Annotated in this window: 59 protein-coding genes and 1 tRNA gene (2 of these 60 running past the window's edge); 31 read left to right on the top strand and 29 right to left on the bottom strand. The window is 64.5% G+C overall.

Annotated elements, in window-relative coordinates:
* Positions 1-135, top strand: partial view of a type III secretion system regulator SuhB gene (suhB, locus tag DBO85_RS05450; protein WP_108106044.1) — the 3' portion only. 681 nt of this gene lie to the left of the window's left edge; 135 of the gene's 816 nt are visible here — the last part of the coding sequence; its start codon lies beyond the left edge, outside the window; it ends in the stop codon at positions 133-135.
* A 66-nt stretch (positions 136-201) separates the two neighbouring features.
* On the opposite strand, the gene DBO85_RS05455 is transcribed toward suhB, so the two are convergent.
* From DBO85_RS05455 to queA, 6 genes are all read right to left on the bottom strand, one after another.
* Positions 202-738, bottom strand: a complete 537-nt coding sequence (locus DBO85_RS05455) for a glycine zipper 2TM domain-containing protein (RefSeq protein ID WP_108106046.1) — start codon at positions 736-738, stop codon at positions 202-204.
* Positions 739-861: 123 nt separating this feature from the next.
* A complete protein-coding gene (gene secF, locus DBO85_RS05460) occupies positions 862-1,770 on the bottom strand; it encodes a protein translocase subunit SecF (protein ID WP_108106048.1) in 909 nt (302 codons plus the stop codon).
* 12 nt (positions 1,771-1,782) lie between these two features.
* Positions 1,783-3,651, bottom strand: a complete 1,869-nt coding sequence (gene secD / locus DBO85_RS05465) for a protein translocase subunit SecD (RefSeq protein ID WP_108106050.1) — start codon at positions 3,649-3,651, stop codon at positions 1,783-1,785.
* A gap of 62 nt (positions 3,652-3,713) precedes the next feature.
* The gene (gene yajC, locus DBO85_RS05470) at positions 3,714-4,058 is read right to left on the bottom strand and encodes a preprotein translocase subunit YajC (RefSeq protein ID WP_108106052.1); all 345 of its coding nucleotides are present in this window, start codon (positions 4,056-4,058) and stop codon (positions 3,714-3,716) included.
* 39 nt (positions 4,059-4,097) lie between these two features.
* The gene (tgt, locus tag DBO85_RS05475; RefSeq protein WP_108106177.1) at positions 4,098-5,213 is read right to left on the bottom strand and encodes a tRNA guanosine(34) transglycosylase Tgt; all 1,116 of its coding nucleotides are present in this window, start codon (positions 5,211-5,213) and stop codon (positions 4,098-4,100) included.
* Between the two features lie 14 nt (positions 5,214-5,227).
* A complete protein-coding gene (gene queA, locus DBO85_RS05480; protein WP_108106054.1) occupies positions 5,228-6,277 on the bottom strand; it encodes a tRNA preQ1(34) S-adenosylmethionine ribosyltransferase-isomerase QueA in 1,050 nt (349 codons plus the stop codon).
* Between the two features lie 113 nt (positions 6,278-6,390).
* On the opposite strand from queA, the gene DBO85_RS05485 reads away from it, so the two are divergent.
* Positions 6,391-6,476, top strand: a tRNA-Leu gene (locus DBO85_RS05485).
* A gap of 85 nt (positions 6,477-6,561) precedes the next feature.
* Here DBO85_RS05485 and DBO85_RS19190 read toward each other — a convergent pair.
* The 4 genes from DBO85_RS19190 to DBO85_RS05500 form a co-directional block, all read right to left on the bottom strand.
* Entirely contained in the window at positions 6,562-6,699 is a 138-nt protein-coding gene (locus DBO85_RS19190) for a hypothetical protein (RefSeq protein ID WP_158268875.1), read from the bottom strand.
* Between the two features lie 93 nt (positions 6,700-6,792).
* A complete protein-coding gene (locus DBO85_RS05490; protein WP_108106056.1) occupies positions 6,793-7,218 on the bottom strand; it encodes an organic hydroperoxide resistance protein in 426 nt (141 codons plus the stop codon).
* A 436-nt stretch (positions 7,219-7,654) separates the two neighbouring features.
* The gene (locus DBO85_RS05495; RefSeq protein ID WP_108106058.1) at positions 7,655-8,359 is read right to left on the bottom strand and encodes a TSCPD domain-containing protein; all 705 of its coding nucleotides are present in this window, start codon (positions 8,357-8,359) and stop codon (positions 7,655-7,657) included.
* Between the two features lie 56 nt (positions 8,360-8,415).
* Positions 8,416-10,569 (bottom strand): adenosylcobalamin-dependent ribonucleoside-diphosphate reductase, encoded by a 2,154-nt coding sequence (locus DBO85_RS05500; protein WP_108106060.1) that lies wholly within the window; start codon positions 10,567-10,569, stop codon positions 8,416-8,418.
* A 687-nt stretch (positions 10,570-11,256) separates the two neighbouring features.
* Here DBO85_RS05500 and DBO85_RS05505 point away from each other — a divergent pair.
* Entirely contained in the window at positions 11,257-11,469 is a 213-nt protein-coding gene (locus DBO85_RS05505; protein ID WP_108106062.1) for a cold-shock protein, read from the top strand.
* An 84-nt stretch (positions 11,470-11,553) separates the two neighbouring features.
* Positions 11,554-12,045, top strand: a complete 492-nt coding sequence (locus DBO85_RS05510) for an RDD family protein (protein ID WP_108106064.1) — start codon at positions 11,554-11,556, stop codon at positions 12,043-12,045.
* Between the two features lie 34 nt (positions 12,046-12,079).
* Here DBO85_RS05510 and lptG read toward each other — a convergent pair whose 3' ends face one another.
* Positions 12,080-13,141 (bottom strand): LPS export ABC transporter permease LptG, encoded by a 1,062-nt coding sequence (gene lptG, locus DBO85_RS05515; protein ID WP_108106066.1) that lies wholly within the window; start codon positions 13,139-13,141, stop codon positions 12,080-12,082.
* Positions 13,128-14,252, bottom strand: coding sequence for an LPS export ABC transporter permease LptF (gene lptF, locus DBO85_RS05520; protein ID WP_108106068.1), 1,125 nt, complete (start codon positions 14,250-14,252; stop codon positions 13,128-13,130). The genes lptG and lptF overlap by 14 nt, the downstream gene beginning before the upstream one ends.
* Positions 14,253-14,393: 141 nt before the next feature.
* Between lptF and DBO85_RS05525 the strand changes: the two genes are divergently transcribed.
* From DBO85_RS05525 to DBO85_RS05585, 13 genes are all read left to right on the top strand, one after another.
* Positions 14,394-15,881 carry a leucyl aminopeptidase gene (locus tag DBO85_RS05525; RefSeq protein ID WP_108106070.1) on the top strand — a complete coding sequence of 496 codons (1,488 nt, stop codon included), beginning with the start codon at positions 14,394-14,396 and terminating at the stop codon, positions 15,879-15,881.
* A gap of 50 nt (positions 15,882-15,931) precedes the next feature.
* Positions 15,932-16,360, top strand: a complete 429-nt coding sequence (locus tag DBO85_RS05530; protein ID WP_108106072.1) for a DNA polymerase III subunit chi — start codon at positions 15,932-15,934, stop codon at positions 16,358-16,360.
* An 8-nt stretch (positions 16,361-16,368) separates the two neighbouring features.
* Entirely contained in the window at positions 16,369-16,776 is a 408-nt protein-coding gene (locus DBO85_RS05535) for a DNA polymerase III subunit chi (RefSeq protein WP_108106074.1), read from the top strand.
* 24 nt (positions 16,777-16,800) lie between these two features.
* The gene (locus DBO85_RS05540; RefSeq protein ID WP_108106076.1) at positions 16,801-17,244 is read left to right on the top strand and encodes a GFA family protein; all 444 of its coding nucleotides are present in this window, start codon (positions 16,801-16,803) and stop codon (positions 17,242-17,244) included.
* Positions 17,241-17,795: a YcxB family protein gene (locus DBO85_RS05545; protein WP_108106078.1), complete on the top strand. Its 555-nt coding sequence runs from the start codon at positions 17,241-17,243 to the stop codon at positions 17,793-17,795. The genes DBO85_RS05540 and DBO85_RS05545 overlap by 4 nt, the downstream gene beginning before the upstream one ends.
* A 303-nt stretch (positions 17,796-18,098) precedes the next feature.
* Positions 18,099-20,933: a valine--tRNA ligase gene (locus DBO85_RS05550; protein ID WP_108106080.1), complete on the top strand. Its 2,835-nt coding sequence runs from the start codon at positions 18,099-18,101 to the stop codon at positions 20,931-20,933.
* 231 nt (positions 20,934-21,164) lie between these two features.
* A complete protein-coding gene (locus tag DBO85_RS05555; RefSeq protein WP_108106082.1) occupies positions 21,165-21,629 on the top strand; it encodes a hypothetical protein in 465 nt (154 codons plus the stop codon).
* A 2-nt stretch (positions 21,630-21,631) separates the two neighbouring features.
* Positions 21,632-22,324 carry a hypothetical protein gene (locus DBO85_RS05560; RefSeq protein WP_108106084.1) on the top strand — a complete coding sequence of 231 codons (693 nt, stop codon included), beginning with the start codon at positions 21,632-21,634 and terminating at the stop codon, positions 22,322-22,324.
* A 72-nt stretch (positions 22,325-22,396) separates the two neighbouring features.
* Positions 22,397-23,038 carry a hypothetical protein gene (locus DBO85_RS05565; RefSeq protein ID WP_108106086.1) on the top strand — a complete coding sequence of 214 codons (642 nt, stop codon included), beginning with the start codon at positions 22,397-22,399 and terminating at the stop codon, positions 23,036-23,038.
* Positions 23,039-23,254: 216 nt separating this feature from the next.
* Complete coding sequence (locus DBO85_RS05570; protein ID WP_108106088.1) at positions 23,255-23,602, top strand: YajG family lipoprotein; 348 nt, start codon at positions 23,255-23,257, stop codon at positions 23,600-23,602.
* Positions 23,599-23,931, top strand: coding sequence for a hypothetical protein (locus DBO85_RS05575; protein ID WP_108106090.1), 333 nt, complete (start codon positions 23,599-23,601; stop codon positions 23,929-23,931). The genes DBO85_RS05570 and DBO85_RS05575 overlap by 4 nt, the downstream gene beginning before the upstream one ends.
* Positions 23,932-24,050: 119 nt before the next feature.
* On the top strand, positions 24,051-24,362 hold the full coding sequence (locus DBO85_RS05580; RefSeq protein ID WP_108106092.1) for a hypothetical protein: 312 nt from the start codon (positions 24,051-24,053) through the stop codon (positions 24,360-24,362).
* A 2-nt stretch (positions 24,363-24,364) separates the two neighbouring features.
* Positions 24,365-24,973 carry a hypothetical protein gene (locus DBO85_RS05585; RefSeq protein WP_108106094.1) on the top strand — a complete coding sequence of 203 codons (609 nt, stop codon included), beginning with the start codon at positions 24,365-24,367 and terminating at the stop codon, positions 24,971-24,973.
* 324 nt (positions 24,974-25,297) lie between these two features.
* Here the strand turns inward: DBO85_RS05585 and DBO85_RS05590 are convergent, their stop codons facing one another.
* The 5 genes from DBO85_RS05590 to DBO85_RS05610 all read right to left on the bottom strand — a co-directional run bounded on the left by DBO85_RS05590 (position 25,298) and on the right by DBO85_RS05610 (position 29,668).
* Positions 25,298-25,993: a nitroreductase gene (locus DBO85_RS05590; RefSeq protein WP_199286988.1), complete on the bottom strand. Its 696-nt coding sequence runs from the start codon at positions 25,991-25,993 to the stop codon at positions 25,298-25,300.
* Positions 25,994-26,374: 381 nt separating this feature from the next.
* Complete coding sequence (locus DBO85_RS05595; protein ID WP_108106098.1) at positions 26,375-26,593, bottom strand: hypothetical protein; 219 nt, start codon at positions 26,591-26,593, stop codon at positions 26,375-26,377.
* 148 nt (positions 26,594-26,741) lie between these two features.
* The gene (locus DBO85_RS05600; protein ID WP_108106100.1) at positions 26,742-27,767 is read right to left on the bottom strand and encodes a sensor histidine kinase; all 1,026 of its coding nucleotides are present in this window, start codon (positions 27,765-27,767) and stop codon (positions 26,742-26,744) included.
* A gap of 9 nt (positions 27,768-27,776) precedes the next feature.
* Positions 27,777-29,237, bottom strand: a complete 1,461-nt coding sequence (locus tag DBO85_RS05605; protein ID WP_108106102.1) for an ATPase domain-containing protein — start codon at positions 29,235-29,237, stop codon at positions 27,777-27,779.
* Entirely contained in the window at positions 29,234-29,668 is a 435-nt protein-coding gene (locus DBO85_RS05610) for a hypothetical protein (protein ID WP_233356556.1), read from the bottom strand. The genes DBO85_RS05605 and DBO85_RS05610 overlap by 4 nt, the downstream gene beginning before the upstream one ends.
* Positions 29,669-29,870: 202 nt before the next feature.
* On the opposite strand from DBO85_RS05610, the gene DBO85_RS05615 reads away from it, so the two are divergent.
* The gene (locus DBO85_RS05615; RefSeq protein ID WP_108106104.1) at positions 29,871-30,296 is read left to right on the top strand and encodes a serine hydrolase family protein; all 426 of its coding nucleotides are present in this window, start codon (positions 29,871-29,873) and stop codon (positions 30,294-30,296) included.
* A gap of 76 nt (positions 30,297-30,372) precedes the next feature.
* Here DBO85_RS05615 and DBO85_RS05620 read toward each other — a convergent pair whose 3' ends face one another.
* From DBO85_RS05620 to DBO85_RS05630, 3 genes are read right to left on the bottom strand one after another with little or no spacing between them, the layout of a single operon-like run.
* Positions 30,373-31,563: an MFS transporter gene (locus DBO85_RS05620; RefSeq protein ID WP_233356557.1), complete on the bottom strand. Its 1,191-nt coding sequence runs from the start codon at positions 31,561-31,563 to the stop codon at positions 30,373-30,375.
* Positions 31,560-32,654: an NAD(P)-binding domain-containing protein gene (locus DBO85_RS05625; RefSeq protein ID WP_108106106.1), complete on the bottom strand. Its 1,095-nt coding sequence runs from the start codon at positions 32,652-32,654 to the stop codon at positions 31,560-31,562. Before DBO85_RS05625 ends, DBO85_RS05620 begins: the two co-directional genes overlap by 4 nt.
* Before the next feature lie 33 nt (positions 32,655-32,687).
* Positions 32,688-33,035, bottom strand: coding sequence for an ArsR/SmtB family transcription factor (locus tag DBO85_RS05630; RefSeq protein ID WP_108106108.1), 348 nt, complete (start codon positions 33,033-33,035; stop codon positions 32,688-32,690).
* Between the two features lie 213 nt (positions 33,036-33,248).
* Here DBO85_RS05630 and nhaD point away from each other — a divergent pair, with 213 nt between their 5' ends.
* The 4 genes from nhaD (at position 33,249) to rlmF (ending at position 37,448) form a co-directional block, all read left to right on the top strand.
* Positions 33,249-34,628: a sodium:proton antiporter NhaD gene (gene nhaD / locus DBO85_RS05635; RefSeq protein WP_108106110.1), complete on the top strand. Its 1,380-nt coding sequence runs from the start codon at positions 33,249-33,251 to the stop codon at positions 34,626-34,628.
* 239 nt (positions 34,629-34,867) lie between these two features.
* Positions 34,868-35,167 (top strand): winged helix-turn-helix domain-containing protein, encoded by a 300-nt coding sequence (locus DBO85_RS05640; RefSeq protein WP_108106112.1) that lies wholly within the window; start codon positions 34,868-34,870, stop codon positions 35,165-35,167.
* A gap of 76 nt (positions 35,168-35,243) precedes the next feature.
* Entirely contained in the window at positions 35,244-36,416 is a 1,173-nt protein-coding gene (locus tag DBO85_RS05645; RefSeq protein ID WP_108106114.1) for a YbfB/YjiJ family MFS transporter, read from the top strand.
* 45 nt (positions 36,417-36,461) lie between these two features.
* Positions 36,462-37,448 carry a 23S rRNA (adenine(1618)-N(6))-methyltransferase RlmF gene (gene rlmF, locus DBO85_RS05650; protein ID WP_108106116.1) on the top strand — a complete coding sequence of 329 codons (987 nt, stop codon included), beginning with the start codon at positions 36,462-36,464 and terminating at the stop codon, positions 37,446-37,448.
* Here the strand turns inward: rlmF and DBO85_RS05655 are convergent, their stop codons facing one another.
* The 6 genes from DBO85_RS05655 to sbcD all read right to left on the bottom strand — a co-directional run bounded on the left by DBO85_RS05655 (position 37,449) and on the right by sbcD (position 45,175).
* A complete protein-coding gene (locus DBO85_RS05655; RefSeq protein WP_108106118.1) occupies positions 37,449-38,195 on the bottom strand; it encodes an alpha/beta hydrolase family protein in 747 nt (248 codons plus the stop codon).
* On the bottom strand, positions 38,182-39,315 hold the full coding sequence (locus DBO85_RS05660; protein ID WP_108106120.1) for a DUF3182 family protein: 1,134 nt from the start codon (positions 39,313-39,315) through the stop codon (positions 38,182-38,184). Before DBO85_RS05660 ends, DBO85_RS05655 begins: the two co-directional genes overlap by 14 nt.
* 304 nt (positions 39,316-39,619) lie before the next feature.
* Positions 39,620-43,027, bottom strand: a complete 3,408-nt coding sequence (locus DBO85_RS05665; RefSeq protein WP_108106122.1) for an AAA family ATPase — start codon at positions 43,025-43,027, stop codon at positions 39,620-39,622.
* A gap of 149 nt (positions 43,028-43,176) precedes the next feature.
* Positions 43,177-43,455 (bottom strand): DUF6881 domain-containing protein, encoded by a 279-nt coding sequence (locus DBO85_RS05670; RefSeq protein WP_108106124.1) that lies wholly within the window; start codon positions 43,453-43,455, stop codon positions 43,177-43,179.
* Between the two features lie 64 nt (positions 43,456-43,519).
* Entirely contained in the window at positions 43,520-43,852 is a 333-nt protein-coding gene (locus DBO85_RS19640; RefSeq protein ID WP_108106126.1) for a VHL beta domain-containing protein, read from the bottom strand.
* Between the two features lie 105 nt (positions 43,853-43,957).
* Positions 43,958-45,175 (bottom strand): exonuclease subunit SbcD, encoded by a 1,218-nt coding sequence (sbcD, locus tag DBO85_RS05680; RefSeq protein ID WP_108106128.1) that lies wholly within the window; start codon positions 45,173-45,175, stop codon positions 43,958-43,960.
* 104 nt (positions 45,176-45,279) lie between these two features.
* Between sbcD and DBO85_RS05685 the strand changes: the two genes are divergently transcribed.
* Genes DBO85_RS05685 through DBO85_RS05705 form a run of 5 tightly spaced genes read left to right on the top strand, consistent with a single transcriptional unit; the run spans position 45,280 to position 49,647 of the window.
* Complete coding sequence (locus DBO85_RS05685) at positions 45,280-46,614, top strand: TAXI family TRAP transporter solute-binding subunit (RefSeq protein WP_108106130.1); 1,335 nt, start codon at positions 45,280-45,282, stop codon at positions 46,612-46,614.
* Between the two features lie 35 nt (positions 46,615-46,649).
* Positions 46,650-47,657 carry a nucleoid-associated protein YejK gene (gene yejK / locus DBO85_RS05690; protein ID WP_108106132.1) on the top strand — a complete coding sequence of 336 codons (1,008 nt, stop codon included), beginning with the start codon at positions 46,650-46,652 and terminating at the stop codon, positions 47,655-47,657.
* A 3-nt stretch (positions 47,658-47,660) separates the two neighbouring features.
* Positions 47,661-48,470 (top strand): polyphosphate kinase 2 family protein, encoded by an 810-nt coding sequence (locus DBO85_RS05695; protein WP_108106134.1) that lies wholly within the window; start codon positions 47,661-47,663, stop codon positions 48,468-48,470.
* Entirely contained in the window at positions 48,470-49,324 is an 855-nt protein-coding gene (locus DBO85_RS05700; protein WP_407681449.1) for a DUF4344 domain-containing metallopeptidase, read from the top strand. Before DBO85_RS05695 ends, DBO85_RS05700 begins: the two co-directional genes overlap by 1 nt.
* The gene (locus DBO85_RS05705) at positions 49,321-49,647 is read left to right on the top strand and encodes a glutaredoxin family protein (protein ID WP_108106138.1); all 327 of its coding nucleotides are present in this window, start codon (positions 49,321-49,323) and stop codon (positions 49,645-49,647) included. The genes DBO85_RS05700 and DBO85_RS05705 overlap by 4 nt, the downstream gene beginning before the upstream one ends.
* Positions 49,648-49,726: 79 nt before the next feature.
* Here DBO85_RS05705 and DBO85_RS05710 read toward each other — a convergent pair whose 3' ends face one another.
* A complete protein-coding gene (locus DBO85_RS05710; protein ID WP_108106140.1) occupies positions 49,727-50,662 on the bottom strand; it encodes a glutathione S-transferase family protein in 936 nt (311 codons plus the stop codon).
* Positions 50,663-50,784: 122 nt separating this feature from the next.
* The gene (locus tag DBO85_RS05715; protein WP_108106183.1) at positions 50,785-51,072 is read right to left on the bottom strand and encodes a GIY-YIG nuclease family protein; all 288 of its coding nucleotides are present in this window, start codon (positions 51,070-51,072) and stop codon (positions 50,785-50,787) included.
* 99 nt (positions 51,073-51,171) lie between these two features.
* Here DBO85_RS05715 and DBO85_RS05720 point away from each other — a divergent pair, with 99 nt between their 5' ends.
* Complete coding sequence (locus tag DBO85_RS05720) at positions 51,172-51,654, top strand: asparaginase domain-containing protein (RefSeq protein ID WP_233356558.1); 483 nt, start codon at positions 51,172-51,174, stop codon at positions 51,652-51,654.
* Between the two features lies 1 nt (position 51,655).
* Here the strand turns inward: DBO85_RS05720 and DBO85_RS05725 are convergent, their stop codons facing one another.
* A complete protein-coding gene (locus DBO85_RS05725; protein ID WP_108106142.1) occupies positions 51,656-52,684 on the bottom strand; it encodes an amino acid ABC transporter substrate-binding protein in 1,029 nt (342 codons plus the stop codon).
* Positions 52,685-52,892: 208 nt separating this feature from the next.
* Between DBO85_RS05725 and DBO85_RS05730 the strand changes: the two genes are divergently transcribed.
* From DBO85_RS05730 to rhlB, 3 genes are all read left to right on the top strand, one after another.
* Positions 52,893-53,552 carry an alpha/beta hydrolase gene (locus tag DBO85_RS05730; protein ID WP_108106144.1) on the top strand — a complete coding sequence of 220 codons (660 nt, stop codon included), beginning with the start codon at positions 52,893-52,895 and terminating at the stop codon, positions 53,550-53,552.
* Between the two features lie 241 nt (positions 53,553-53,793).
* Complete coding sequence (locus DBO85_RS05735) at positions 53,794-54,732, top strand: GGDEF domain-containing protein (protein ID WP_108106146.1); 939 nt, start codon at positions 53,794-53,796, stop codon at positions 54,730-54,732.
* A gap of 65 nt (positions 54,733-54,797) precedes the next feature.
* Positions 54,798-55,095, top strand: partial view of an ATP-dependent RNA helicase RhlB gene (rhlB, locus tag DBO85_RS05740; RefSeq protein WP_177429737.1) — the start only. Its footprint extends 1,136 nt past the window's final position; only the first 298 of its 1,434 coding nucleotides appear in the window; it begins with the start codon at positions 54,798-54,800; its stop codon lies beyond the right edge, outside the window.

Genomic DNA, 55,095 nt, shown 5'->3' on the forward strand with positions numbered 1-55,095 from the left:
GGCGGACTGGTGAGCGACTTCACCGGCGGCCACGACTTCCTCGAGAAGGGGCACATCGTTGCCGGCAATACCAAGTGCTTCAAGGCCGTGCTCACCGCCATCCAGCCACACCTGTCCGCCGCGATGAAGCGCTGAAAACAGACGCAAATAAAAAAGGGGGCGCCGGATCATTCCAGCGCCCCCTTTTTTTATCCTGCGGAATCAGTCGCCACTCTTGGCCAGCACCAGGCGTCCGTCCTCGACCGGAATCCTGTCTCCCGGATCGCGATCCATGCGCACCGAGCCGATCTTGCCGTCCAGATCATATTTCACCTGATAACCGACGACTTTCTCGCTGGTGTCGGTAACAGTGCTGCAACGGGTCTCGGTGGTGGTATAGGTCGAGCCGGCCTGGATGTTCTCCTGCACCTTGTTGCCGGCATAGCCGCCGGCGGCCGCGCCCGCCACCGTAGCGACCTTCTTGCCGTTGCCGCCGCCTACCTGGTTACCCAGCAATCCGCCCGCCAGGGCACCGATGACGGTCCCGGCGATCTGGTGCTGGTCCTTGACGGGTTGCTGGCGCGTAACGACGACGTCCTTGCAGACTTCCCGTGGCGTGCGAATGGTTTCCTTGATCGGCTCCACTGCCAGCACCTCGGCGTGACGCGGCCCGCCGACAAAGCTGTACGCCGCAACTGCGCCACCCGCGGTGGCTACGGCAGCTCCGAGAGCAGCCCCAACGATCATCGATTTATTCACGTGAACCTCCGATTCATTCCATCGGGCCAAGGCTAGCCGCCTGAACCCGAACCTTGGACCGGAAACGACGAGGCCGGGTTCCAGACCCGGCCTCGTCGTCAGTGCGTTATTGCCAACCAGCACTCAAGGCGTTTCGTCGACTTCCTCGACCACCGGCGGAATCAGATCCTCGCGGGTCAGCTTCAGGGCGATGAGCAGGATCGCCGCGATATAAACCGAGGAGTAGGTACCGACACCCACCCCCACCATCAGTGCCAGCGAGAACCCCCACAGACTCTCCCCGGCGAAAACCATCAACGCCGCCACCGCAAGCAGCGTCGACACCGACGTCGCCGTGGTACGCAGCAGGGTCTGGGTAGTGGAGATGTTGATGTTCTCGATCAGATCCGCCTTGCGCAGCATGCGCATGTTCTCGCGAATACGGTCGAACACCACGATGGTGTCGTTCAGCGAGTAGCCGATGATCGCCAGCACCGCAGCCAGCACGGTGAGATCGAACGGGATCTGGAAGAAAGAGAACACTCCCAGGGTAACGATGACGTCATGCACCAGCGACAGGATCGCACCCAGGCCGAACTTCCACTGGAAACGGAAGGCGACGTAAATCAGTACGCCAACCAACGCCAGCAGCATGCCCAGACCACCCTGGTCACGCAGCTCCTCGCCTACCGCCGGGCCGACGAACTCCACCCGTTTGACCCTGACCGCGTTGTCGCCGCCAAGCTCGGTCAACGCAGAGACGATCTTGTTGCCCAGCGCCGGATCATCGCCCTGCAGCCGAACCAGCACGTCGGTGGCCGCACCGAAGCTCTGCACGGTGGCGTCGCCATAGCCGATCTGGCCCATCTGCTTGCGCACCTGACCGAGGTCGGCCGGACGCTCGTAGCCCAACTCGATCAGGGTGCCACCGGTGAAGTCCAGGCCAAAGTTCAGCCCCTTCACCGCCAGGCTCGCCAGCGAAGCGACAGTCAGCAGAACCGTCAGCACCAGCGCAATATGGCGTACCGCCATGAAGTTGATTACGCGTTTCATCGTGGCAGCCCCTTAAATCCAGAGTTTCTTGAGATCACGGCCACCGAACAGCAGGTTGACCATGGCTCGCGTCACGATGATTGCGGTAAACATCGAGGTGATGATCCCCAGCGACAGGGTGACGGCAAAACCCTTGATCGGGCCGCTGCCCATGGCGAACAGAATGCCGCCGACCAACAGCGTGGTCAGGTTGCCATCGAGGATCGCCGAGAACGCCCGGTCAAACCCTTCGTGGATGGCGCGCTGGATTGACAGTCCATTGGCGATTTCCTCGCGGATGCGCGAGAAGATCAGTACGTTGGCATCTACCGCCATACCCATCGTCAGCACGATACCGGCGATACCTGGCAGGGTCAGGGTCGCCCCCAGCATCGACATTAGCGCCAGCAGCACGACCATGTTGAAACACAACGCGATGTTCGCAAGCATGCCGAAGAACTTGTAGATCAGCAGCATGAAGATAGAGACGAACAGCAGCCCCCAGAGCGCCGCGTTGATACCCAGTTCGATGTTCTCTGCACCCAGGCTCGGGCCGATGGTGCGTTCCTCGGCGAAGTACATCGGCGCGGCCAGTCCACCGGCTCGCAGCAACAGCGCCAGCTCGGACGACTCGCCCTGCCCGTCAAGCCCGGTGATGCGGAACTGGTTGCCCAGCGGCGACTGGATGGTCGCCAGGGAAATGACCTTCTTCTCCTCGCGGAAGCTCTGCACATTGACCAGCTTCTCGACGCCGTCCACCGTCTGGCGCATTGGCCGGGTTACCGGCCGCTGCTCGATGAAGATCACCGCCATGCTGCGACCGACGTTGTTGCGCGTGGCGCGATTCATCAGCTCGCCGCCATGGCCGTCGAGACGGATGTTCACCTGCGGACGACCGTTCTCGTCGTAGCCAGCCTGGGCGTCGGTGACCTGGTCACCGGTGATGATGACGCTGCGCTCCAGATCGACAGGGGGCTGCCCCTCTTCACGGAACTCGAAGGATTCGGTGCTGGCGCGAACCGCATCGCTGGTCGCCGCGAGGCGGAACTCCAGGTTCGCCGTCTTGCCCAGGATGGCCTTGGCTTCAGCAGTATCCTGCACCCCTGGCAGCTCGACGACGATGCGATTGGCGCCCTGGCGCTGCACCAGCGGCTCGGACACGCCAAGCTCGTTGACCCGGTTGCGCACCGTGGTCAGGTTCTGCTTGATCGAGTATTCGCGGATTTCCTGCAGCTTGGCCTGGGTCAGCGCCAGACGCAGGACAACGCGATCATCCACCGCCTCGGAGGTCATGGCGAAGTCGTTGAGCTCCTTGCTGATCAGGCGCTCAGCCTTCTGCCGCTCCTCATCGGTGCGAAAACCCAGCTGAATCGAACCGCCGCGCTGCGGCATGCTCAGGTAGAGCAGGTTTTCCTTGCGCAGCAGGCTCTTGACCTCACTCTCGTAGACCTTCAAGCGTGCCTCGACGGCCTTGTCCATATCGACTTCGAGCAGGAAGTGCACGCCGCCGGACAGGTCCAGACCAAGCTTCAATGGCGAAGCCGCCAGGTTACGCAGCCATTGGGGAGTGGTAGGTGCGAGGTTCAAGGCCACGACATAGTCGTCACCCAGGGTCCGGCGCACTACTTCCTTGGCACGTTCCTGGTCGTCCAGGCGCTGCAGACGCATCAGCGCACTGCTGCCGGCTTCCGCCAGGCTGGCCGACTTGACCGCGATGCCGGCTTCCTCGAGCGCATGCTGCGCGCGATCCAGGTCCGCTTCACTGACATGCAGCGAGGAGCTCTGGCCGCGAACCTGAATCGCCGGGTCGTTGGGATAGAGATTGGGAGCCGAATAAACGAAGGCGATGCCGAGCACCACCAATATCAGCAGGTATTTCCACAAAGGGTATTTGTTGAGCATGACGCCGCCCGCTTATGACGCGGGGCGCTTGAGCGCCCCGTCGGTGAGATGTCTGGTGGGTCTTAGATGGCTTTCAGCGTGCCCTTGGGCAGCGTCGCGGCGATGGCCGCCTTCTGGATCTTCAGCTCGACGGTGTCGGAGACTTCGATCACCACGAAGTCATCGCTGACCTTGCTGATCTTGCCGGCGATGCCACCGGAGGTGACCACCTCGTCACCCTTTTGCAGGCTGCCCATCAGGTTCTTGTGCTCCTTGGCGCGCTTGGCCTGGGGACGCCAGATCATGAGGTAGAAAATGACCACGAAGCCGACCAGGAAGATCCACTCGAAGCCACCGGCACCCGGAGCTGCTGTAGTGGCGGCCGGGGCAGCGACGTCCGCGTAGGCGGAAGGGATCAGAAAGCTCATGCATTACTCCTTGGAAAGTCTTGTTTTGAAATCGGGAAATCAGTCCAGCGGCGGCGTCTGCAGGCCGCGGCGGGCATAGAAGGAATCGACGAAGGCGGCCAATTTACCCTGTTGGATAGCCTCACGCAAACCAGCCATCAGGACCTGGTAATGACGCAGGTTATGGATGGTATTGAGCATGCTGCCGAGCATTTCCCCGCACTTGTCCAGGTGATGCAGATAAGCACGGGAGAAGTGTTTGCAGGTGTAACAGTCGCAGGTCGGATCCAGCGGAGAGTCGTCGTGCTTGTGCACCGCATTACGGATCTTCAGCACGCCGGTATCGATGAACAGATGGCCGTTGCGTGCGTTACGGGTCGGCATCACGCAATCGAACATGTCGACCCCGCGGCGCACGCCCTCGACCAGATCGGCCGGCGTGCCGACACCCATCAGGTAGCGCGGCTTGTCTGCGGGCAACTGCGGCGGCAGGAAGTCGAGCACCCGCACCATCTCTTCCTTGGGCTCGCCGACCGACAGCCCGCCGATCGCATAGCCGTCGAAGCCGATCTGCTGCAGGCCTTCCAGCGAAACCATCCGCAGGTCCTCGTGCATGCCGCCCTGGACGATGCCGAACAGCGCCGCACTGCTGTCACCATGCGCGTCCTTGGAGCGCCTGGCCCAGCGCAGCGACAGCTCCATCGAGCGGCGCGCGACATCATGCTCGGCAGGATAAGGCGTGCACTCGTCGAAGATCATCACGATGTCCGAACCCAGATCGCGCTGCACCTGCATCGACTCTTCCGGGCCCATGAAGACCTTGGCGCCATCCACGGGCGAGGCGAAGTAGACGCCCTCCTCCTTGATCTTGCGCATCGCGCCCAGGCTGAACACCTGGAAGCCGCCGGAATCGGTGAGGATCGGCCCCTGCCATTGCATGAAGTCGTGCAGATCGCCGTGGCGCTTGATCACTTCGGTGCCCGGACGCAACCAGAGGTGGAAGGTGTTGCCGAGAATGATCTGCGCACCGATCGCCTCGATGTCACGCGGCAGCATGCCCTTGACCGTGCCATAGGTGCCCACCGGCATGAACGCCGGGGTCTCGACCACGCCACGCGGAAAGGTCAGTCGGCCGCGACGAGCCCGACCCTCGGTAGCCAGCAACTCGAAGGACATGCGACAGGTACGGCTCATAGGGTTTCCTCCGGGCCGCGCGGCGCGGGATTACGGGTAATGAACATGGCATCGCCATAGCTGAAGAAGCGATAGCCTTCGGCCACGGCCTCGCGATAGGCCGCCATTGTCTGCGCGTAGCCGGCGAAGGCGCACACCAGCATCAGCAGCGTCGATTCGGGCAGATGGAAGTTGGTCACCAGGGCGTCGACCACGTGAAACGGCCTGCCGGGGTAGAGAAAGATGTCGGTGTCACCACTGAACGGCTTGAGCGTGCCGTCGCGTGCTGCGCTCTCCAGCGAACGCACGCTGGTGGTGCCCACGGCGATCACCCGACCGCCACGCGCGCGACAAGCCTCGACCGCATCCACCACCGCCTGGCTGACTTCAAGCCATTCGCTGTGCATGTGGTGCTCTTCGATGCGCTCGACCCGCACCGGCTGGAAGGTCCCGGCGCCGACGTGCAGGGTGACGAAGGCACGCTCCACACCACGGGCGGCGATCTCGGCCAGCAGGGCCTCGTCGAAATGCAGTCCGGCGGTAGGGGCAGCAACCGCACCGGCATTGCGCGCGTAGACGGTCTGGTAACGCTCGCGATCGGCGGCTTCGTCGGGCCTGTCTATATAGGGAGGCAGCGGCATGTGGCCGATGCGCTCGAGCAGGGACAGCACAGGCTCGTCGAAACGCAGCTCGAACAAGGTATCGTGGCGCGCGAGCATCTCGGCACCGCTGCCGCCCTCGAGCAGTATCCGCGAGCCGGGCTTGGGCGACTTGCTCGAACGCACGTGGGCCATCACCCGATGACTGTCCAGCACCCGCTCGACGAGAATCTCCAGCTTGCCGCCAGAGGCCTTCTGGCCGAACAGTCGCGCCGGGATCACCCGGGTGTCGTTGAATACCAGCAGGTCGCCGGGGCGCAGAAATTCCAGCAGATCGGGGAAGCGTCGATGGGCGATTGTCGCGCTGGGCCCATCCAGCACCAGCAGGCGACTGCCACTGCGCTCAGCGAGTGGATGGCGGGCAATCTGGCTTTCCGGAAGATCGAACTGGAAATCGGCGACACGCATGACAGGGACAGAGGTCGTTCCAAAGGGGCGCAGAGCTTACCGGAATTGCCCGACACTGGCCACGCAGCCCGATTGACCCTGCCTGGCCGCCTCCCTATACTGCGCCGCCACGTGCCTCGGTGGCGGAATGGTAGACGCAGCGGATTCAAAATCCGCCGTTGGTAACAACGTGAGAGTTCGAGTCTCTCCCGGGGCACCAGAAACATGAAAAAGGCCTTCTTCAAGAAGGCCTTTTTCGTTTCTGCAATGGCGATACCTTTTGCCTGGCGAGCGCCGCAAACACCTTACCGCGACGGCTCCTTGCGCTTATCCGGCAGCGGCTCCGGAGGCGGCGCGATCTGCTCGATGCTCGAGCCGGGATCTTCGCTGCCGGGGTCGATCAGATAGGGCTCCTCGACTTCAGGCTCGGGCTTTTCGCACATGCTCGCCTCCAGAATTTGCGCAACGGTAAGCCTGTTGGATAACCGCTACTGCCATCCGTTCAGCCAGCACTGAACTGGATCAGCGCCGCCGCGCTACACCAGCGTCAGGGTGACGTCGATATTGCCGCGGGTGGCATTGGAGTAGGGGCAGACCTGGTGTGCGCGCTCGACCAGCTCACGAGCCACTTCGGCTTCCATACCCGGCAAACTGATACGCAGTTCCACCTCGATGCCGAAACCATTGGCCACCGGGCCGATGCCAACAATTCCCTCGATGCTGGTATCGGCCGGCAGCGCACGTTTGTCGCGGGCGGCCACCACCTTCATCGCACCGATAAAGCAGGCCGAGTAGCCGGCGGCAAACAGCTGCTCGGGATTGGTTCCCTCACCGCCTGCTCCGCCGAGAGCCTTGGGTGTTGCTAGCGCCAGATCCAGCGCGCCATCGACCGAACTGGCACGCCCATCGCGGCCACCTGTAGCGCGCGCCTGCGCGCGGTAGAGCACATTCTGAACGGACATCCTGGATCTCCTTCAACGGGATCATGACGGGCGAGGCACAACGCCCCGCACCTGACTGCAGGCAAAGAATAACGATCAATTAAATTGCATGCAATTTATTTATTCGTTCAGGTCGCCACTACCAGCGTGAGGCCGGCCGAAAGCCGTCTCACCCCCGAAGACAAGCGACCGGGCGCTTCACATCCACTGGAAAACCCGCCGAAAAGAGCTGCGCCACACAATGAACCAGCCGAGTTCAGCGAGTGGCGAGGGACAGAGTAAGCGCCGCGGCAATCACGCCGACAGCCCGCACAAGCACGCGTCCGAGGCGCATCAGGCACGCGGCAGCAGGAAGAGACGCAAACGCGAGAAGCGACGTGCGCTGCAGACCGGACCCACCGCACCCGGCCTGCCGTTGCCGCGCGACCCGTTGCAGGTCGCGCGAACAGTCAACCGATCAGCCGCACTTGCTCTCGCCGCACGAGAGGCAGGTCAGGCAGCCGTCCATCTGGATCATCGCCTTGGTGTGGCACTTGCCGCACAGCTGGGCGCCTTCGGGATAGCTGCTGGCACTGTCGTCGCAGTCCGGCTCGACCGCCTTCTGCGGCTGGGTGGCCTGCACGAACTCGGCGCGCTTCTGTTCAAGGTAGGCCTGCTGGTGCTCATCGACCTCATCCTTGATCAGGCCGATCTTCTTCATGTGCAGGTCGAGCACATCACCGATCTCGGCTACCAGCGAGGGCATCCAGCGGCCACCGCGCTTCATGTAGCCGCCCTTGGGATCGAACACGCTGCGCAGCTCCTCGACCAGGAAGGTGCAGTCACCACCCTTGCGGAACACCGCCGAGATGATCAGCGTAAGCGCCGAGATCCACTGGTAATGCTCCATGTTCTTCGAGTTGATGAAGATCTCGAAGGGCCGGCGCGTCTCATGGTCACTGCCATGATTGAGCACCACGTCATTGATGGTGACGTAGAGCGCGTGCTCCGAATGCGGCGTCTTGATCTTGTAGGTCGAGCCTTCCAGATGCTCGGGACGCTTGAGCTTCTCGTGCATCTCCTCAAGCTGTGCGGCGCTCTGCAGCTCCTTGGGCGGCTGCGGCTGGGCGTCGGGCTTGGCGACCTCGTAGTCGACGATCTTGCTGATGATCTTGATGGCCATGCTGGTATTTCCTGATATCGGTTGATGCAGGCGGCCGACTGCTGGCCGCCATGGCGTCAGAACTTGCCGTAGTAGCCTTCCTTGAGGGCGTCGTACAGGTTGGCGGCGGTGTGGATCTCGCCGTCGTACTCGATCTCGTCGCCACCCTTGGCCTCGACCACGGAGCCGTCGTCTAGCTTGAAGCGATAGGTGGTGTTGGCCAGGTCCTGCTCCTTCACCAGCACGCCCTGGAAGGCCTCCGGATTGAAGCGGAAGGTCGTGCAGCCCTTGAGGCCCTTGCGCCAGGCGTAGCGGTAGATGTCCTTGAAATCCTCGTAGGGATAGTCGGTCGGCACGTTGGCAGTCTTGGAGATCGAGGAGTCGATCCACTTCTGCGCGGCGGCCTGGACATCCACGTGCTCGGTCGGCTTCACGTCGTCGGCGGCGATGAAATAGTCCGGCAGGTTGCGGTCATGCGCCTCCATGCTCGGCAACGCGTCGGCATTGACGAAGTGGCGATAGGCGAGCAGCTCGAAGCTGAACACGTCGACCTTTTCCTTGGACTTCTTGCCCTCGCGGATCACGTTGCGGAAGTAGTGATGGGCGAAGCTCGGCTCGATGCCGTTGGAGGCGTTGTTGGCCAGCGACAGCGAGATGGTGCCGGTCGGCGCGATCGAGCTGTGGTGGGTGAAGCGACCACCCTTCTCGGCCAGCGCATCGATCAGCGCCTGATCTTCGCCGGCGACCTGCTGCATGTAGCGACTGTAACGCGCCCAGAGCACCTTGCCCTTGATGCTGTCGCCGACCTTGTAGCCATCGCCTTTCATTTCCGGGCGCTTGGCGAGCATGGCTTCGGTGACGGTGAAGTCCTCCTCCATGATCGGTGCGACGCCCTTCTCCTCGGCCAGCTGCAGCGCACTGCGCCAGCCCTGCAGAGCCATCTCCTTGGACACCTGCTCGGTGAACTCGAGCGAGGCGGCATCGCCGTAGCGCATGCGCAGCATGGTCATGGCCGAACCCAGGCCCAGGTAGCCCATGCCGTGGCGACGCTTGCGGAAGATCTCGCCGCGCTGCTCTTCCAGCGGCAGGCCGTTGATCTCGACCACGTTGTCCAGCATGCGGGTGAAGATGTCGACCACCTTGCGGTACTCGTCCCAGTCGAAGCGCGCGTTCTCGGTAAAGGGATCGCGCACGAACAGGGTCAGGTTGATCGAGCCGAGCAGGCAGGCGCCGTGTGGCGGCAGCGGTTGCTCGCCACAGGGGTTGGTCGCGCGGATCTCCTCGCAGAACCAGTTGTTGTTCATCTCGTTGACACGGTCGATGAGGATGAAGCCCGGCTCGGCGAAGTCGTAGGTGCTGGTCATGATCATGTCCCAGATCCGCCGCGCCTTGACCGTGCGGAAGATTCGACAGGCGACCATGCCGTCTTCGCGACTGATGTACTTGGCGCGGCTCGACCACTCGCGCCAGATCACCTGGGCCGGGTCGTTGACGTCGACCTTGTCGGCTTCGGCTTCAGCGGGGGTCAGGGGGAATACCAGCGGCCAGTCGCCGTCGGCTTCGACCGCCTCCATGAAACCTTCGGTAATCAGCAGCGACAGGTTGAACTGACGCAGACGCCCGCCCTCGCGCTTGGCGCGAATGAAGTCCATCACATCCGGATGGCCGACATCGAAGGTCGCCATCTGCGCGCCACGACGGCCACCGGCCGAGGACACGGTGAAGCACATCTTGTCGTAGATATCCATGAACGACAGCGGGCCGGAGGTGTAGGCTCCGGCGCCGGAAACATAGGCACCCTTGGGTCGCAGGGTGGAGAACTCGTAGCCGATACCGCAACCGGCCTTTAGCGTCAGACCTGCCTCGTGCAGCTTGGCGAGGATATCGTCCATCGAATCGCCGATGGTCGCCGACACGGTGCAATTGATGGTCGAGGTTGCCGGCTTGTGCTCCAGGGCACCGGCATTGGAGGTGATGCGACCGGCCGGGATGGCGCCGTGGCGCAGGGCCCAGAGGAATTTCTCGTACCAGTGCTCGCGAACCTTCTTCTCTTCGACCTCGGCCAGGGCGCGGGCAACGCGCTGGTAGGTGGCGTCGACGGTCTTGTCGATGGCTTCGCCATCCTTGGTCTTCAGGCGGTACTTCTTGTCCCAGATGTCCTCGGACGCAGACTGCATTGGAATCTCGAAAACACCCTCTCGCAGGCGCTGCACCTTGGCTGTCTGACTCATCTGATCCTCCTGAAGGCGTGAAAAGTCGCGGGATCCGGGGATTTCCGGGCCAGTTTGGCGCCGCACCACCTGACCCAACGAAACACTAGATATAGTGCGAATCGACGCATGCTATGCCTGCATATGGTGAGATTCAAGCCTTTACAGTGAGGCAATTTGCTGCATGCAACACAGAACAGAAGCAATCCGCCAGCAGCCGGAAAACCCATCAGCGAAAAAGATTCGGCTGGCATTCCTTCGCCGCGCTCTGTAGCATCGGCCCCCGTTTTCAGGTAGGCGCTCGAGACAGCGGAAAAGGCCGATCTCGAAATCCCCTACCCAGGAGGGGTTGCCGAACGCCAGCGCGCGCATCGGCAACCTCGCTTCCCAAGACCATCTAGGGATGGTCGGCTGCGGCGAAAAGTCATCAGGCACAACGTTTCAGGAACATGCTCCCAGGCGCCGCAGTGCGCGCTTTTCCGGCATGCGAACGAGGCGCGATTTGTTGTGCCCGAAGGGGTTGTTTTTTCTTTTGGACCTGGCGTAGAGTTTCCCAACTGTTTGCATGGGTCGCTTTGAATCGTGACCTGATGCGGTAGATCGCACGATTTGCTACATCCCGCTCGACTTCTCTTACTCTCTGCAACAGTCCAGCCCTCTATCCGTCAATAGAGGCTGTCATCCACTCAAGTTTCAAGGAAATAAGACATGTCGAATCGTCAAACCGGTACCGTCAAGTGGTTCAACGACGAGAAGGGCTTTGGTTTCATCACCCCCGAAAGCGGTCCGGATCTGTTCGTGCACTTCCGCGCTATCGAAGGCAGCGGCTTCAAGAGCCTGAAAGAAGGCCAGAAGGTCACCTTCGAAGCCGTGCAAGGCCAGAAAGGCATGCAGGCTGACAAGGTCCAGATCCTGGGCTGATCGTCTGCTAGACAAGAAGCCCCTGATGGCGACATCAGGGGCTTTTTTATTGCCCGCACCTTTTTGTCTAAAACGAGCCGCAAGATGCCCAAGCCCCTTCTGCGCCCCCAGGGCGATTTCCCCCGCGCCGGACTGATACGGCGATTCGCCGCCATGTTCTACGACTTCCTGCTCTGCACCGCCCTGCTGATGGTGGTCACGCTGATCTACAAGATGGTGCAGATGGCCATATTCGGCGAAGAGCGCCTGCGTCAACTCTCCGACAGCGGCGCACTGGACGGCGACCCGCTATTGTCTTCGGTCCTGCTGCTGAGCCTGTTCGGCTTCTTCGCCTATTTCTGGACGCGCAACGGCCAGACCCTGGGCATGCAGGTGTGGGGGCTGCGCGTACAGAACGCCGACGGCAGTGCGATCAGCCTGTGGCAGGCATTGCTGCGCTTCATGGTCGCCATCGCGTCCTGGTTGTGCCTGGGCCTGGGCTATTTCTGGGTTCTGAGGAAGGGACGCAGCAGTTGGCACGATCTCTATTCGGAGAGCCAGATCGTCCAGCTACCGAAGAACATCCACAAGAAATGAGCAGAACGGGGGAGCGCACTCCCCCGGATCGGGATCAGCCGGCGCGGCGCAGCAGAACCAGCCCGATCACCAGACACAGAAGCCCCGGCACCGCCACCGCCAGCAGCGGCGAGAAGCCGTACACCAGGCTGGAAGGCCCGAGCAGATCCTGACCGATGCGGAAGACGAAGCCGACCAGCACGCCGGTGAAGATCCGCTGCCCCAGAGTCACCGAACGCAGCGGCCCGAAGATGAAGGAGATCGCCAGCAGCACCAGCGCCGCGGTCACCAGCGGCTGCATCAGCTTGCTCCAGAACGCCAGCCAGAAACGGCCATTGTCCAGGCCCTGCTCCGCCAGATAACCGATGTAGCGCCACAACCCGGTGATCGACAGCGCTTCAGGCTCGAGCACCACGGTGCCGAGCAGCTCGGGAGTCAGCTCGACCAGCCAGGGCATCCGCTCGAGTTGCTCGACCTCGGTGGAACGCTCACGAAAATGCGTGGTGGACACGTCTTCCAGCTGCCACTGGTGATCCTCGTACAGCCCGCGACGGGCGAAGCTGGCCGCCAGCAGATGACGCTCCTCGTCGAAGACGTAGCGCGTCACGCCGAGCAGCACACCACCCGGCTGCACACTGTTGATATGCACGAACTCATTGCCCTGACGATGCCAGAGACCACGCTTGGAGCTCTGCGCCTCGCCGCCGCCCTGGGCCATCGAGCGACTGGACTGCGCCAGGCTCTCGCTCCACGGCGCAACGTATTCGCCGATCAGCAGGCCGACCAGCATCAGCGCCAGCATCGGCTTCATCACCGCCCAGACGATCCGCCGCAACGAAACACCCGCAGCCCGCATCACCGTCAGCTCGCTGCTGCTGGCCAGGCTCCCCAGGCCGATCAGGCAGCCGATCAACGCGGCCATCGGCAGCATTTCATAGATCCGTCGCGGCGTGGTCAGCAGGACGTAGCCCACAGCCTCGGCCAGGCTGTATTCACCTTCGACATCACCCAGCTCGTCGATGAAGGCGAACAGCAGCGCCAGGCCGACGACGATGCCAAGTACGGCCAGAATGGCCAGCACCACACTGCTGGCGATGTAGCGATCAAGCCTGCGCATGACGCACCTCCCGCATCGCGCGACGACGATCAAACGCAAGCGTCACCGACTCCCAATAGAGCATGCCGACCCCGATCAGCAGGAATATCCCGTGCACCCACCAGAGCCCCACGGCCTGGGGAATCCGCCCCTTGTCGAGAGCACCGCGCGCAGCAATCAACACACCCAGGTAGGCCATGTAGAGAAGAATCGCCGGCAACAGCTTGAGGAATCGTCCCTGACGCGGATTGACCCGCGACAAGGGCACCGCCAGCAGCGTCACGACGAAGACCAGCAGCGGAATCGACAGCCGCCACTGCAACTCGGTCTGCAAACGCGGGTCGTCACTGCCGAACAGCTCACGGGTCGGAATCGCCTCGCGCTCGCTGAGTTCGGAACTGATCTCCGGGCGCGGCAGCAGCACGCCGTAGGTGTCATAGCGGATGGCGCGGTAGTCGGCATCACCCGGCGTGCCGTCGTAGCGATAGCCGTTCTGCAGGATCAGGTAACGACTGCCATCGGGCTGGATTTCCTGCCGACCGCTCTCCGCCACCAGCACGGTGATGCCGCGCTCCTCGCCTGCCGTGGACAAGCGCTTTTCGGAAATGAAGATGTTCGACAGCTCGCCACGATCAGCCGACAGGCCCTGGGTATAGGTCACCCGGGTACCGTTCTTCATGGTCTGGAAACGCCCCGGCATCAGGGTATCGAACTCGGTCAAGGCATCCTGCTCGTTGAAGATGCGGTCCACCTCGGCAACGCCCTTGGGCGCCAGGCCAAGACTCAACCAGGCCACCAGCAGCGCCACCAGCGTGGCCGGGAACAGCGTGTAGAGGGTCAGGCGCTTCTGGCTCATGCCGGTGGCCGAGAGCACCGTCATCTCGCTGTCCAGATAGAGCCGGCCATAGGCCAGCAGGATGCCGAGAAACAGTCCCAGCGGCAGGATCAGCTGCAGGAAGCCGGGCATCCGGTAGCCCATGATCAGGAACAGCACACCGGGGTCGAGCAGCCCCTGCGCGGCCTGGGCCAGGTACTTGATGAAACGACCGCTCATGATGATCACCAACAGCACGGCGCTCACCGCACTCAGGGTCACCAGCAGCTCGCGGGACAGGTAACGGAAGACGATCAAACCGGACGCTCCAGGGTTGTCAGGCTCAAGCAGCTGCGCTCACACTAGCTGCTCTTGAGGCCCATCGGCATGGATGGGCCAGCGAAAAAATAGCCGGCATTATCCTGCAATACCGGCTCTTTGTCTTGGGGACAGCTCGTGATGGAATTCCTGGTCAAAAGTGCAAATCCGCAAAGCCTGAAAACCGCGACCCTGGTCCTGACGGTCGGCGAAGGGCGCAAGCTGGGCAACAACGCCAAGGCCATCGACGAATCCTGCGGCGGTGCCCTGAGCCAGATCCTCAAGCGCGGCGACATCACCGGCAAGCCGGGACAGACGCTGCTACTGCACAACCTGGCGAACCTCAAGGCCGAGCGCGTACTGCTGCTGGGCAGCGGCAAGGGCGAACTGTCCGACCGCCAGTTGCGCAAGATGGCCACTTCGCTGCTTGGCGCACTGAAAGGCCTCGGCGGCAGCGATGCGCTGATCGCCATGGACGATCTCAAGGTCAAGGGCCGTACCGCCTATGGGCGTACTCGCCTGCTGGTCGAGACGCTGGCCGCCGGCGACTACCGCTTCGACCGCTTCAAGAGCGAGAAAAGCGAGAGCCGCGCGCTGAAGAAAATCACCCTGCTCACCAGCAAGGCCGACCTGCCGGCCAGCGAGCGCGCCTGCCACGAGGCCGTGGCCATCGCCGCGGGCATGGCGCTTACCCGTGACCTGGGCAACCTGCCGCCGAACCTCTGCCACCCCAGCTACCTGGCCGACGAAGCGCGCGCGCTGGCCAAGGCACACAAGAACCTCAAGGTCGACGTGCTCGACGAGAAGAAGCTGCGCGAGCTGGGCATGGGTTCCTTCCTCGCCGTCGCCCAGGGCAGCGAGCAGCCGCCACGACTGATCGTGCTCAACTACCAGGGCGCGGAGAAGACGCAGAAACCGCATGTACTGGTCGGCAAGGGCATCACCTTCGACACCGGCGGCATCAGCCTCAAGCCGGGGCTGAACATGGACGAGATGAAATACGACATGTGCGGCGCCGCCAGCGTGTTCGGCGTATTCCAGGCAGTGCTGCAGCTGCAGCTGCCGATCAATCTGGTCGGCCTGCTGGCCTGTGCCGAGAACATGCCCAGCGGCCGCGCCACCCGCCCCGGCGACATCGTCACCAGCATGAGCGGGCAGACCATCGAGATCCTCAACACCGACGCCGAAGGCCGTCTGGTGCTCTGCGACACCCTGACCTACGCCGAGCGCTTCAAGCCCCAGAGCGTGATCGACATCGCCACCCTCACCGGCGCCTGCATCGTCGCCCTGGGCAGCAACGTCTCCGGCCTGATGGGCAACAACGAGACGCTGATAAAGCAGTTGCTCAAGGCCGGCGAAACGGCCGATGACCGCGCCTGGCAGCTGCCGCTGTTCGATGAATACCAGGAGCAGCTCGACAGCCCCTTCGCCGACATCGCCAACATCGGCGGACCCAAGGCCGGCACCATCACCGCCGGCTGCTTCCTCTCGCGCTTCGCCAAGCAGTACCACTGGGCGCACCTGGACATTGCCGGCACCGCCTGGATCAGCGGCGGCAAGGACAAGGGCGGCACCGGCCGGCCGGTGCCGATGCTGACGCAATACCTGCTCGATCGCTGCAAGGCCTGAGCGTAACGGCCGCCACCCGGCGGCCCTCCCCCACCCGGCGAGACACCCGCATGCCCCAGGTCGACTTCTACATCCTGCCCAGCAGCGAGCCGCGCGACCGCCTGGAGTACGCCTGCAAGCTGACCGCCAAGGCCTGGCGTGAAGGCATGCAGGTCTATCTGCGCTGCATCGACGCGGCACAATGCACCGAACTGGACCAACGGCTGTGGCGCTTTCGCGGCGAGAGCTTCGTTCCCCACGATCTCGTCGAGGAGGCGCCCGACAGCCCGGTCGTGCTGGGCATTGGTGAACCACCGCAGAACCGCGAGGGTCTTCTGATCAACCTCGCCGCCGGTGTACCGGCGCGGGTCGAGGGTTTCGCCCGCGTCGCCGAACTGGTGATAGAGCAAGCCAGCATCCGCCAGACGGGACGCGACAATTTCCGTTTCTATCGCGAGCGCGGCTATTCTTTGCGCGACCACCGCCTGACTCGCTGCTGAAGTGCCCGATGGACAGTCCCAAACCACCGAACAAAGCCGCCAACCTGCTCAACGATCTGGAATCGATCCGCGCCCTGCTCGACGGCAACGCCGACGAGCCGCCGCTGCTGACCGAATCGCTCGATCCGAACAGCATTCCGCTGCTCTCCGAAGTCGTCGAGCACCGTCTGGCGCAACGCCCGCAGGTTCCGCCGCAGCAGCCCCTTCGAGCGCCGCTGCCTGCCAGCGCAATGCCCCCGGCAACTGCGCCGGCCAGCACGCCCGACCCCGCCAGAATCAGCCGCGAACTACGGGCCGCGGCGCAATTGATCCTCCAGGAGGTCATCGACGACTTCGTTCCACAGATCGAAGCCGAACTGCAGAAGCGCCTGGAAGCGCGCCTGCAACGCTTGCTGCAACCCAAACGCAAACCCTGAACTACCATCGGGAAAGGACGCCAGATGCAACTGACCGGCCGCTGCCTCTGTGAAGCGATCAGCTACCAGATCGAAGGCCCGCTCGGGCCAATCTTCAATTGCCACTGCTCCAAGTGCCGGCGCTGGCACGGCAGTGCCTTTCGCACCCGCGCCTCGATCAGAAGCTCGCAGTTCCGCTGGCTGAGCGGCGAGCATCTGCTGTCGCGATTCAAATCCTCGGACAACGTGACCAAGACCTTCTGCTCGGTCTGCGGCTCGAACCTGGCAAGCTTCTACGAAAACGACCCTGACCTGGTCGGCATCGCCCTCGGCGGCCTCGAACAGGACCCCGGCCAGCGTCCGCTGGCGCACATCTTCGCCGCCAGCAAGGCGCCCTGGCACGAGATCAGCGATGACCTGCCGCAGTTCGCCGAATGGCCAGGCGGCGAAGCGCAGGTTCGCGCCACCCGGCAGGATGACAACCCATGAGCAACGCCTCCACGGCCCACGAGCTGGCCATCGAGCTGCGCCGCGAACACCTGGATGCCTTTCTGCGCCACAACAGCCAGCGCGTCATGCGCAGGCCCAGGCTGCGGCGAGCCATACAGGTATTCAGTTTCTGCTACTGGCTGCTGCTGGCAGTGGCGATCCTGTATGGCTGGGACGCCTGGCGACAGGGTGCCGAGCTGATCTTTCCTTCGCTGCGTCATGCCGTGCTTGCCCTGGCCGTCTGGCTGGTACTGGGCCTGGTGTGGCCGCGTATCTACGTGAACCTCTACCTGCGCGAGCATCTGGATCACGCGACGGCAACGCTCGGCAGCGGCCTGCTGCGTTTCGATGCGACAGGCGTGACAGCGACCGGCGATCACAGCCAGGCACGCTTCGACTGGTGCTGCATCGAAACCGTCGAACGCGACCAGCTGAACGTCTATCTCTACCTGGACAGCCTCAAGGCCCTGATCCTGCCGCGCGATCAGCTCAATGACGCCTGCGAGGCCTTCATCCTCGCGCAACTGCCGGCGCCACGCGGGAAACGCTGACCTGAGCAACGGCACCATCCACCCCACGAACCGACCCACTTACACCAAAAGGCACCGAATATCCCCCGGCTGCAAACCCAGGGTGGATGCCGAAGCCATCCACCATTACCTGCCCGCGGTGGATGAAGAAAGCGTCATCCACCCTACGAACCACCCGCGTTGGCGGACGAACCTCGAGCCAGAAGGGAAGCCACGGACGTCCAGATGGCCACTTTCCCGACCACCCCGCGCCCTCGCTAGGGCCTGGCGTGGGCTGTATACTCCCCGGCTTTTCCGTTGACTGCCGATAAGGGTCCGCCGCACATGGACAAGACCTACCAACCCCACGACATCGAATCCCGTTGGTACGCCGAATGGGAGTCGAAGAACTACTTCGCGCCCCAGGGTAGCGGTGAGCCCTACACCATCATGATCCCGCCGCCGAACGTCACCGGCAGCCTGCACATGGGTCATGGCTTCAACAACGCGATCATGGATGCACTGATCCGCTTCCGTCGTATGCAGGGCCGCAACACCCTGTGGCAACCGGGCACTGACCACGCCGGCATCGCCACCCAGATGGTGGTGGAACGTCAACTCGGCGCCCAGGGCGTCTCCCGGCATGACCTGGGTCGCGACAAGTTCCTGGAAAAGGTCTGGGAGTGGAAGGAGCAGTCCGGCGGCACCATCACCCGGCAAATCCGTCGCCTGGGCAGCTCGGTGGACTGGTCGCGCGAGCGCTTCACCATGGACGACGGCCTCTCCGAAGCGGTCAAGGAAGCTTTCGTCCGTCTGCATGAAGACGGCCTGATCTACCGCGGCAAGCGCCTGGTCAACTGGGACACCAAGCTGCACACCGCCATCTCCGACCTGGAGGTGGAAAACCACGACGAGAAAGGCCACCTCTGGAACCTGCGCTATCCGCTGGCGGACGGCGCGAAGACCGCCGAAGGCCTGGACTACCTGGTGGTCGCCACCACCCGCCCGGAAACCATGCTCGGCGACGCCGCCGTGGCGGTGCACCCCGAGGACGAACGCTACCAGGCGCTCATCGGCCGCCATGTGCTGCTGCCGCTGGTGGGCCGCCTGATCCCGATCGTCGCCGACGACTACGTCGACCGCGAGTTCGGCACCGGCTGCGTGAAGATCACCCCGGCCCACGACTTCAACGACTATGAGGTCGGCAAGCGCCACCACCTGCCGCTGATCAACATTTTCGACAAGAACGCTGCTGTTCTGGAGAAGGCCCAGGTCTTCAACCTCGACGGCAGCCTCAACGACCGCGTCGACGCCAACCTGCCGAGCGCCTACGCGCACATGGATCGCTTCGCCGCGCGCAAGGCCATCGTCGCCGACTTCGACGGCATGGGCCTGCTCGAAAGCATCGATGACCACGCGCTCAAGGTGCCCAAGGGCGATCGCTCCGGCACCGTCATCGAGCCCTGGCTGACCGATCAGTGGTACGTCTCGACCAAACCGCTGGCTGAAAAAGCCATTGCCGTGGTTGAGAGCGGCGAGATCCAGTTCGTGCCCAAGCAGTACGAGAACATGTACTTCAGCTGGATGCGCGACATCCAGGACTGGTGCATCAGCCGCCAGCTCTGGTGGGGCCACCGTATTCCCGCCTGGTACGACGAAGCCGGCAACGTCTACGTCGGCCGTGACGAGGCCGAGGTGCGCGGCAAGTACAACATCCGCAACGACGAGCCGCTGCGCCAGGACGAAGACGTGCTCGACACCTGGTTCAGCTCCGGGCTGTGGACCTTCTCCACCCTCGGCTGGCCCGAGCAGACCGACTTCCTCAAGACCTTCCATCCCACCGACGTGCTGGTCACTGGTTTCGACATCATCTTCTTCTGGGTCGCCCGGATGATCATGATGAGCACCCACCTGACCGGGCAGATCCCGTTCAAGACCGTCTACGTCCACGGTCTGGTGCGCGACGGCCAGGGCCAGAAGATGTCCAAGTCCAAGGGCAACGTGCTCGACCCACTGGACATCGTCGACGGCATCACCCTCGACGAACTGCTGGAAAAACGCACCAGCGGCATGATGCAGCCCAAGCTCGCCGAGAAGATCGCCAAGCAGACCCGCGCCGAGTTCGCCGACGGCATCGCCAGCTACGGGACCGACGCCCTGCGCTTCACCTTCTGCTCGCTGGCCTCCACCGGCCGCGACATCAAGTTCGACATGGGCCGCGTCGAGGGCTACCGCAACTTCTGCAACAAGCTGTGGAACGCCACCAACTTCGTACTGGAAAACACCGACGGCAAGGACTGCGGGCAGCATGGCGGCGATAGCGAGCTGTCGCCGGTCGACCGCTGGATCATCTCCGCGCTGCAGCGCGCCGAGCAGGAAGTCACCCGCCAGCTCGACGCCTTCCGCTTCGACCTGGCCGCCCAGGCACTCTATGAGTTCGTCTGGGACGAGTACTGCGCCTGGTACCTGGAGCTGGTCAAACCGCTGCTCTGGGATGAAACCGCCAGTGCCGAACGCCAGCGTGGCACCCGCCGTACCCTGGTGCGCGTGCTGGAGGCCATCCTGCGCCTGGCGCACCCGTTCATGCCCTTCATCACCGAAGAGATCTGGCAGCGCATCAAAGGTCTGGCCGGCAAGGAAGGCGCCACCATCATGCTGCAGCCCTGGCCGCAGGCGGACCTGGAACGCATCGACGGCGAAGCCGAAGACGACATCGCCTGGGTCAAGGAAGTCATGCTCGGCGTCCGCCAGATCCGTGGCGAGATGAAACTGTCGATGGCCAAGCGCATCGACGTGGTCCTGGCCAACGCATCGAGCTCCGACCAGCGCCGTCTGGCCGACTTCGAGCCGCTGCTGGCCAAGCTGGCCAAGCTCGAATCGGTGCGCGTGCTCGCCGCAGGCGAAGAAGCCCCACTGGCCGCCACCGCCCTGGTCGGCGACATGCAGGTCCTGGTGCCGATGGCCGGGCTGATCGACAAGGACGCCGAACTCGCCCGCCTGGACAAGGAAATCCAGCGCCTGCAAGGCGAAGTGGCGCGGGTCGGCGGCAAGCTGGCCAACGAAGGCTTCGTCGCCAAGGCCCCGGCCGAAGTGCTGGACAAGGAACGCGCCAAACTCGCCGAAGCCGAGCAGGCAGTCAGCCAGCTGGCGGAGCAGCGCGCGCGGATCGCCGCGCTGTAATGTCGTAGCAGCCGGCCCCTGTCAGGGTTTTCCCAGCGACCCTGACAGGGGGCCTAGCCAGGGTGATGACCGCTTGGACGCCGCCCGCCTGATCGGGTGATTGCCAAAAGCCATCATTCATCGTTAGGCTCGGCTACCTTCTGCAAAAGGACTTGCGCAGTGTCCCCGCGCCACCACCCACCATGTTTGCCTGAGACGACAGATTCCGCTGCTTGCGAACCGGCGCCACCGGTGGTCGCCGGGGAGCTCGTCTATGCCGACGGCAGCGACCTGTCCGCCACCTGCCTGACCTGTGACGCCCCCGAGATAGTCGAGACCAGGGACGTGCTTCTCGAATGGGCGCCGCTCTGGGCCAGCTACCTCAAGGCGACGGGGGTGCTCGGCTTTTTCTACCGGATGAAAGTCCAACGGGCCCACCTGCGCGTCGCCTACTGCGCAAAGCACCGCACAAGGCCCCTGGCCAGGCGCCTGCTCGCTTACTCCGTGCTACTGCTGGCGGCGGCCCTTCTGGCCATCGGACATGACCTTCAGCACGTGCCCCTGATGCTCTCAGGTGTGGTGCTGTTGTTCGTCTTTCTAGGCCTGGTCAGCTCCGACAGTCGACCTAGGCCCTTACGCATCCAGAACGGCCTCGTCTACCTGGCACCCCGATCACGCCGCGCGCCATCGCCCCCCACTGCACGGAACAGGGACTGACCATGCACCCGACGATCGCTCATTTCATCATGCTCGGCGCCTTCATGCTCGGGGCGAAATTTTTCGGCTTTCTGGCAAAACGTCCGGTCGACGGCGCATTCGGCTATCTGGTCACCACGGGTGCGGTGGTGCTAATCGGCGTCCTCCAGATCTTCAATCCGGACGTAGTACCCAGCAACGAACGAGCCTATGTGCTCGGCGCCCTGACAGCGGCCTTGGCCCTGCCCGTGGGTCTGGCCCTGTATCTGTCCATTCGTCACAACGCGCGGCGCCGTGCAGCGCTCATCAATCCACCATCGCCGCACATCTCCGCCACCTCGCCCGCCGAAGCCCCGCCAGAGCCATCAGCGAGCGTTACCGCGCCCCCGCTGAAAGCGCCCTGGTACTTGCCGCTGCTGATGCTCGGATGGCAACTGCGCGGCTTCTGGAATGGCCGCAAGAGCCTCGCCGCGGCTTTCTGGGGCTTGGGAGTGGTAGGCACTTTGGTGATGTTCCTCATGGTCGTCAGCGCTGCGGACAACGACGTGGCGCTGCTTTTGCTGCTGCCGCTGTTCAGCGCCCACCTTGTGATCACGATAAAAGCCATCTGGGCATGCTCGGCCAATACCAGACACAAGGTGTTCGGTGATATCGCCAAAACCCTACTGGTCCTTTTCCCCGTTGTCGCAGTGCTGCGTTACCTCGGCCTGCTCTGAGCAACCTAGGCAGCAGGATGCAGCGCGCAAACTTCAGTTCCACCCAAGCCAACCCCTACAAGAAGAAAGACCATGACCAGAACCATACCCCTGCTCCTGCTGCTCGCGACCGTGTTGAACCTGACTGGCTGCATCAGCTTCCGCGCCAACGAGTTGCCCACGGCACGTTTCGACAGCAGCCAACCAGCGGCCGCGCAGAAGACCAAGGTGTACAGCCAGTGGTATTCGCAGCACAGTCAGAAGCGCTGGGACAGCAGCAATGCAACGCCCAACCAGTACATCCAGCAGCGCTTCGACCGAGCGCTGGACGAGTCCAATTGCTGCACCCTGGTAAACAACGCGGAGCTGGCTGACGTAGAGCTGAAGGGCATCGCCTACAGCGAGCCCAATCCCGCAGCCGGCATTGCCGCCGTGATCTCCGGCTTCACCTTTGGGGCAATCCCCTGCTGGGCAACCAGCAAGGTGGACCTGAGCGCTACCGCGAGGAATGGCGCCAATGAGCGCACCTACGAGCTGCGCGACTCGGCCACCATGGTGGTCTGGCTGCCGCTGATCGTGGCCATGCCCTTCAGCGAAAACCCGATTAAGGCCGAGGCAGAGATCGATGCCAATGCTTACCGCACTCTGATAGTCAGGATGCAACAGGACGGCCTGCTCAAGGCTCGTCCCAGCGCCTCGCAGAACGCGCAGAGCGCTCCGATCACAACACCATGAACCCAGCGCGCCTGCTGGCTCAGCCAGCGGATCGTCAGCGGGCGCTGCGCCACGCCAGTCAAGGGGTGCGTAGGCGCGCGGGCGGGGGCGTACCGACAACCGCTCTGCCCGACGATCACCCTTCATTGCTCCATCAGGAATTCATTTTTCGGCAAACGGACAGCCCTTCCGGCGTCCGCCCGATGTACTGCGGTAGTTGATCAATCAGGAGCTTGCATGAAAGGAATACACAAAAGGGCGTCAATTATGGCCGCGCTGGGGGCGGCCACGCTGCTGGGAGGCTGCGCCTCCGGTTTTACCACCGTAGCGCCTACACCGCCCGCTGAGCACTCGACTCTCGGTTCGGCACGCGGCTCTGCGTGCGGCAGCCTGGGCGTCATCGCCACGGCGTACAACTTCGTTCCGATGGGCCTCAACTCCCGCGTCGAGCGTGCCTACGCCGACGCACTCGGCAGCGTTCCCGGTGCCACGTCGCTGACCAACGTCACCATGCAGGAAGACTGGTACTGGTGGGTCATCGGCACCGCCCGTTGCGTCACCATCACCGGGGAGGCCGTGAAATGAGAAATGCACTTAAAGCTCTGAGCGTCATCACCGCCACCGCCCTTCTGAGCGCCTGCGCAGGTACGCCCGTGCCTCTGGGCTCGCGTGTCACCGACGTGGTGCCCACAGGCGAAGGCCGCACCATCTCGGCTGAAGCCTGCGGCTTCCAGCTGTTGCTCTTGCTTCCGCTGGGCGTGAACGACCGTATGGCACGGGCCTATGGCTCCCTGAAAAATCAGGCCGGCGACGCGTTCATTACCGACGTGAAGGTAGAGGAGCGCTGGACCTACGGTTTCGTGGGCACCTCCTACTGCACCGCCCTGCAAGCCAAGGCAATACAGGCGAAGTAAGCGACGCAGGTCCGGCCCTGCCAGTCAGGCCGGACCCTCGAAATCCCTTCAAAAAGGCGACGGGCAGTTTTTGCCGCAGACTGCCGAAGTTGCCACCCAGGCACAGCGAGGTATCCACGATGAAAGCCAAGCTCATCCTACTGGGCCTGCTGACAGGCCTGACGGCCTGCGCACCGCCCGGCGCAAATGTGGTGTACCGCCAGGAAGGCAATGTCTCCAAACAAGGCTACACGCATGTCAGCGGTGTGGCCGAGCGCCGCAGCGCCACCGAAGACGCCATCAGCCTGATAGCCGGCTCCGCGGGCTACGCTTATGGCCACGCGGCCACAGGGGGAACCATGAGTACCCTGAACACATCCGCAGCCATTGAAAGCGCGTCCAGCACGCTGAACCCACCCCAGGAAAAAACTTTGGACGACAAGGCTGAGTGACGATGAATTTCTACCGGAACAAGCTCATCCTGACCCTCAGCGCAGCCATCCTGCTCAGCGGCTGCACCTTCTCCACCCACATCGACAAGAATCGCTACTGGCAAATGCAGGAAAACATCACGCCCCTGCCCAGGGTCAGTGTCGAAGGGAGCGACGGCTACGTGCGCTATCCCGAGATATTTCGCCAGAAACAGCTTTTCCAGGACGTGGTGCCCAAGGAGAACGCGACCATTTCGGTCGACGTCAGGAGCTACTCCAGCGGCGCTCCCAACCTGGTATCGGCCTTTTCATGGCTAATCGTTTCCGGCTGCTCCGGCTATCTGATTCCGTACCGCGGCGACAACGTCCGCCACGCGGACTTCAACCTGTACGTGGACGGGCAACTGACCAAGACCTACAAGTACGACGACATCAAATCCACCTGGATATGGTTCTTCGCCTTCCCGCTCATGAAACCGGAAAACGACGAATACTTTGTCGAAGAGCTGATCGCAGACCAGTTCGTCAATTCGTTCATCATCGATCTGCTGAAAGACCGGGAGATGCTGGAAAAGATACAGCTGTCCCAGACGAACACGGAGGCGGCGACCAAGGCGCGAGAACCGCTTTAGCCGCGTTGAACGACAGCAAGTCAATCCTTTTCCGTACCGGACGCGCCCGGCTCCAGAGCGCTCTGGAGCCCGCCGCGCGCCAAACGTCTCGATAAAATCGCAGCGCGACTGTGAACGGCTGCCAGGTCCGCCGCCGCACCGAGCGCGCGGCTGGAAGCCCTGTCCGGTTGCGCTTCCCGCTGAGGTGCTATGCCCCCATTGACGTGACCTTGAGAGGCCCTCGCACCAGGGAGGATCGATCATGCAACGCATCGACTCATGCGCGCCGAGGCAGACCATTTCCTTGCCTCATTGCAGGTATACGGCCTGATAGCAGCCGGCGTCTCACTCCGCGCCAACAGCCTCATCGGCAAACCCGACAAACCTCGCCACCTCATTCACTGAACGACGCCTGGACACCACCGCGTTCGCCGGAAACTCGTCGTCCGGATAGCCCACGGCGACGCAGATCATGATGACCTGGTCATCCGGGATCTGCGCATGCTTGCGCACCACCGGCGAGTGCATGATTCCCTGGCTGTTCACCACGCAGCCCAGCCCACGGGACCAGGCCGCGTTCACCAGGCCATTCACCAGGGCGCCGCAGTCGAACTGGGCGATGTCACCGTCACGCAGCGCCTGATCGTAGGTCACCACGACGGACACTGGCGCGTCGAACTGACGGAAGCCGCGCAGAATCCAGTCCTGGCGCTTTTCCTTGTCGTCCCGCGCGATGCCCATGGCCTGGAACAACTGCACGGCGATCTCGACCTGGCGCTGCCGGTGCTCGCCTTCATAGGCATCGGAACCACGAATGTCCCTAACCGGCGGCACCCCGGCGAGCATGCGCTCGGTGTTCTCGGCGCGAATGCGATCCAGCGGCTCACCCGTCAGCACGTGCAGGTGCCAGGGCTGCGTATTCATCGACGAAGGCGCCCGAGTGGCCAGGGCAATCACCTCCTCAAGCACGCTGCGCGGGACCGGCTGCTGCCGAAACGCGCGAATACTGCGACGCCCAAACACGACTTCTGCGTAATCCACTCTCGAACTCCTAGAACAGCGAAGCCGTAGGCGCAGCGCCCACGGTCGAATGCCCGAACTTATCATGCATCCGCCAGCATTCAGCCGAGTCTCCTCGACCGCTATGCGGCGCTATCAAAACGGCTTATGAGAGCAGCAGGCAAAGCCATTGCGCCAAATCTGGCGGCGGGCCCTCCTGCTCGAGAGTTTTTGCGACATGGCGGTCGTCTTAGGTGACGAACTTCCACCAACTTGCTGCCGCCTGGAGGGGGCTAACGGCCGCAAGAAAGCGCAGGTATCCGATCACCCCCAGCGAAGCACGGGAGCGATCAAAACTCCTTTTCACGTTTGCCTGCTGGCGGAGTCGTACTGCCTGTCGTTACGGGGAAGGTCTAGCGCCCGTCAGCCCTTGCGGCGCACCACCAGCAGCACCAGCCCAAGAGCGATGGCGCCGATGCCCAGCCAGTTGGGCAGGTTGACGGTTTCCTTTTCCTTCATCGAAAACTCCACCGGGCCGAGGCTGACGTCGTGGGTTTCCTTGGTGAAGCTGAAGCTGCCGTAGGCCAGCGCGGCCGCACCGGCAACGATCAGTGCGATGGCAAGAATTCGGATCGCGTTCATGGGTGTTCCTTCTTATGAATGAATCGATGGTGAATCTGTGGCTCGGACAGCCGCTTCGCCTACAAGTGCAATCGAAACGCCATCACGCACCCAGAGCGGCGAGCGCGCCTCTCGGGATGATCCGCGGGGCCTCGGTGTAGCGTGGGGGTCAGTGGTCAATCAGCGGCAGCAGAACGACGAACTCGCTGCCCTTGCCATTGCCTTCGCTGCTGCCGGTCACGCTGCCACCGTGGGCGTTGACCAGCTCGCGTACCACCGTCAGGCCGATGCCCAGGCCAGCGCCGTTGAAACCGGCGGCGTGAACATCCTGCATGAACGGCTCGAAGATGAACGGCAGTGCCTGGGCGGATATGCCGATGCCGGTGTCGCGGACGCTGATTTTCAGCATGCCGCTTGCCGCACTGACCGCGAGCCTGACACTGCCGCCTTCCGGCGTGTACTTGGCCGCGTTGCCCAGCAGGTTACCCAGCACCTGGGTGAGCCGCACCGGGTCGCCGTCCACCTGCAACTCGCCTGCCGGCAGCGTCCAGCTGAAGTCCAGGTGGCGCACCGTCATCGCCGGACGACAGACATCGATGGCCCGCTGGACGAGTTGCTGCATGTCGACGCGGCTGCGATCCAGGCGCAACTTGCCGGTGCTGCTGCGAGACACGTCGAGCAGATCGTCCACCAGCCGCGACATATGCTGCACCTGGCCTTCGATCAGCGCCTGCATCCGCGGTAGCTCTTCGCTGGGAACGCGCGCCAGACGGCCGGCGATCATACTGATGGGCGTCAGCGGACTGCGCAGCTCATAGGCGACCAGGGTGAGAACGTTGCGTTGCCGCTCCAGCGCCTGCTCTGCGGCGGCCTGCAGGTCTTGCGCGCTGAGCGCGGCAATGACCAGTTGTTCGTTGGCCTCACGCATCTCCAGCATCTGCCGCAGTTCTTCCTGGGTACGCCGGGGTTGTTCCGCATCGGCCTGCGCCAGCAGTATCGCCAGCACCAGTTGCTGATTGGCCTCGATCAGTTGCTCGAGATGCTGGTTATCCACGAGCTGTGCATTGGCCTCGCTCAACTCCCGCTTCAGCGCAGCCAGCGCCGCGCGCGCTTCAACGGTTTTCTGGCCGAGCAGGAAGAGTTCGCGAGCGACACTGGCCTTCTCGTCCTCGTTCTTGCCCTCGGCCCCGCTCATAAGCGTTGCTTACCCATTGCTGTCTCCACGGCGGTGGCGGGTCGGCCGGCCGCCGAGCAAGCCCTCCTGATCCGGCAAGCGCTCGCCGATCTGCAGACCCTCGTCATCGATCTGGTACTGCCGCAGCTCGTCGCTGTGGCTGCTGGCGCGGACCTTGACCACCGCCATGATGCGCAGCAGGCGACTCTCCACCTCGATATAGCGCTGCACGATGATGGCGTCGGTGAGGAACGCGGTGCCGTAGGGGCTGAAGCGCAGATCCGTGTAGCGGTCTTCCAGCTCCGAGGTCATCAACACGCTGACACCTAGACTGGTCAGCGCCGTGACCATGCGCGCCAGCGACTCGCGGAAGTCTTCACGGAAGGTCGGCGCCAGGGCCAGTTCGAAGCCCGAGAGCGAATCGATCACGACGCGGGTGGCCTTGAGTCGGCCGATCTCGCCGAGCAGCAGCTGGACGATCTCGTCGATGGACAGATCCGGCGCGCGACTGTCCACCAGGCCGACCTGGCCACTGCGGATCAGGTCCGCAAGCACGGCACTCTGGAAGTGATTGGGGCGCTGTTCGAACACCGCGATCACGCCAGTCTCGCCATTGCGCGCGCCTTCGGCGAGGAAGGACGCCGCCAGGATGCTCTTGCCCGAACCCGAGGGGCCGGCCACCAGCAGCGAGTAGCCCATGGGCAGACCACCACCGAGCATCTCGTCGAGCCTGGGCACGCCCATCTTCAGGCGCTTGCTGGGAAACTCTCGCGGCGCTGCCACCCTGGCGATCGGCGCCGGAGCGAAGACCTTGATACCCGAGGTGGCGATACGGAAGGTGTGCAGCCCCGGCAATGTCGGCTGGCCGCGCATTTTCATGATCTCCATCTTGCGCACCATCGAGTTGCGCTGAACGCTCTGGCGCAGCCAGATCAGGCCATCGGCCACGGTGAAGATCGGATTGGTGTCGGTTTCGGTGAAGTACTCACCAATCAGGAAGGTCGTCGCCTGCCAGGTGGTCATCAGCATGCCCAGTTGCTGGATGAACTGCGGCAGGTTGTTGTTGGGGTTGCTCCGGGTCTGGCTCGCCAGCACCACCGAACGGAAGGAGTCGACGAACACCAGCGCCGGCGAGTGCATCTCCACTTCGCTGACAATGCGCCGCAGCACCTCGTCGAGATCACCGGCCAGGGTGTCGTCCGCCAGGTTGATGTAGCGAATCGACTGGTTGATCGCCTCGCTGTCGAAAAAATCGAACTGCTGCTGGTAACGCAGCATCTTCAGCGGCGGCTCACCGAGCACCGTGAAGAACAGCGCCGGACGTTCCGGCGTCGCCAGGGAGAACATCATCTGGTGCGCGAGCGTGGTCTTGCCGCAGCCGGGGGGACCGGCGATCAGGTTGAAGGAAAATTCCGGCAAACCTCCGCCCAGCACCTCGTCCAGGCCCGGCACACCGGTGGCCAGGCGGTTGATAGTCGCTTTGCTGCTCATGGCGAAATGTCCTGCGACGGGGCGTCGCTCAAAGAAGGTTCCCACACGTCGCGAAGCAAACGTGCAGTGAGCGAGGGCCCGATCAGCGTTGTCAGCAGTGTGTAGAAAGTGGTCAGCAGCACTTCACCGAACAGCAGCCCATCGGCTTGGCTTTGCTCCGCCAGCACGGCGTTCAGTGAGGAAAGCCCCTTGGCGGCCTGCGCACTGCCGCAGATGCTGGCCAGATGAGGATGCTGGGTAGCGCACAGATGGAGACTGCGGCGATACAGCGCCGCAACCCCTTGTTGACCAATGACGGGAGTGAGAGCCACGTGCATATCCTGCAGGGTGGCAACGGTCGCTTCGGCGACCTTGGCAATCTCAGCGTCGGGACCTATGCGCCGCATCAGAGAGGCTGCAAGCTGACAGCTCTCTTCGCTTGGCGTGGACATGGCAGGCTGATATCCGGTGGGCAGGGACCGATAGTACACCCTGCGGGGCTCTATCGATGCTCAGTAAGACTGAAGTAACTCCGTGGCGTCACGAAAGCGCGCATAAAAGCCAGGTACGCGCGCTGTCAACGACCATTCGACACCAACAGACTGCTGCGCGTGCGACGCTCGCGGCGCAACTGAGCACCCTCTTGGAGAAAACATGCCGCGCATCCCACTGCTGATCATCCTCGTGACGCTGCTTGGCGCCTGCAGCAGGCAGGCGCCAGAAATGACGGTTTCTAAGCACGCGCAGGTCTATCGTCATGCGCAAAACTCAGCGGAGCCGGGCCGACGAGGACCGACAACCCAGGTGATCAGCGAAGCGCAGAGGCAGCAGATCCAGACCTGGCTGGAGCAGAACCGTTCGGGCTGGTCCGGCCACACACCGGTCGCGTCGCTATTGCCGCACTGGTGTGTCGAGGTGCATACCGCTACTGGAGAGGCTGGCAGCCTCTGCAGCTACGGCAACCTGATCGTCCTGGGCACGGCGGGAGCGCCGCGGCTGGAGAAGTCGATTGGCGAACAGGACGCCCGATCTCTGGGACAGTTGCTGATCCAGCCGATTGCCGCCCAAGACACGCCATAACGCCTCGCCTCCCCCGGCATTGGTCAGCCATCCAGCGCCGTTCAAGCCCGCTGCAATGAGCCGGTCCTGCCGAGGCTTATCTGGCCGACAGGGCAAAGCTTGCGACCAGACTCGCCAGCACCAGGCCGCAGAGCACGATGATCAGCGGCGTTGCGCCGAATCGCTCCAGGATCAGTGCCGCCGCCACCGGACCGGTGGCCTGGGCGACCAGCATCGGCCGGGCGAGCAGGCCCATGCGGGTGCCGTAGCCATCCGCCCCCATCAGCGCCAGGGGCAGGGTTCCGCGGGCAATCGTCAGAATGCCGTTGCCCGCTCCGTAGAGGGCCACCGCGACGAAGGCCAGCCACGGCATCGCCGGCAGCAACAGCACGATGCCGATGCCGCAGAGCAGAATGGCCGCACGGGCCGACCAAGTGGGATGCAGGTTGCGCCCGATGGAGAACTCCGCCAGGCGCGCCACCACCTGCGCCGGGCCGATCAGCATGCCGATGGCCAGGGCCGTCGCGCTGGCGATACCGAGCAGCTTGAGCACATCCAGCAGGTGCACCGAGATCGAGGAGACCACCAGCGACTGCAGCGTCAGCAATAGCGCCAGCAGCAGAAAGATGCGCCTGAACGACTGACTGGCGGGCGCCTCGCAGGCAACAGGTGCGCTGCCCTGCTCGTCAACCGGCTCCTCCTGGTGGCGCGGAATCGCCAGCAGGTGGATCGGCAGACCAATCAGCAGGTGCGCCGCCGCCAGCACGAAACAGCTGTAGCGCCAACCGAGCTCCTGCTCCAGGCCGGCAATCAACGGCCAGCCCAGGGTACTGGCGAAGCCGCCGAGCAGCGTCAGACCGGTCATCGAGGCACGGGCGTCTTCACCCAGCAGCCGCCCGAGGGTGGAAAACGCCGCGTCGTAAAGCCCGGCAGCCATGCCCGCGCCGATCAAGGTCCAGGCCAGGTAGTAGATGAGCAGGTTGCTGGCCAGCCCCGTCAACAGCATGCCCGACGCCAACAGCAGCGAACTGCTGGCCAGCACCCTGCGCCCGCCGTGACGGTCGATCTGTCGTCCGACCAGGGGGGAACAGGCACCGGCGACCAGCAAGCCCCAGGACAGCCCGATGACCACACGGGTGACGGACCAGCCGGTGTCTCTGGAGATGGCCGTGGCGAGCACCGCCGGTAGGTAGTAGGTCGAGCTCCAGGCCAGGATCTGCGCGATACCCAGGGCCCAGACCAGCCTGAATCGATTGATCGGCCGCTGGCTGCTGAGAGGATTGCTCACGGGCTGTTGGCTCTTATGGTGGCGGTGTGCTGGGTTCTCTGCTGGCGCAGATCGTTCAACAGATACGCAAGGATGTGCTCGACATCAGGGCCAACGCCTCTGAGGGTGGCGGAGGCAAAGTTGCGCTGCCTGGGCAGTCCGACGAAGTACAGCCCGGCGACGTCATTCGCGCGCCCGCTACGCTGCGCCACCCGCCCCTGCTCGTCGAGCACGGGCAGGTGGTCGAGAAAACCGAGGTTGGCTCGAAAACCGGTAGCGAACACCAGCGCATCCACCGCTTGCTCCCTGCCGTCGGGCCAGACCACACCTGTCGGGGTGACCTGGGTGAACATCGCGGCCTGATCGAAGCGCCCGGTCTTCAGCGCGTTGCGGTAGGTACCGTTGTCCAGCACCGGCGTGCTCTGGTCGCTCAGCCAGCGGGTTTTCTCCAGCCCGGTCCATTTCAGCCAGCTATGAAAATCCGCACCGAGAATTCGTTGCGGGACAAACCGGACCGCCTCGCGGGTGGTCAGCGTGACCTTGGCCACCCGGGCCAGGTCGTAGGCGATCTGTACTGCAGAATTCGCCGCACCTATGACCAGCACGCGCTGCCCTTCGAACCCCGCCGAATTGCGGTAGGCGCTGCTGTGCAGCTGCACGCCGAGAAAGCTGCCGAGCCCGGGAATGGCCGGAACATGCGGGCGACTGAAACCGCCCGAGGCGACGATCAGCGCCCGTGCCAGGAACTGTTGTCCGCTGGCAGCGGTTACGCGGAAGCCCTCGACCACCGGCTCGACCCGGACGACCTGAACCCCCTGGAGGATCGGCAGACGGTAACGCTGCGCGTAATCATCCAGATAACTCACCACCTGATCGCGCGTCGGGTAGTGCTCCGGCGCCCCGGGGAAAGCCAGTCCGGGCAACGAGGAATAGGCCGCAGGCGAGAACAGCACCAGGCTGTCGTAGTAGTGGCGCCAGTTGCCGCCTGCTTGCGCCTGCTCATCGAGGATGAGGAAGTCGAGTCCCTGCCGCTGCAGATGCCAGCCGCTGGCCAGCCCCGCCTGTCCCGCGCCGATGATGACCACGTCCAGTGTTCGTTGCTCCATGTTCATCAATGCGCACCTATGCACGTATTTTGGCAAAAATCAGCTGGAACTACCCGGGCAGCACGCCGGGGCAATGCGCCGGGTGTGGCTGAGAATATCCTCCAGGCGCCGGATGATCGCCGGCCCATCCACTTCGTAGAAGGTCTGACGCCCCACCCGGGTGGCACGCACTATCCCTGCGCCGAGAAGTATCTGCAGGTGGCGCGAGACCACCGAGCGTTCCTGGGGCAGCTCGGCGGCGATCTCGGTGACGTCGGCTCGCCCCAGTTCCAGCACGCGCTTGAGCACTGCAACGCGCGGTGGCTCGCAGAGCGCCTTGAAGAAGGCCCCGTCGAGTGACTCGATGGCGGCTTCGATGGCTAGGGTTCGGCTGGAGGGCGTGGACATGCGGCGACTATATGTGCGCTTTCATACACATGTAAAGCGAACTGGCGAGCACGTTGGCGAGCTCGCTGCCGCCCGCACCGGCGCCAGGTTGCGGACGCACGGTGCCTACCTCCACCAAGGTATGCCCAACGGGCACTGGTCTTGGCGGATTCGATCAGGCATGCTCGCCGCGCCTTTTGAACCCTTCCCAAAAATCATTTCCGGACATTTCCCATGTATGCACTCATGGCCGCGATATTCGTCATCGGATATCTGAGCATCGCCCTGGAACATCCCCTCAAGGTCGACAAGGCCGCTGCTGCCATCCTCACCGCAGTGGTCTGCTGGACCATCCTGGTGCTCGGCGCAGACAGCCTGCTGCCGATGCTGGAGGCAGGCGCCCATGGCGCCGGCGGCGACAACACCCAGTTCGTGGTTGGCGAGTTGCGCCACCACCTGGGCGAGATCTCGGAGATCCTGTTCTTCCTCATCGGCGCAATGACCATCGTCGAGCTGATCGATGCCCATGAAGGCTTCAAGGTCATCACCGACCGCATTCGCACCAGCAAGCGCGTGCACCTGCTGTGGATGATCGGCTTCATCACCTTCTTCCTCTCGGCCGCACTGGACAACCTGACCACCACCATCGTCATGGTTTCGCTGCTGCGCAAGCTGATCAAGGACAAGCACGACCGCTGGTTCATGGTCGGCATCGTGGTCATCGCCGCCAACTCCGGGGGCGCCTGGTCGCCGATCGGTGACGTCACCACCACCATGCTCTGGATCGGAAACCAGATCACCGCCAGCGGTATCGTCACCCAGCTGTTCCTGCCCAGCCTGGTGTGCCTGCTGGTCCCGCTGGCGATCCTCAGCTTCACCATGAAGGGCGAGTTCGAGCGCCCCGAACAGGTGGAAACCGAGGAAGAACGCAGCGACCCGACCACCCCGTTCGAGCGCAACGTGGTATTCGTTCTCGGCATCGGCGCACTGCTGTTCGTACCGGTGTTCAAGACCATCACCCACCTGCCGCCGTACATGGGCATCCTGTTCGGCCTCGGCGTGCTCTGGGTGACCACCGAGATCATGCACCGCAGCAAGAACGAGGAAGACAAGCACCCGTTGTCGGTCGTCGGCGTGCTGCGCAAGGTCGACACCACCAGCGTGCTGTTCTTCCTCGGCATCCTGCTGGCGGTCTCCAGTCTCGCCACAGCTGGCCACCTGACCCAGGTCGCGACCGCGCTGAAGGACAGCCTGGGCAACATCTATGCAATCAACATCGCTATCGGCCTGCTCTCCTCGGTGGTCGACAACGTACCGCTGGTCGCCGGCGCGATGAAGATGTATCCGCTGGTCACTCCCGAAGCAGTGGTCGCCGCGGGTGCCGACAGCGGCTGGCTGAGCAACTTCGTGGTCAACGGCAAGTTCTGGGAGATGCTCGCCTACTGCGCCGGCACCGGCGGCAGCTGCCTGATCATCGGCTCGGCTGCAGGCGTGGCAGCCATGGGCATGGAGCGGATCAGCTTCATCTGGTACCTGAAGAAGATCAGCGGCCTGGCCCTGATTGGCTACCTGGCCGGCGCTGCCACCTACATCGGCATGTTCGCCTTCGTCTGAGCCGCGCGCCTGCGCAGGAAAAAAGCCCGGCACCCGCCGGGCTTTTCTTTTAGTCCAGCGCCCCCGCAACATGCCGTCCGGCCCGCACTGTAGGTTGGCGCCGAGCACCACGAGGCCCAACATGGCCGCCGCGTCGGCGTGACTTGGCTGTCCGGCCCGGCGAATACCCCGATCCTGCGCGCACTTGGAGGCGGGAGCGTCCTGGCGCACCATGACGATCTTTACTCAGGAGCCCACCGATGATCAGCAAGACCCGCAGCAGCTTCCTGCGTCGCCTCTATGTCGCCTGGCTGATCGATAGCGGCCGCGCCACCGACGTGCCGTCGCTGGTCGCCGCTACCGGCATGCCCCGACGCACGGCCCAGGACACCCTGACAGCACTCGCCGAACTGGACATCGACTGTGTCTTCGAGCAGGCCGAAGGCAGCCGCAACAACAGCGGCCGCTACCGCATCCACAGCTGGGGACCGATCGACGCGCACTGGGTCGGCGCCCACGCCGCACGCATCGCCAGCGAGCTGGAGTATCCCTGCGCCTGACCACCCGACCTTGGTGGCAGTGCTCTGTTGCGGCGCTTTCAGGTAGGCTTGCGGTTTTTTGACGCAAGGCCTGGCGATGAACAACCGCACACTTGGAGCCGCTCTGCTCGCCGGCGCCACCCTGCTGCTGGTCGTCCACGGCCTCGGTCGCTTCATCTATACGCCGCTGCTGCCCTACCTGGTCGCCGATGGCGTGCTGACCCTGGAACAGGGCGCCAGCGTGGCCAGCTGGAATTTCCTCGGCTACCTGCTTGGCGCACTGCTGGCATTGCGCTGGCATCGAGTGGCGCAGATCCGCCAGGTGCTGCCCTGGGCTCTGCTGCTGCATCTGTCCAGCAGCCTGGCGCAGGTCTGGGCCGAACAGGTCGAGCTGCTCGGCGCGCTGCGCCTGCTCAACGGCATCGCCAATGGCCTGGTGTTCGTCCAGGTACCCGCGCTGATCCTCGAATGGCTGGCCCGGCACAACCGCACCTCCAGCAGCGGGCTGGTCTACCTCGGCGTTGGCGCCGGACTTTTGCTTTCCAGCGCCATGGTCGCGCTGCCGGCGAGCTGGCTCCACGGCAGCGCACGCTGGTGGCCGGCGGCCCTCGCCAGCCTGCCACTGGCCTGGTGGGGCTGGCGGCGCATCAGCCAGCTGGACGTGGCCACCCATGAACAGGCCAAAGGCAGCAGTGCACCGCCCGGCGCGCTGTTCGACCGGGCCAGCGTGCCGCTGTTTCTCGCCTACGCCGGGGCAGGGCTGGGCTACATCCTGCCGATGACCTTCCTGCCGATGCTCGCCAGCCTGCAGGGCCAGGCGAAAGTGGCCGGCGGCGCCTGGCTGCTGACCGCGCTGGCCACCCTGCCCTCGCCCTGGTTGTGGAATCACCTGGGCGCGCGCCTGGGCGACAAGCCGGCGCTGCTGCTGAATTTCACCGTGCAGCTGGCCGGCGTGCTGGCCGCGCTGCTGCTGCCGGTCGGGCCGGGCACGCTGATCTGCGGTCTGCTGGTGGGCGCAACCTTCCTCGGCACCGTGCTGCTCACCCAGCGCCTGGCGCGCAGCCTGCACCCGCATCAGGGCCCGCGCCTGTCGGCGGCGATGATCGCCCTCTACGGCCTGGCGCAACTGGCCGGTCCCTGGCTTGCGGGCCTGTGGCTGAGCCACGGCGGCAGCCTGCAGTCCACCCTCTGGCTCGGCGCCGGCGCGCTGCTCTGGGGCCTGCTGTGGATGTTGCCGGTGCCGACGCGGCGAGTCGCGACAGGCGCCTGAGGGCTGTGGGAAAATCCGCGCCCCGCCCGCCGAGCACCCGCCCCTATGTCGCAACCACCTCGCCCTGCTCCGTCCAAGCCACCCGCGGGCAAGGGCCAGCTGCATCCGCGCAACCGCCATCAGGGCCGCTACGACTTCGCCGAGCTGATTCGCGCGCATCCGCCACTGGGGCAGTTCCTGATCACCAATCCCTACGGCAAGCCAAGCATCGACTTCGCCGATCCGCTGGCGGTGCGGGTGTTCAACCGCGCGCTGCTGGAGAAGGACTATGGCGTGCGCGGCTGGGACATCCCCGACGGCTACCTGTGCCCGCCGGTGCCGGGCCGTGCCGACTACATCCATCAGCTCGCCGACCTGCTCGCCGGTAGCCATGACGGACTGATCCCACGCGGACCGGGGTTGTGCGCGCTGGACGTCGGCGTCGGCGCCAACTGCATCTACCCGCTGCTCGGCCAGCACGAATACGGCTGGCGCTTCGTCGGCGCCGACATCGACCCGGCTGCACTGACCAACGCCGCCGCCATACTCGCCGCCAACCCGACGCTCGGCGCACAGATCGAACTGCGCCAGCAGGCCGACCCGCAGCAGATCTTCCACGGTCTGATCGGCGCCGACGAGCGCTTCGACCTGACCCTGTGCAACCCGCCCTTCCACGCCAGCGCCGCGGAAGCAATCAGCGGCAGCCAGCGCAAGTGGAAGAACCTCGGCCGCCTCGATCCCAAGCGTGCGCTGCCGACACTGAATTTCGGCGGGCAGAGCAACGAACTGCATTGCGAAGGCGGCGAGACGGCCTTTCTCGCACGCATGGCGCAGCAGAGCCGTGACTACGCCGAACAGGTGTTCTGGTTCAGCAGCCTGGTGTCCAAGGCGGCCAACGTCGCGCCGCTGGAGGCGCGTCTGCGCGAGCTGGGCGTGAGCGATCTGCGCGTGCTGGGCATGAGCCAGGGCCAGAAGCAGAGCCGCCTGCTGGCCTGGACCTTCCTCGACAAGAAGCAGCGCCGCGCCTGGCGCAAGGCGCGCTGGCCGGGCTGATCAGCCGCGGCCCAGACGCGCGCCGACGACCATCTCGGTGACCCAGCCGACCAGGATGCTGGTGTAGGCCTGCTGGCAGGCTTCCTCGCTGAGCGCATGGTCGGCGCCATCGACGATGCGGTGGGTGAGCGAGTGCGAACGACGGAAGGAGGAGCGGTAATTCATGATCGTCTGGTGCGGGATCAGATGATCGTTCTCCGACTCGACCAGCAGCACGTCGCCACTGAATTCGGCACAGGCCGCCAGCGCGCGGTTGTCCTGCGGGCGCAGCCGCTCCGCGCGGTAGACCTCCAGGTCCTGACGATCGAGCTGACGCTTGGGCGTCTCCCACTGCTCGTCGCGATACAGCGCCGGCACCCGCAGCGCCAGCCATTTCACCGGCCGCCGCTGGGTCAGGAAAGTCGACAGATAACCGCCATAGCTGCTGCCAACCACGCAGATGGCATCGCTGTCGATCGCCGGATGCGCGGCAAGGCGATCATAGGCGGCGAGGATGTCGCGCAGGTTGTCCTCGCGTGAGACCTTCTGCTGCTTTGCCAGCGTACCCTCGTGGCCACGCAGGTCGAAGGTCAGACAGACGCAGCCGAGCCCGGCGATACCGCGCGCGCGCGCCAGGTCGCGCTGCTGGCTGCCGCCCCAGCCGTGGACGAACAGCACGCCCGGCACCTTGTTCTGCGGAGTCAGGAAAGTCCCCGCGATCTGTTCGTCCTCGACCTCGATCAGCACCGCCTCGCTATTCGCCTGCATCCTCGATCCTCGCGTATTTGGTCAGCGGGCCGGATTGCGGGTCCGTCCCCTGATAGATCAACAGGGCATCGGCCGGCAGCGACGGCGGCTGGCCGTAAACCTCCACGGAACTTGCGCGCAGCCGCTGCAGCGCGGGCTCGGCCTGAAAGCGCTGCAGCGCGATCACCTCGGCGCTGCTGGCGCCACCGATGCGCCAGGACTGTTCCAGCACGCCCGAGCGGGAGCGGCCCTGCGGGTCCGTGCCGAGCGCCACGTCATAATTGCGCCGCGAGGCGATCAGGCCGGGAAAGCAGGCCAACGCCGCCTCGTCATAGGTCTGCGCCTGGTGAATTGCCTGACGCATCTCCTCGCTCAGAGGCAATTGCTGCAGCGCCGCAAACCCGCCGCGGCACAATTGCAGGGTCGAGCCGCCGTAGACCTCGCGGCCCTGGTTGTCGCAGGTCAGGTGCTGCTCGCCGACGTAGCTGACCAGCAGCCCGGCCACCCGCACCTGGCCAACGCTGAAGGTCCGTACCTGTTCCAGTTGCCGCTCCAGCACCAGACCGCACAGCGCCAGCGCGCCGGCATCCAGGGTTTCCAGCGCCAGTTCCAGCTCGTCCGCACTGCGCACCACCTGCTGGCCGAGCCCGCCGCGCGCCAGCACCGGCTTGATCCGCAAAGGACCGTCAGCGAGCAGTGCGAGGCCGGCGCCCCGCGCGTCGACGATGGAAAACGCGCTGAAACCCTCCAGGACGGCGTCACCGATGCGCTCGCCGAACACCGTCGACCAACCCGGCGGCGCCTCGGCCCCCGCGTGCCCCAGCGGGTGACTGATGGCCTTGGTCGGCAGGAAGGCATAGGGTGCGACCGCGCCGAACAGATCGTCCTCGCCGCGGATACCCAGGCGTGCCGCCTGCTCGGTTCCGATGATGGTGTCGCTGGGCACCAGGTAGCAGGGGCCCACCGCCTCGTAGGCCAGCTCGCCATCGGCATCGCGGGGGTAGTCGCCGATGTAGCCCATGCGCAGAAGCTGTGCCAGTTGCTCGGCCAGCACGCGCTGCGCCACGGCCTCGTGCGTGGGCATGTCGTCGCGGTTGGGAAGAAAAGCCAGGAACGGCTTCGTCTGGATCGATTCGCTCATGCAGCATCCCCGTGGCCACGGGCGCGCCTGCGGCGCGCCTCGCAGGGTAGACCGATGGCAAGGCGAATTCGATCCGCAGTGTGTTTGCCCGACCCGCACGGCGTATCGAGCCGGCCTCGGCTCTCCCCTCTTCGCCGGGAGAGGCTGCCGAAGGCGGTGAGGGATGCGTCAGGCTACTCGCCGTCCTGCGAATGGCTCCGGGCCAGTCACCCTGCACGCCGACGCACCCCTCATCCGGCGCTGCGCGCCACCTTCTCCCGGCGGGAGAAGGAAAGCCGTACCAGGACCACGCGGGGTGACCCGATCAGCTACCCACCGCGAAGCGGCTGTCCAGCCGGCTGTAGCCCAGGCCATAGCCCTTGCTGACCCTGATCTGCAACGGAATGCGCTCCTTGAGCGCCTCCACGTGGCTGATCACGCCAATCATCTTGCCGCTGGCATTCAGGCTATCGAGGGCGTCCAGCGCCACCTCCAGGGTTTCCCCGTCCAGGGTGCCGAAGCCTTCGTCGAGAAACAGCGAATCGATGCTCGCCTTGTGACTGACCAGATCCGACAGTGCCAGGGCCAGCGCCAGGCTGACCAGGAAGCTCTCGCCACCGGACAGGGTGCGGGTATCGCGGGCGCTGTCGCCCTGCCAGGTATCGATCACCTCCAGCGCCAGCTCCTCGTCCGCCTTGCGCAGCAACTGGTAGCGCCCATCCAGCCGCTGCAGCTGGCGGTTGGCCAGATACACCAGATGGTCGAGGGTCAGGCCCTGGGCGAAACGCCGATAGCGCGCGCCATCGGCGGAACCGATCAGGCCGTTGAGCTGCTGCCACAGATCGTAGTCGGCCTGCTGCGCAGCGATCTGGGCGAACAGCGCCTGTTGGCCGCTGCGACGTTGCTCATCGCTTGCCAATAGCGAGCGCACCTCGCCGAGGCGCTGGTTGCATTCGGCCAGCGCCTGGTTGGCCTCGGCCAGTTGCTGCTCCAGCAGGGCCATGTCCTGCTCCTGCCCCTGGCTCTGCAGCATCTCCAGCCGCTGGACGGCGTCCCCCTGAAGCGTGCGCGCCTGCAGCAGGGCCTGCTGCAACTGCTCGCGCCAGCTGCTCAGTCGCTGCTGCTCGGCGTCTTCCAGACGCGCGGCGAGGAAGTCCGCCTCGTCAGCGAAGGGACTGGCCGCCAGCGCCTGGCTCCAGTCGGCCTCGGCCTGTGCCCGCTGCATTGTCAGTTGATCCTGCTGGCGTGCCAGCGCCTCGGCCTGCCCGGCCAGGCGCTCTTGTTCGGTCTGGTTTTGCTGCCAGTGGGCCAACGCCTCGTCAACGGGTAGTTCGCGACTGGCCGCCGGAGCCGACAGTGCCAGCGCCTGCCAGCGCGCAGTCCAGTGTTCGGCCTGGCGCCTGGCCTGCGCAAGCTCGCTGCCGAGCAAGGCCTGTCGCTCGCGCAACTGGCCGAGCCGGCACTGATCGTCCTGATATTGCGCAAGCTCGGCCTGACGCTGCGCGAGCCAGGCGTCGGCGGCATCCTCAAGCTGATAACCAAGCTGGGCGACATCCTCCGCCAGGGTGGCACGCAGTCGGGCCAGCACCGCGGTTTCCTCCACCTGGCGCCGCTCAGCCAGTTCGATGCGCTGACGCGCTGCCTGCAGTTCCTGCTGAAGCCGCTGGGCCTCCAGCTGCGCCACACCCGCCTGGCTTGCCGCCAGCCGCGCGGCGGTATCGGCTGCGCTCAATTCCTTCTTCAGCGCGTCCAGCGCGGCGAGACGCTGCTGCACCTCGCGCTGCTGCTGCAACAACTGCTGCTCGGCGGCCAGCAGGGCGGCTTCGTCCGGCTCTACCAGGCCCAGCGCCTCGGCCAGTTGCCCCAACTGGGTCGCCAGTTGCCCGCTACGCGCGCCCAACTGCTGCAGTCGCTCATCGAAACCGCTCTGCGCGGCGCTCAGCCCGGCAATCTGCTCGCCCAGTTGCTGGCCCTGGCTGGCGAGCTGTTCCAGCTCCGCGCTCAAGGCCTGCACCGCGGTCTGGGTCGCCGATACATCCAGCGCCGCATAGCGGGCCACGGCTGGATGCTCGCTGGCGCCGCACAGCGGACAGGGCTGGCCAGGCTGCAGCTGCGCGCGGTGCGCGGACAGGTCGCGGATCAGCGCCTCCTGGGCAAGCAGCTGCTGCTTGTCTTCCAGCTGCGCGCGCTTGTCGCGATAGCGCTCACGCAGCTGTTCACGGGCAGTCTGCGCATCGGCCAGCAGCGTGGCATGGCTCGCCCGCTGCTGCTCCAGCGCAGCCTGCTCCTGTCGCAACTGCTCGCGCTGCTGCAGGTACTGCAGCAGCTGGCCGCACTGGCTTCGCCTATCCAGTAGGCGCTGCCATTCGCCACGCCAGTCGGCCTCCTCGCGCCCATCGAGCAATGTCTGCCAGCGCTGTTGCAATGCCGCCTGCGCCTGCTGCGCCGCCTCGCTCTGCTGTAGCTGGCGATTGCGTTCGGCATCGGCCTGAGCAGCGCCCGCGTCCAGTTCCAGACTCTGCCTCTGCTGCGTCTGCAACCCGGCACCCGCCTCGGCGACCATCTGCTCGCGCCGGGCCAGCTCATCCAGCTGCAGGCGCCAGGCGGCCAGGCGTTCGCCCAGCTGCGCGCGCTCGGGATGGGCGTCCAGCCGCTGCTCGATGCCGGTGATGTCGGCAGCCAGCGCATCCTGCGCCTGGCGCAGCTGCAGCTCGACTGCCTGCGCCGCCTGGCTGAGCTGATAGAGCGCCAACTGCCCGTCCTGAACGGCCTGCGCCTGGCGTTGCGCCAGGTTCTGGCTCGCCTGCTGAGCCTGCACCAGGGCAGCCGCACTGCGCTGCCGCGCATCGAACGACGCAGCCAGACGAGCCGCCGGCTCCGCCCGGGCCAACCGCGCCAGCTCCGGTTGCGCCCGCACCTGGGCCTGCTCGGCGGCGCCCAGCGCCTGGCTCGTCTGCTCCAGCGCCACCCTCGCCCTGGCCAGCTCCTCCTGCCAGGCACGCTGGGCGCTCAACTGCTGCTGACGCAGCTGCGCCGCCGCCAGCTGCTCGGCCAGAGTCGCCTGCTCGCTCGTCAGCGCCAGGCGCTCCTCGTCGGCCAGCAATTCGACACCCTCGGCCCGCGCACGCAACTGGTCGAGCAGCACGCGCGCTTCGCGCGCCGTCTCGAATACCCGCTGGGAAATCTGCCCGTAGATCTCGCTGCCGGTCAGTTCCTCGAGCAGCTCGGCGCGCTGGTTGGCACTGGCTTCGAGAAAGGCGGCAAAGCCGCCCTGAGCCAGCAGCATGGATTTGGTGAAACGCTCGAAATCCAGGCCGGTCAGGCGCTCGGTTTCGCGCAGCTTGTCGTTGATCTTGTCGGTGATGATCTCGCCATCCAGCCGCGCCAGCTCGACCTTCGGCGCCTGCAGTGCACCCTCGGCGCGGTCACGCGCGCGGCGCTGGCTCCAGAACGCGCGGTAGCCGACGCCCTTGACCTCGAACTCGACCTCCGCCAGGCAGTCGGCGGTGTGCCGCGTCATCAGCTCGTTACCGCTGGCGGAGAGCGTCTGCATCCTTGGGGTGCGGTGGTAGAGCGCAAGGCAAATGGCGTCGAGCAAGGTGGTCTTGCCCGCCCCGGTCGGCCCGCTGATGACGAACAGGTTGCTGCCGGCGAAGGGCGCAGCGGTGAAATCGATCTTCCACTCGCCCTTGAGCGAGTTGAGGTTCTTCAGGCGCAGGCTGAGAATTTTCATGCAGGTGTCGGTCGCGAAGAATCAGGCGCGCATTCTGGCAGCCTTGTCCGGCACTTGCAGGCCGAGATCAGGCCTCGGTCTCTACAAGCAGTGCGCCAGCCAGCGAACGGTGCCGCGGTAATGTTCAAGCAGAAACTGGCGGACACTGACTAAAGAACGACGTACCTGGCCCAGAGACGCTCATACTCCTGCGCACTGAGTTCTACGACGTGAAACTGTGGATCGGCATTTATTTCGTCTACCGGAGGGCATTGCAAATAACCAAGTCGCGTATCAAGCATCTCGATGTCGGCATAGGCAAACCCCACACGTCCGTCACGAAAAAACTCCAGCTTGCGCGTTTCAAAACGCAGTTCATCCAGTTCAGAGACCAGCCGCACGGGCTCATCGGCGAAGTCATGTCGCCACGCGACATCGATGTACTTCATATGCACCCTCCGCTTGCTGTCCCGCACTGCGCGGCCACCGGCGGTCACAGTTTGTACTAGGGCGTTACCGGAGCTCTACAACTCTTGCCCGGCTGTCGGGGTAGTAGACATCCAGGGCTCTATCCTGCTCATCCGTAACCAACCAGGGATGAGTCAGGTAGGTGTCCAAGCGTTGCTCCTGCCCCGCCAGCAACTCGCTATACAGCTTCCTTTTCCCCTCATAGTCCAGCCAGTAGATACGGCGGACATCTTCGCTTCTGTTTTGAAACGTGATGCCCGTCTGATACTCGCCAGACACGGAATAGGCAACTTGTCTCTCCTCCGCCTCGTGCAACTCTTGAGCACAAACCCAGGATGAAGCCGCTAGAAGACCCAGTATCGACGCTATCCGCATCATCAAATCCTTTCCCCATTTCCATAGAAATAGTCAGAACCAAGCCGCCCCAACAACAACCTGACACCGATAACCTCGAGCAAAAAGCTCGTCTTCATACGCCGATTGTTACTGCTCATCCCGCAACTGCTCCAGCACCTGCCGATACAGTTGCTGCAGGCGCTGGGCGCTGGATGCATCGAGCTGCTCCTGTTGCAGGCGACGGGCGAAGACCTCTTCGCTGTCCAGCTCATCCAGGGTTTCGCGGGCTTCGGCCTGCAGGCCGGGACTGCTGGAGCCGCGTTCGCGGCGGATGCGCAGCACCTCCACCGGCAGACCCTCGCAGAGCGCGGCGATGCGGGCGTGCAGGTCGCTCAGGTAATCGTCGCCGCTGACCTGCACTTCCAGCCACAGCGGGCTTTCGACGCTGCCCTGCGAGGCTAGCTCGCGGATCGCTTCGGCCAGCTCGACAAGGTTGCCGCGCGCGCTGGCCATCGGCTGCCAGCGGGGTACCGGCAGCGGCGTCACCGCGCGCAGCCCGGTCTCATCCAGGTCGACCAGCAGCACTTCCTTCTGCTGTTTCGCTTCATCGAACGACAGCGGGATCGGCGAGCCGCAGTAGCGGATGTGCTCCAGGCCGCCGACCTTCTGCGGCCGGTGGATATGGCCCAGGGCAATGTAGTCGGCCGGCGGGAAGGCGCTGGTCGGGAAGGCTTCCAGCGCACCGACGTAGATTTCGCGTACCGATTCGCTGGCGCTGGCGCCGACCGTGGTCAGGTGCCCGCTGGCGATGATCGGCAGCCTGCTTTCCAGTTCGTCGCGGCGCTGCTCGGCCAGAGCGAAGAGCTGCTGGTAATGGTCGTGGATGGCGCTCTGCAGGGCCTGCTGCTTGTCCTGCGCACTCTGCCCGGCCTCACTGCGCAACAGATCGCGCGGACGCAGGAAGGGCACCGCGCAGAGCAACGCACCCCGCCCGCCGTCGCGACGCGGCAGCAGGATCAATTGCTCATCCAGACGCTCGCCGCCCATCGCCACCACGCGGGTGCCGAGGCAGGCAAGCAGCTCGCGCGATTCGCCGAGCATGGCTACCGAATCGTGGTTGCCGCCCAGCAGCACCAGCCCCGCGCCGGTTTCGCGCAGGGCGACGATCACCCGATTGTACTGCTCGCGGGCATAGCTCGGTGGCGCGCCAGTATCGAAGATGTCGCCGGCGACGATCACGGCGTCCACCGCATGCAGGCGCACCTGCTCGACCAGCCAGTTGCAGAAGGCGGCATGCTCGGCCTGGCGGGTCTTGCCCATGAAGTGCTGGCCCAGATGCCAGTCGGAGCTGTGCAGGATGCGCATCGAGTCTGATTGCCGTGGCGGAAAACGCCGGCAACCATGGCAGTTGCGTGCAAGGCTGGCAATGGTTGCTACCATCGGCGCATCACTCCGGGGAGAGGAACTCCATGCGCCGCCTGCTGACCGACCTGCGAATCATGCTGCTGGCCAACCTGTGGATAGTGCCGGTAGTCGCCGGGCTGCTCTACGCGCTGTTCCATTTCGTCGCCCCACCGCCGCCGATGCAGGCGCGCATGGCCACCGGCAGCCCGGACGGTGGCTACCACGCCTTCGCCGAGCGGCTGCGCGATGAACTCGCCAAGGAGGGCTTCGAACTCACGCTGCTGCCCAGTCGTGGATCGCTCGACAATCTGGCGCAGCTGCAGGCCGGCGAGGTGGAACTGGCCCTGGTGCAGAGCGGCCAGGAACTGACCCTGGAGCCTTCGGCGCGCGAATCGCTGCGAAGTTTGGGCGCGGTCTACCAAGAACCGCTCTGGCTGTTCGTCCGCACGCCGCTGGAGGACGCCCGCCTACCGGGGTTGCTCGATCTGCGCGTGGCCATCGGCAGCGACGGCAGCGGCACCCAGGCGGTGGTTCGCGCGCTGGCGCAGGCCAACCGCTTCGATGAGAGCCAGTTGCCGCAGGGCTGGCAGACCATCGGCGGGACCCGTGCGGCGACCGCGTTGCTGGCGGGTGAGCTGGATGCCGCCTTCTTCATTGGCCCGGCGGAGAACGCGCTGATCCAGCGCCTTGCCGCTGCAGACGAGCTACGCCTGGTCGGCCTGCAGCGCGCCGATGCCTATCACGCGCGCATGCGCTACATGAATCGTCTGGAGGTCGGCGAGGGCATGCTCGACATGGCCCGCAACACGCCGCAGAAGCGCATCGTCACCCTGGCTCCGCTGGCGACCCTGGTAGCGGGTGACAGCTTTCATTCATCGCTGACGCCGCTGATCCTGGATGCCGCGAGCAAGGTGCTCAAGGAGGGCAACCTGCTCGACCCCGCCGGCAGCTTCCCGGCCCGCCCCACCGCACAGCTGGAGATTCTCGACGAGGCCAACTACTTCTACGACAAGGGCCTGCCGATCCTGCAGCGCTACCTGCCGTTCCGTATTGCCTCGCTGGCCGACCGCTACATCATCCTGGCGATCCCGCTGCTGGTGTTGCTGATTCCGCTGTTCAAGGCCATCGGACCGATCTACCAGTGGCGCATCCGCGCGCGCATCTATCGCTGGTACAAGTACCTGCGCGAGATCGACCAGCAGCTGCACAAAGGCACTCTGCCGCAACGCCTGGACGAGGAGATCGAGCGCCTCGAACACCTGGAGGACGAGCTGGCCAAGGTGCAGGTGCCGCTCTCCTACTCCAACGAGCTGTACCAGTTGCACGTGCACCTGCGTTACGTCATCGACCGCCTGCGCCAGTTGCAGCGGCGCCGGACGTCAGCGCCGGCGCTCGGTTAAGATGCGCACCACCCGTTTTCCCCTGCGAGTCCGTCATGCCCATCCGCCACTGCATCGTCCATCTGATCGACAAGAAGCCCGACGGCAGCCCCGCCGTACTGCATGCCCGCGACAGCGAGCTGGCCGCCAGCCAGGCGATCGAGAACCTGCTCGCCGACCTCAACGACAGCTACAACGCCAAGCAGGGCAAGGCCTGGGGCTTCTTTCACGAGGAGTCCGGGGCCTTCCCGTTCAGCGGCTGGCTGAAGGCCTACCTGGATAGCGAGCACGATTTCGCCGGCTTCAGCCGCCAGGCGGTCGAGCAGCTGCAGAAGCTGATGGAGGAATCCAACCTGTCCACCGGCGGCCATGTGCTGATGGCGCACTACCAGCAGGGCATGACCGACTACCTGGCCATCGCCCTGCTGCATCACAGCGAAGGCGTGGCGGTGACCGAGGCGCTCGACGTGACTCCGGCCAAGCACCTGGACCTCGGCCAGCTGCACCTGGCGGCGCGGATCAACATCAGTGAGTGGCAGAACAACAAACAGTCGAAACAGTACATCTCCTTCATCAAGGGCAAGAACGGCAAGAAGGTCTCGGACTACTTCCGCGACTTCATCGGTTGCCAGGAAGGCGTCGACGGACCCGGCGAAACCCGCACCCTGCTCAAGGCCTTCAGTGACTTCGTCGAAAGCGAAGATTTGCCCGAGGAACAGGCTCGCGAGAAGACCAAGACCCTGGTCGGCTACGCCACCAGCCAGGCCAGGCTCGGCGAGCCGATCACCCTGGACGAGCTGTCCGGGCTGATCGACGAAGAGCGGCCCAAGGCGTTCTACGAGCACATCCGCAACAAGGATTACGGCATGGCTCCGGAATTCCCGGCGGACAAGCGCACCCTGAGTCAGTTCCAGCGCTTCACCGGCCGCGCCGAAGGCCTGTCGATCAGCTTCGAGGCGCACCTGCTGGGCAGCAAGGTCGAGTACGACGAGGCGCGCGACATGCTGATCATTCGCCAGTTGCCGACCCAGTTGAAGGATCAGCTAAAACGGCGCAAGGACTAAGCCGTGCGCCTGCCGGACGCGCTGCTCGACGCCTGCCTGTGCGACCCGCACGCGCCGTTGGCGGCCGATCCGGCGCGCCTGCTGCTCGCCGACAAGACCGCCGCCAAGGCCCAGCTGGCTGAACTCGGCCCCTGGCTCAATGAACGCCAGCGCATGCTCCGTGCCCATCATCAGGATGCGCTGCTGCTGGTGCTGCAGGGGCCGGACTGCTCGGGCAAGGACGGAGTGATCCGCCGCGTGCTCGGCTACATCGACCCACAGGGCGTTCAGATCAGCAGCTTCCAGCCACCCGACATCAGCGAGCGCAGCGACGATTTCCTGCAACGCTATCGCCAGCGCCTGCCGGAGCCGGGACGGATCGGCGTGTTCAATCGCAGTTACTACGAAGCACTGGTCAGCGATCCCCTGGACGGCTACTGCACGACGGCGGACATCCCCGCACGACTGCAGGCTGTGCAGGCGTTCGAGGCACAGTTGCCGCCGCGACGCATCCACCTGCTCAAGTGCTATTTGCAGCTTTCCGCCGATGAGCAGCGCAACCGCCTGCTGCGCCGCCTGGAGCTGCCGAGCAAGCGCTGGAAGCTGTCCCCGGCCGACCTGGACGCGCACCGCCGCTTCGACGAACTGCAGCAGCACTGGGCGCAGATGCTCGGCGCCAGCCATGCGCCACAATCACCCTGGTACGTGATCCCTGCCGATCACCGCTGGCAGCGCGACCTGATCCTCGCCAGCCTGCTCGCCCGTGCGCTGGAACCGCTCGTCCAGGACTGGCCGCAGACCCCTGCCCCCTTCAACGCCGAGGACCTGCAATGATCGCCCGTCTCTGCGCCCTGCTGCTCTGCCTCGGCATTGGTGGCGCGCAGGCGGACTCATCGCTGAACGAGGACGAGCTGCGCTTCGTCACCGCCAACGCCGAGTTCACCCTGCTGCACGAGATGGGTCATCTGCTGATCCACGAGCTGCAACTGCCGGTGCTCGGCCGCGAAGAAGACGCCGCCGACCAGCTGGGCTTCATCGGCCTGTTCCTGCTCTATCGCCGACAGGACGACCCGGCCTTCGCCGCCCGTCTACTGGATGTCGCCGACTACTGGCGCCTGGAGTGGCAACGGCCGAAACCGGCACGGGAGCAGGTCCGCGAGTGGGACAGCCATGCACTGGATGCCCAACGCTTCTATACCATCGCCTGTCTGGCCTACGGCAGCGACCCGGCGCAGATGGAATGGATCATCCAGGCCACCGGGCTGCCGGAAGAGCGCGCCTTCTATTGCGACCAGGAATACGCCCAGGCGCTGCATGCGGTGAACTGGCTCAAGGAGCACTTCCGGCGCAAACCCGGCGAGCCGATGGGCGAACGCATCGAGGTGATCTACGATGCGCCCTCCTATGCGCTGGAGGATGGCGAACAGCTGCTCGCGCGAATCCGTGCTTCCGGCGAACTCGAGGCAGTCGCGAGCAAGGCGGCAGACACCTTCGCCCTGCCCCGTCCGCTGGTTCTGCGCATGACCAACTGCGGTGCCCCGGACGCCTGGTACGACCACCGCGCGGGCGAGCTCACCCTCTGCTACGAACACCTGGAACATCTGCGCCGCCTGGCGGCGCAACTGCCACATCTGCGCAATGGCGCCGAACAGGGACGCGCCCTGCCCGCTCAAGGAGGAAGGCAATGAAGAAGATCATCGTGCTGATTGCCGCGCTGGCGATCTACCAGCAATGGGACAGGATCAAGGCATTTGTCGCGCCAGAACCACCGGTGGTCGCCAGCAGCGGCGAGGTGATCCTCTACTCGACCGCCTGGTGCGGCTACTGCACCAAGGCGCGCAATTTCATGAACGAGAAGGGCATCGCCTTTCGCGAGGAAGACATCGAGAAGTCCGCCAGCGCCCGCCAGGCCTACGAGGCGCTGGGCGGTCGCGGCGTGCCGCTGCTGAACGTCAAGGGCACCGTCATCAGCGGCTACAACCCGCAGGCCATCGCCAAGGCGGCACGCTGACGGAGGGCGCACCTGACCCGGCGGCTTGCGCGCCGAGTCATCCGAAGGGGTGCTCACCCCCAGGACATGCCTTGAGCCGTCAGCGCGCCTCGATAGCGAAGCCCTGACGCGGGAAGTGCACATGCACCACACCCGCACGCGGGTCTTCACGACGCAGGATCAGCTCCTCTAGGCCGGCGTGCAGCAGCTCGCCTTCCACTGGATCGACGCCGTAGTCCACCGCCGCTATCGCTACCTGCCGGCCAACCGTGAAGCCGTTCGGATCGACAAAGGATTCGTCCGGCAGTGCCACCGGCGTACTGGCGCGGGCGATCTCGATGGCCTCGTCGGCCGACAGGTCAGTGTGCGAACCGTGACCAAAGCCCAGCACCCGCTGCAGCCAGGCCTGCACGGCGGGATAACCGTCGAGCAACACGCCGGTGACCGGGTTCTGTTTCAGGAACCACAGCGGATGCGCCATGGACAGGTCAGCGATCGACGGCTCGCCGAACAGGAAGTCACCGTTCTCGCGGGAAAGCTGGGTTTCCAGGCGTGCCATCAGCAGCGGCCAGAAGCTCTTCGCCTGGTCGCCGGGGACGCGTTTGGCTGCGCCGCCGCTGAACAACGCCTGGCGGTCAGCCATGAACGCCTTGACCATCGCCTCGGGCATCTTGCCGAAGCGCGCCGCCATCGATTCGGGTTGGAACACCAGGGCCACGGCATTCTGGAACACCAGCGAATCGGCCCACTGGGCGAACGCTGGAGCGATCAGTTCCAGGCCTTCGGGAAAGAGTGCCGGGGTGGCCTTCTCCGCCTCCAGACGACGCGCCATCAGGGCGGTGTCGCAATAGATGTCGGCACCGATCTGCAGGACCGGGGTCTTGCGATAGCCACCGGTGAGCGCAGTCAGGTCGGGTTTCGGCATCACCGGGGGGATCATCACCGAGCGCCAGGACAGCTGCTTGAAGCCCATCATCAGACGCGCCTTCTCGGCGAACGGGGACGCGGGATAGTGATGGAGGATCAACTCGTGCATGGCAGGCTCCAGCTGGGGATAGAGGGAAGGCCGGCCAGATTACTCCGAAGATCCGCCCCGCCCCAACGCCATTTCCGCCAACGCACCCCGGCTACCCGGCCAAGGCTGCGCAATACCGCGGACTACTCCGCCAGCACGAGCGGACCGACGTATCCGCTGACCAGGCTTTCCTTGTCACGCTTGCCGAGCCCCTTCACCGCGCGTTCACGGCGCAATGCCGCACTCTTGTCGGCACAGGCTTCGACATACACCAGCGCTCGGGCCGGGCTGGAATGAAAGAAGCGCGCACCCTTGCCGGCGACATGGGCGGCAAAACGCCGCTGCGGATCATCGCTGATGCCGCAGTAGAGGGCGCCATTGGCCGCACGGACCAGATAGACGTACCAGGGTTTCGGCTCGATCGACTTCATGCACACACGGCGCCTGGGCAGAGGGCGCCCATCCAAGCATCTCGTGGCGGCGCAGACAAGCGCGCTAAACTCGCCCGTCCCCGCACCAGGAGCGCAGCCTTGAAGATCCGGATATTCACCACCGGCGGTACCTTCGACAAGATCTACCACGACGCCCTGTCCGAGTTCAGCATCGGCGAGCCGATGGTACCGGCCCTGCTCGACGAGGCCGGGGTGAGCTTCGAATATGCACTCGACAGCCTGCTGCGCAAGGACAGTCTGGAGCTGACCGAAGAGGATCGCGCGCTGATCCGCGCCCAGGTCGAGGCCTGCACGGAACAGCTGATCCTGATCACCCACGGCACCGACACCATGACCGAGACCGCCGAAGCGCTACGCGGCATTGCCGACAAGGTGATCGTCCTGACCGGCGCCATGCAGCCGGCGCGCATGCGCCAGAGCGACGCGCCGTTCAACCTCGGGCTGGCCATCGGCGCCCTGCAATGCCTGGACGCCGGTGTCTATCTGGCCATGAGCGGTCGCATCTTCCCCGCCGGCGCGGTACACAAGAACCGCGCGGCAGGACGTTTCGAGGCCGACTGAGTCAGCGAATCGGCGGGGCGAAGTGCAGCCCGCCGCGGCTCCACAGCTGATTCAGGCCACGCTCGAGCCCCAGCGGACTGTTCTCGCCCAGATTGCGCTCGAAGATCTCGCCATAGTTGCCGACCTGGCTGACGATCCGCACCACCCAGTCGCGCTTGAGCTTCAGGTCGCGGCCGTATTCACCGGACTTGCCCAGCAGACGCGCCACCTCCGGATTCGACGGCTTCTCGGCCTGAGCCTCGACGTTCGCCGCCGTCAGGTCCAGCTCCTCGGCATTGATCAGCGCAAACAGCGTCCAACGCACGATGTCGAACCATTCTTCATCGCCCTGACGCACCGCCGGCGCCAGCGGCTCCTTGGAGATCACATCGGCCAGGATCAGGTAGTTCTCCGGGTTTTTCAGCCGGCTGCGCTGGGCGTGCAGCTGGGAGCGGTCGGAGGTCAGCAGATCGCAGCGACCGGACTCCAGCGCGTCGGCGCTCTCTTCGGAGCTGTCATAGGTGATCGGCGTGTACTTGAGACCGCGGGCACGGAACTGCTCGGCGAGGTTCAGCTCGCTGGTGGTCCCGGCCTGCACGCAGATGCGGGTGCCGCCCAACTCCTCGATGGTGGTCGCGGACAGCTTGCGGCTGAGCAGAAAGCCCTGACCGTCATACAGGATCACCCCGACGAAATTCAGCCCCAGCGCAGTGTCGCGGGAACTGCTCCAGGTGGTGTGCCGCGAGAGCAGATCGACCTCACCGGACTGCAGTTCGGTGAAGCGATCCTTCGCCGCCAGGGGGTGGAACCGCACCTTGTCAGCGTCACCGAACACCGCCGCCGCCACCGCCTTGCAGAAATCGACGTCCATCCCGCTGTAGTGCCCTTGTGCATCGACCTCGGCGAAGCCCGGCAGGCCATCGCTCACACCGCAGTCGACATGGCCCTTGCGCTTGACCGCATCGAGCACCGCTCCGGCCTGCGCAGTCGCACACAGACAGGCCAGCAACACGCCAGCAACGCCCTTGCTCCAGCCCTTGAAAGACCTCATGACCACCTCCTTATAGCTGCAGTTTTCGCCGTATCCGGATCGTCCGGGCACCACGAGCGTAGACCTGGGTCACACGGCATGTGCCGTTTCGCTTGCGAGTGGATCGCCAATTCCATGCTGCGGTTCCCCGCTTCGCTTGGCGGGCCGTGCAGCGCAAGCTTGTTATTCTTGCCCGCACGCCATCAAACAACTCCCGAGGAGAGAACGCATGACCGATCTGCTGACCCTGGAACCGCAACGCAATGCCGACGCCTGCGTGATCTGGCTGCATGGCCTGGGTGCCGACCGTTTCGACTTCCAGCCGGTCGCCGAGGCATTGCAACGCGTACTGCCCACCTGCCGCTTTCTGCTGCCGCAGGCGCCGACCCGACCGGTAACGATCAACGGCGGCTGGGAAATGCCCAGCTGGTACGACATCCTCAGCATCAGCCCGACCGCCCGCGCCTTCGACATGCCGCAGCTGGAAGCATCGGCGCAGCAGGTGATCAGCCTGCTGGAGGGCCAGCGTGAGGCCGGCATCGACCCGCGCCGCCTCGTGCTGGCAGGCTTTTCCCAGGGCGGCGCGGTGGTTCTGCATACCGCCTTCCTGCGCTGGCAGGGTCCGCTCGGCGGCGTGCTGGCGCTCTCAACTTACGGACCCAGCTTCAACGACCTGATCAGGCTGGATGAGCAACAGCGCGGCGTGCCCGTGCTCTGCCTGCATGGCAGCCAGGATGACGTGGTTCCTCGCAGCATGGGGCGCGCCGCGCATGACTTCCTGCAGGCCCAGGGCGTTGCCGTCGACTGGAAGGAATACCCGATGGGGCATGAGGTGGTGGGCGAGGAAATCCAGGACATCGCCAACTGGCTGCAGGCGTTGCTTGGCTAGTCGCAGCGAAATCGCTGTGCTGGGCTACCCTCAAGGTTCGAGGTATCGATTCTGTGCACCAATTCCGCCATTTCTGTCTGCATGATCAGAAAATGCGCACCACTCGTCGGAAGACGGGAATCCCGGGAACTGCTACGGCAAACCTCGGGGAATAGTGTCGGTCGAAGGTCTTCGCCCATACCAAGGAAGTGTTTGCGATGCCCACGGTCCTGTACCAGTCAGCAGTAGGTTCATCCGTGCCATGAAGAGCGTGCAGTGGCAAGGCAGCCTGCGGCAAATCCAGCAGGCTCGGCTGTTCCAGAACGTCGCCGTCAGCAATCTGCAGAAGTTGCTGAGGGATTTCTGCGCCTATGAACTGGAGTCCGGTGAGGTTCTGCTTTCCCCTTTCAACCGCAACGAACATCTGTTTCTTCTGCTCGATGGCCAGCTGAAGGTCTATCTCGGCTCACTCGACGGACAACCGGTGAGCACGCTGCAGGCCGGCGACTGTGCCGGTGAGATCAGCTTCATCGACAACGATCATCCTTCCGCCTACGTGGTGGCCACCTCGCCGTCCACCGTGCTGCGCCTGCATCGCGACACCCTGATCAAGCTTTTCGAACACTCGCCCGAACTGATGCAGAACCTGCTCGAGCTGCTCTGCACCCGCGTGCGCCAGGGCAACCGGATCATTCTCGACAGCGAACAGAATGCCAACGTCGACACCCTCACCGGCGCCTTCAATCGACGCTGGCTGGAGCATGTGTTCGAACGCGAGAGCACACGCTGCGCCTTCAACGGACAGCCGCTGTGCATGCTGATGCTCGACGTCGACAACTTCAAAGCCTACAACGACGCCCACGGCCATCTCGCCGGGGACTATGCGCTCTGCCTGGTCGCCCATACCCTGCGCAACCAGCTGCGTCCCAAGGACAGCCTGGCTCGCTACGGTGGCGAGGAGTTCGTCATCCTGCTTCCGGAAATCGGTGTCGATGAGGCACGCAACATCGGCCAGCGCTTGCGCCAGAGCCTGGAGCGGATCGAAACCTTCTATTCGCCGGTGGGCGTCCTGCCCGGGGTGACGGTTTCCATCGGGCTGTCGCAGATGCGCGTCAAGGACACCCTGCAGAGCCTGCTGGCGCGGGCCGACGAGGCGCTCTACCAGGCCAAGCAGCAGGGGCGCAACTGCCTCTGCGGCTGAGCGCTTCGCCCCCCGTTCATCTTGCTTTACACTGGCGCGCGTACATTCCTTAACCAGTCGAAGAGATGACCGTGCTCAAAGCACTCAAGAAGATGTTCGCCAAGGGCGAGGAGCAGCAACCCGCTCAGGTTCCACCCGCCGCAGCCCCCTCCCCACAGCCATCGGCAGCCCGCTCCAGCGCCGCAGACAGCGCCACCCGCAGCAGCGAAGAAAGCCGCCCGCGCAAGGAGCGCAGCCGCACCGCGAAGCCGCGCCGTGAAACCGCCGCCAAGGTGGACGTTGCGCCCTGGAAGCTGGAGGATTTTGCGGTCGAACCCGCCGAAGGCAAGACCCGCTTCCACGACTTCAATCTCGACCCCCGGG

It is taken from the genome of Pseudomonas mangrovi (genome assembly GCF_003052585.1).
Classification (GTDB): domain Bacteria; phylum Pseudomonadota; class Gammaproteobacteria; order Pseudomonadales; family Pseudomonadaceae; genus Aquipseudomonas; species Aquipseudomonas mangrovi.

Bases quoted from the DNA above. Each gene is read 5' to 3' on its own strand.
- DBO85_RS05730 (WP_108106144.1), top strand. From the start codon at position 52,893: ATGACCGATCTGCTGACCCTGGAACCGCAACGCAATGCCGACGCCTGC.
- DBO85_RS05570 (WP_108106088.1), top strand. From the start codon at position 23,255: ATGAAAGGAATACACAAAAGGGCGTCAATTATGGCCGCGCTGGGGGCG.
- DBO85_RS05505 (WP_108106062.1), top strand. From the start codon at position 11,257: ATGTCGAATCGTCAAACCGGTACCGTCAAGTGGTTCAACGACGAGAAG.
- DBO85_RS19640 (WP_108106126.1), bottom strand. From the start codon at position 43,852: ATGATGCGGATAGCGTCGATACTGGGTCTTCTAGCGGCTTCATCCTGG.
- DBO85_RS05565 (WP_108106086.1), top strand. From the start codon at position 22,397: ATGACCAGAACCATACCCCTGCTCCTGCTGCTCGCGACCGTGTTGAAC.
- DBO85_RS05510 (WP_108106064.1), top strand. From the start codon at position 11,554: ATGCCCAAGCCCCTTCTGCGCCCCCAGGGCGATTTCCCCCGCGCCGGA.
- DBO85_RS05540 (WP_108106076.1), top strand. From the start codon at position 16,801: ATGCAACTGACCGGCCGCTGCCTCTGTGAAGCGATCAGCTACCAGATC.
- tgt (WP_108106177.1), bottom strand. From the start codon at position 5,213: ATGTCCTTCGAGTTGCTGGCTACCGAGGGTCGGGCTCGTCGCGGCCGA.
- DBO85_RS05710 (WP_108106140.1), bottom strand. From the start codon at position 50,662: ATGCACGAGTTGATCCTCCATCACTATCCCGCGTCCCCGTTCGCCGAG.
- secD (WP_108106050.1), bottom strand. From the start codon at position 3,651: ATGCTCAACAAATACCCTTTGTGGAAATACCTGCTGATATTGGTGGTG.
- DBO85_RS05655 (WP_108106118.1), bottom strand. From the start codon at position 38,195: ATGCAGGCGAATAGCGAGGCGGTGCTGATCGAGGTCGAGGACGAACAG.
- DBO85_RS05665 (WP_108106122.1), bottom strand. From the start codon at position 43,027: ATGAAAATTCTCAGCCTGCGCCTGAAGAACCTCAACTCGCTCAAGGGC.
- DBO85_RS05685 (WP_108106130.1), top strand. From the start codon at position 45,280: ATGCGCCGCCTGCTGACCGACCTGCGAATCATGCTGCTGGCCAACCTG.
- DBO85_RS05735 (WP_108106146.1), top strand. From the start codon at position 53,794: ATGAAGAGCGTGCAGTGGCAAGGCAGCCTGCGGCAAATCCAGCAGGCT.
- DBO85_RS19190 (WP_158268875.1), bottom strand. From the start codon at position 6,699: ATGTGCGAAAAGCCCGAGCCTGAAGTCGAGGAGCCCTATCTGATCGAC.
- lptG (WP_108106066.1), bottom strand. From the start codon at position 13,141: ATGCGCAGGCTTGATCGCTACATCGCCAGCAGTGTGGTGCTGGCCATT.
- DBO85_RS05725 (WP_108106142.1), bottom strand. From the start codon at position 52,684: ATGAGGTCTTTCAAGGGCTGGAGCAAGGGCGTTGCTGGCGTGTTGCTG.
- DBO85_RS05575 (WP_108106090.1), top strand. From the start codon at position 23,599: ATGAGAAATGCACTTAAAGCTCTGAGCGTCATCACCGCCACCGCCCTT.
- DBO85_RS05560 (WP_108106084.1), top strand. From the start codon at position 21,632: ATGCACCCGACGATCGCTCATTTCATCATGCTCGGCGCCTTCATGCTC.
- DBO85_RS05495 (WP_108106058.1), bottom strand. From the start codon at position 8,359: ATGGCCATCAAGATCATCAGCAAGATCGTCGACTACGAGGTCGCCAAG.
- secF (WP_108106048.1), bottom strand. From the start codon at position 1,770: ATGAAACGCGTAATCAACTTCATGGCGGTACGCCATATTGCGCTGGTG.
- DBO85_RS05545 (WP_108106078.1), top strand. From the start codon at position 17,241: ATGAGCAACGCCTCCACGGCCCACGAGCTGGCCATCGAGCTGCGCCGC.
- DBO85_RS05580 (WP_108106092.1), top strand. From the start codon at position 24,051: ATGAAAGCCAAGCTCATCCTACTGGGCCTGCTGACAGGCCTGACGGCC.
- DBO85_RS05670 (WP_108106124.1), bottom strand. From the start codon at position 43,455: ATGAAGTACATCGATGTCGCGTGGCGACATGACTTCGCCGATGAGCCC.
- DBO85_RS05500 (WP_108106060.1), bottom strand. From the start codon at position 10,569: ATGAGTCAGACAGCCAAGGTGCAGCGCCTGCGAGAGGGTGTTTTCGAG.
- rlmF (WP_108106116.1), top strand. From the start codon at position 36,462: ATGTCGCAACCACCTCGCCCTGCTCCGTCCAAGCCACCCGCGGGCAAG.
- DBO85_RS05490 (WP_108106056.1), bottom strand. From the start codon at position 7,218: ATGTCCGTTCAGAATGTGCTCTACCGCGCGCAGGCGCGCGCTACAGGT.
- DBO85_RS05595 (WP_108106098.1), bottom strand. From the start codon at position 26,593: ATGAACGCGATCCGAATTCTTGCCATCGCACTGATCGTTGCCGGTGCG.
- DBO85_RS05530 (WP_108106072.1), top strand. From the start codon at position 15,932: ATGCCCCAGGTCGACTTCTACATCCTGCCCAGCAGCGAGCCGCGCGAC.
- yajC (WP_108106052.1), bottom strand. From the start codon at position 4,058: ATGAGCTTTCTGATCCCTTCCGCCTACGCGGACGTCGCTGCCCCGGCC.
- DBO85_RS05705 (WP_108106138.1), top strand. From the start codon at position 49,321: ATGAAGAAGATCATCGTGCTGATTGCCGCGCTGGCGATCTACCAGCAA.
- DBO85_RS05645 (WP_108106114.1), top strand. From the start codon at position 35,244: ATGAACAACCGCACACTTGGAGCCGCTCTGCTCGCCGGCGCCACCCTG.
- nhaD (WP_108106110.1), top strand. From the start codon at position 33,249: ATGTATGCACTCATGGCCGCGATATTCGTCATCGGATATCTGAGCATC.
- DBO85_RS05585 (WP_108106094.1), top strand. From the start codon at position 24,365: ATGAATTTCTACCGGAACAAGCTCATCCTGACCCTCAGCGCAGCCATC.
- sbcD (WP_108106128.1), bottom strand. From the start codon at position 45,175: ATGCGCATCCTGCACAGCTCCGACTGGCATCTGGGCCAGCACTTCATG.
- DBO85_RS05630 (WP_108106108.1), bottom strand. From the start codon at position 33,035: ATGTCCACGCCCTCCAGCCGAACCCTAGCCATCGAAGCCGCCATCGAG.
- queA (WP_108106054.1), bottom strand. From the start codon at position 6,277: ATGCGTGTCGCCGATTTCCAGTTCGATCTTCCGGAAAGCCAGATTGCC.
- DBO85_RS05535 (WP_108106074.1), top strand. From the start codon at position 16,369: ATGGACAGTCCCAAACCACCGAACAAAGCCGCCAACCTGCTCAACGAT.
- yejK (WP_108106132.1), top strand. From the start codon at position 46,650: ATGCCCATCCGCCACTGCATCGTCCATCTGATCGACAAGAAGCCCGAC.
- DBO85_RS05550 (WP_108106080.1), top strand. From the start codon at position 18,099: ATGGACAAGACCTACCAACCCCACGACATCGAATCCCGTTGGTACGCC.
- DBO85_RS05660 (WP_108106120.1), bottom strand. From the start codon at position 39,315: ATGAGCGAATCGATCCAGACGAAGCCGTTCCTGGCTTTTCTTCCCAAC.
- DBO85_RS05605 (WP_108106102.1), bottom strand. From the start codon at position 29,237: ATGAGCAGCAAAGCGACTATCAACCGCCTGGCCACCGGTGTGCCGGGC.
- DBO85_RS05625 (WP_108106106.1), bottom strand. From the start codon at position 32,654: ATGAACATGGAGCAACGAACACTGGACGTGGTCATCATCGGCGCGGGA.
- DBO85_RS05615 (WP_108106104.1), top strand. From the start codon at position 29,871: ATGCCGCGCATCCCACTGCTGATCATCCTCGTGACGCTGCTTGGCGCC.
- DBO85_RS05640 (WP_108106112.1), top strand. From the start codon at position 34,868: ATGATCAGCAAGACCCGCAGCAGCTTCCTGCGTCGCCTCTATGTCGCC.
- DBO85_RS05715 (WP_108106183.1), bottom strand. From the start codon at position 51,072: ATGAAGTCGATCGAGCCGAAACCCTGGTACGTCTATCTGGTCCGTGCG.
- DBO85_RS05600 (WP_108106100.1), bottom strand. From the start codon at position 27,767: ATGAGCGGGGCCGAGGGCAAGAACGAGGACGAGAAGGCCAGTGTCGCT.
- DBO85_RS05610 (WP_233356556.1), bottom strand. From the start codon at position 29,668: ATGTCCACGCCAAGCGAAGAGAGCTGTCAGCTTGCAGCCTCTCTGATG.
- DBO85_RS05525 (WP_108106070.1), top strand. From the start codon at position 14,394: ATGGAATTCCTGGTCAAAAGTGCAAATCCGCAAAGCCTGAAAACCGCG.